We start from the raw sequence: 55,605 nt of genomic DNA, 5'->3' as shown, positions 1-55,605 counted from the left end.
GGAGGCCACGCCGTCGATGCCGCGGAGCGAGCCGCCGACGTGCTGCCAGGCGGGGAGGAAGCGGGCGTACGCGGCCGCGTCCACCGGCTCCACCTCCTTGCGGAGCGCGGCGAGAGAGCGGCTGCGCAGGCGGCGCAGCACCTCGGCATCGCACCACTCGGTCCCGGTGCCTGTGGGGCGGAACTCGCCCTCCGAGACGCGGCGCTCGCCCGCGAGGCGGCGCAGGGTGTCGGTGACGACCGCGACTCCGAGGCCCAGGCGGGTGGCGACGGCGGCGGCGGTGAAGGGGCCGTGGGTGCGCGCGTAGCGGGCGACGAGGTCGCCGAGCGGATCGCGGACCGGGTCGATGAAGGCGACGGGGACGCCGATCGGCAGGGGCACGCCGAGAGCGTCGCGGAGCCGGGAGGCGTCCTCCATCGCGGCGTACCGCTGCTCACCGCCGAGGCCCACGGGCAGGACGCGCTTGGCCTTCACGAGCGCGGCCACGTCGGCCTCGAGCACCGCGCGCTCGATCGCGGGCGCCTTCGCGACGTCCGCCGAGGCGACCGACTCGTCGACCAGGCGCTCCCCGAGCTCGTCGAGCGTCAGCGGGCCGAGCAGCCGGAGCAGGTCGGCGGCGCCCTCGAGCCCGCGGAGGCGGCGCTCGGGCTCGACGCGCTGCAGCTCGCGCTCGATCTGCGCGAGGACGGCCGGGTCGAGCAGCTCGCGCAGCTCCGCCCGGCCGAGCAGCTCGCCGAGGAGCGTCGCGTCGACCGAGAGCGCCGCGGCACGGCGCTCGGCGAGCGGGCTGTCGCCCTCGTACATGAAGGCCGCGACGTAGCCGAAGAGCATGGACCGCGCGAACGGACTGGCGGTCGGCGTCTCGACCTCGAGGATCCGCAGCTCGCGCCCGTCCAGCCGCGCGGCGAGCCGGAGCAGCGCGGGCAGGTCGTAGACGTCCTGGAGGCACTCGCGGACGGTCTCGAGGATGATCGGGAAAGTCGGGTAGGTGCGGGCGACGTCGAGCAGCTGCGCCGCCCGCTGCCGCTGCTGCCAGAGCGGGGAGCGCTTGCCCGGGTTGTACCTCGGGAGCAGGAGCGCCCGCGCCGCGCACTCGCGGAACCGGGCGGCGAAGAGGGCGGAGCCGCCGACCTCGCTCGTGACCAGCTGCTCCAGCTCCTCGCGCTCGAACAGGAACAGCTCGGAGCCCGGCGGCTCCGACTCGGTGTCGGGGATCCGCACGACGATGCCGTCGTCCCCGGCCATCGCCGCTCCGTCGACGCCGTGCCGCTCGCGGACGCGGGCGCCGATGGCGAGCGCCCACGGCGAGTGCACCTGCATCCCGTACGGGGAGTGCAGCACCAGCCGCCAGTCGCCCAGCTCGTCGCGGAAGCGCTCGAGCACGAGGGTGCGGTCGTCCGGGATCTGCCCGGTGGCCAGGCGCTGCTCGTCGAGGAAGGAGAGGAGGTTGTTGGTCGCGTACTCGTCGAGCCCGGCCGCCGTGCAGCGCTCGCGCGCCGTCTCGGGGGCGGCGGCGCCCACCTCGCGGGTGAACGCCCCGATCGCCTCGCCGAGCTCGGCGGGGCGCCCCTGCGAGTCGCCCTTCCAGAACGGGAGGCGCCCGGGCTCGCCGAACGCCGGCGTCACGATCACGCGGTCGTAGGTGATCTCCTGGATGCGCCAGCTGGTGGCTCCGAGCGCGAAGACGTCGCCGACGCGGGACTCGTAGACCATCTCCTCGTCGAGCTCTCCGACGCGGTTGCCGGTCGAGCCCGGCTCGCCGACCATGAACACGCCGAAGAGCCCGCGGTCGGGGATGGTGCCGCCGCTGGTGACGGCGAGGCGCTGGGCGCCGGGCCGGCCGGTGAGCGTGTTCGCGTCGCGGTCCCAGACGAGGCGCGGCCGCAGCTCCGCGAACTGGTCGGAGGGGTAGCGGCCCGAGAGGAGGTCGAGGGTCGCCTCGTAGGCGGAGCGGGGCAGGGACACGAAGGGGGCGCTGCGGCGGACGGTGTCGAACCAGTCGTCCACGTCGAGGCTCTCGAGGGCGGTCGCGGCGACGGTCTGCTGCGCGAGGATGTCGAGCGGGTTCGCGGGGACGGCGATCGCCTCGATCAGGCCCGAGCGCATCCGCTCCGTCGTCACGGCGGAGTGGAGAAGGTCGGCCCGGTGCTTGGGGTAGAAGGACCCGCGCGAGACCTCGCCGACCTGGTGGCCGGCTCGACCCACGCGCTGCAGGGCGCTCGCGACCGAGGGCGGCGTCTCGACCTGGACGACGAGGTCGACCGCGCCCATGTCGATCCCCAGCTCGAGGCTCGAGGTCGCGACCACGCAGCGCAGGCGGCCGGACTTCAGGTCGTCCTCGATGATCGCGCGCTGCTCCTTGCTCACCGAACCGTGGTGGGCGCGGGCGAGCAGCGGCTCCTCGTCGGGCGCGGACTGCCCGCTGCCGCTCGTGCCCCCGGCCGCTCCCATCGCCTCGGCCGGGGAGCGGCGGACGGAGGAGGAGGCCGCCTCGGCGAGCAGGGCCCCGACGGCGACGGGCTCGCCCGCCTCGCGCGCCCGCCCCGCGGCGAGCTCGCGGCGCTCGGCGTAGATCTCGTTGAGCCGGGCGGTCAGCCGCTCGGCGAGACGGCGGGAGTTCGCGAAGACGATGGAGGAGGTGTGCGCGAGGACCCGGTCGACGATCGACTCCTCGACGTGCGGCCAGATCGACCCGCTCTGCGGACCGGTGGCCCCCATCGTCGATCCGTCCTGCGGAGCCGCCGTCCCCAGCTCGGACATGTCCTCGACCGGGACGACGACGCTGAGGTCCCACTGCTTCTCGGACGCCGGAGCCACGATCGCGACCGGGGAGCGGCCGGCGAGGAACCGGGCCACCTCCTCGCGCGGACGCACCGTCGCCGAGAGGCCGATGCGCTGCACCGGCTTCGGGAGCAGGGCGTCGAGCCGCTCGAGGGAGACGGCGAGGTGCGCCCCGCGCTTGGTCGACGCGACCGCGTGGACCTCGTCGACGATGACCGTCTCGACGCCGCGGAGCGACTCGCGCGCCGCCGAGGTGAGCATGAGGTAGAGCGACTCGGGGGTCGTGATCAGGATGTCCGGCGGCGTCTTCTGCAGCACGCGCCGCTCGGCGGCGGGCGTGTCTCCCGACCGCACCCCGACGGTGACCGTGGCCGGCGCGCTGCCGATGCCCTCGGCGCTCAGCCGCAGCGCCGTCTGGGTGACGCCGACGAGCGGCGAGCGGAGGTTGCGCTCGACGTCGACGCCGAGAGCCTTCAGCGGCGAGACGTAGAGCACGCGCGTGCGGTGCTGCGGATCCTCCGGCGGCGGGCCCTGCACGAGCCGGTCGATCGCCCAGAGGAAGGCCGAGAGCGTCTTGCCGGAGCCGGTGGGAGCGACCACGAGGGCGTGCGCTCCACTCGAGATGGCCGACCAGGCGCCCTCCTGGGCGGCGGTCGGCGCCGGGAACGCGCCCTCGAACCACGCGCGCGTGGCGGGGGAGAAGCGCTCGAGGACGTCCGGCATGCATCCATCCTCCCTGCCACCTCCGACATTGCCGGGGCCGCGGCCCGGGGGCGAGCCCTTGACGCGGAGGAGCCCGCCCGTCAGGCGAAGCCGAGACGCACGAACGTGCCGATGTCAGCGAGCTCGGCCTGCCCGACTCCGTGGGCGACGCCCTCGTAGACCCGGGCGTCGAGCGCCGTGTGCTCCGGGAACCAGGCCACGGCGTCCCGCACGAGCTCCTCCGGGATCACCGTGTCGAGCGTCCCGCGGCCCCAGAACACCGGAGGACGCTCGCGGGCGAGCCGCTCGTCCGCGTCGTCGCCCTCGGCGAGCGGGACCACGAACCCGGACAGAGCGACCGCGAAGGCGAAGCGGCCCGGCGCGCGCCGAAGCAGCTGCACCGCCAGCGCGGCGCCCTGGGAGAAGCCCAGCAGCCCCACCGGACCCGGGTGCTCCAAAGCGTCGAGCCACTCGATCACACCCGCCGCCGCCGCCTCGACGGCCTCGGGATCGGCCCGCGGCTCGTCAGGCACCAGCGGCACCCGGAGGGGCCACCACGCGTTCGCCCCGCCGCCCAGGGCGAGAGGCGCCCGGAGGGACGCGAGGACCGGCTCCAGCGGCAGGTAGGCGCCGAGCGAGAACAGGTCCCCCTCGTGCGAGCCGTAGCCGTGCAGCAGCACCAGGAGGGGCCTGCCGACGCGGTCGCGCTCGGAGGAGGACCACAGCACCGCGTTCGCGTCGATTCCCATCGCACCATCATCCCCCTGAGTGCGGGATCGCCGCCGCCGGTCGGAACACCAGCCGCGAAGGGTGAGAATGGCTGCATGAGCGTGCGCACCCCTGACCCGAACTCCGGGTGGCTGTCCGACGACGAACTCGCCGAGATCCGCCGGCGGCTCCCGCTGCTGTACGTGGAGGCCGTGCCCGTCCGGGTCGACGGGCTCGGGCAGGTCACCGAGGTCGGCGTGCTCCTGCGCGCGACCCCCTCCGGCCAGATCACCCGCACGATCGTCTCGGGTCGCGTGATGTACGGCGAGACGCTGCGCGACGCGCTGTTCCGCCACCTCGAGAAGGATCTCGGTCCCATGGCCTTCCCCCTCCTCCCGGCGAGCCCGCTCCCCTTCCACGTCGCCGAGTACTTCCCGATGCCCGGCATGGGACCGTTCACCGACGACCGCCAGCACGCGGTCTCCCTCGCCTACGTCGTCCCCGTCACCGGCACCTGCGACCCCCGCCAGGACGCCCTCGAGCTCACCTGGATGACCCCCGACGAGGCCTGCTCCGACGCGATCTCCGCCGAGATGGAGGGCGGGCGGGGCGCGCTGATCCGCGCCGCGCTCGCTTCCGTCGGCCGCCTGTCCTAGCGGCGCGGATCGGCCGCGGCGCTCCCTTCTGCGCGCCGATAGCGGCGCGCCGCGGTCGGCTCGCAAGCATGGCGGGCCGGCTGGAGCGTCGGGCGTCCGCCTGGACCGATCCGCCGGCACGCGACTCGGCCGTTCGGCTCGTGGATCCGGCGTCCACGGGACCTCTGTGACCGGGCGAGGAGAGGCGGCGCCCCTGCCCGACGACGGCGCAGCAGGGGATCGCCTGATCAGGACGCGGTGAGGACTTCCGGAGCTCCCTGCGCGGGACTCCGCTCGAAGAGGTGAAGCGTGAACGACGAAGGGCCGGGGCCCGCGACCAGTAGTCGCGGGCCCCGGCCCTTCGTGATGTCGGCGCCCTGATCAGGACGAGCGCTGAGGTGCGATCACCGAACGCTCAGCCCCGGTCGCGACACGCTCTGCGCGTCGCGACCGTGCTTGAAGCCGACCGCGGTGCGCCGTTCCGCGGCTCCCTGCGAGGCGAACGGTCGATCCGCGTGCGAGCGGATCGGCCTAGCCGGTCGCGACACGCTCTGCGCGTCGCGACCATGCTTGAAGCCGACCGCGGTGCGCCGCTACGCGGCTGCCCGCGAGGCGAACGGTCGATCCGCGTGTGAGCGGATCGGCCTAGCCGGTCGCGACACGCTCTGCGCGTCGCAACCGTGCTTGAAGCCGACCGCGGTGCGCCGCTCCGCGGCGCACAATCGGACTCAGCCCTGCGCGCGGCGGCCGCCGCGGCGGGCGCCGCCGCCGGCGGACTCGCGGGCGGGAGCGGCCGAGGCCGCTCCGCCGGTCGCGGTGCTGTAGAACGAGCGCGATCCGCCCGAGGTCGAGAGGGCACCGGCGGCCGAGCGGCTGCGGCCTCCGCGGGCGCCGCCGCGGGCGGGTCCCTCGGCGGCGGTGCGGTCGCGGCGGGGGCGGTCGCCTCCGCCGGTCGCGGCACCCGTCGAGCGTCCGCCGCGGGGTGCGGCGGTGCCCTCGGTGCGGGCCGCGCGCTTGCGCTGCGCGTTGGCGCCCTGCGAGCGTCCGCCCTGCGACTGGCCGCGGACGGGCTCGACGACGGCGCTGGGGGTGACGTACGGAGCGACGTCGCCGACGAGCTTCGCGACGGCGGCCGAGTCGGCCGTCACCTGCTGGGGCGCGACCTGGATCGCGGCCTTGCGGAGGAGGGTCTTCACGTCGCTGCGCTGCGTGGGCAGGACGACGGTGACGACGTCTCCCTCGCTGCCGGCGCGGGCGGTGCGGCCCGAGCGGTGCAGGTACGCCTTGTGCTCCATCGGCGGGTCGACGTGGATGACGAGCTCGACGTCGTCGACGTGCACACCGCGGGCGGCGACGTCGGTGGCGACGAGGACCTTGACGGTGCCGGCGCCGAACGCGGCGAGGTTCCGGTCGCGGGCGACCTGCGAGAGGTTGCCGTGCAGGTCGACCGCGGGGATGCCCTGGCCGGTGAGCTGCTTGGCGAGCTTCTTCGCGTGGTGCTTGGTGCGCATGAAGAGGATGCGGCGGCCGGTGCCGGACGCGAGCGTCTTCACGAGAGCGTTCTTGGCGTCGAGGCCGTCGACCTCGAATACGTGGTGGGTCATCAGCGCGACCGGCGAGTTGGCCTCGTCGACCGAGTGGAGCACCTCGTTCTGGAGGTACTTCTTGACCAGCTTGTCCACGCCGTTGTCGAGCGTCGCGGAGAACAGCAGGCGCTGCCCGCCGCGGGGGGTCTTGTCGAGGATGCGCGTGACGACCGGCAGGAAGCCGAGGTCGGCCATGTGGTCGGCCTCGTCGAGCACGGTGATCTCGACGGCGTCGAGGTTCACGAAGCCCTGCTTCATCAGGTCCTCGAGGCGGCCCGGGCAGGCCACGACGATGTCGACGCCCTGCTTGAGCGCGGCGACCTGGCGCTGCTGCGAGACGCCTCCGAAGATCGTGGTGGTGACGATGCCGTACGCGTCGGCGAGGGGCTGCATCGCGGCGGTGATCTGCGTGGCGAGCTCGCGGGTCGGCGCGAGGACGAGTCCGAGCGGGCGGCCGGGGCGGCGGCGTCCGCCGGCGAGCGAGCCGCCGAGTCGGGCGATCATCGGGATGGAGAAGGCGAGGGTCTTGCCGGAGCCGGTCTTGCCGCGGCCGAGGACGTCGCGTCCGCCGAGGGTGTCGGGCAGCGTGTCGACCTGGATCGGGAAGGGCTCGGTGATGCCGCTCGCGGTGAGCGCGGCCACGAGGGGGGCCGGCACGCCGAGGGCGCTGAAGGAGAGGGGGGTGTTCGACATGGAGTGGTGCCTTTCGGGGGCATCATGCCGATCGAGGACGCGCGGGCGGTGGCCGGGGCGCGGGTGATCGGCGTTCGGGCGAAGGTGACGGTGGTCACATCCGTTCGCCGTACGATTCGGTGCGCGCGGCCGGGGGCCTCATGCACGTGCGCCAGATGGTCGGGACGGATCCTCGACGGTCAGAGTCCTAGGGGACAAGGGGCGTTCTACGACGCGGGGGAGCGCAGTCGCTGCGCTCGCACCATCCCACTCTAGTGGATGCCGATCCATCCGCGCATCGCGGCCTGCACGCGGGAGCCGTCGCGGTCGCTCAGCTTGGTCCCGACGAAGTCGCCCGCCCAGTCCGAGGTCTGCACGCGGAAGGCCGGCTCCGGGTCGCGCAGGGTCTTCAGGATGACGGCGGCGACGTCGGACGGGTCCTGCGCGTGGGTCGAGGAGAAGGACGACGCGGCGCGGTCGAGGTAGGCGCCGAGCGCCGGCGAGTAGGGGCCGGCCTGCGCGAGCATCGCCGCCGCGTCGATGCCGACGTTCTCGACGAAGCTGCTGCGGACCGCTCCCGGCTCGATCAGCGACACGTGGACGCCGACGGAGGCGGCGACCGGGGCGAGCGCCTCGAAGAACCCCTCGACCGCGAACTTCGCCGCGCAGTAGTCCTCGTTGAACGGCTGCCCGATCGCGCCGCCGACGCTCGAGACGGTGACGATGCGACCGCGGGACGAGCGCAGCATCGGCATCGCGGCGCGGGTGACCGCGACGGTGCCGAAGAAGTTGACCTCCATCACGCGGCGCAGCTCCTCCGGATCCTCCAGCTCGAGGGTGCCGAGGTGGCCGGCTCCGGCGTTGTTCACGAGGGCGTCGAGACCGCCGAGCTCCTCCTCCACGGCGCGGAGGCAGCCGGCGACGGAGTCCGCGTCGGTCACGTCGAGCGCCCGCAGGTCGAGCTCGACGCGGGCCTCGGCGGCGGCGGCGCGCAGGCCCTCCGCCCGCTCCGGATCCCGCACGGTGGCGACCACCCGCCAGCCCGCGCGCGCGGCCTCGATCGCGGTGGCGCGGCCGATGCCGGTGGAGGTTCCGGTGACGAGGAGGACGGGACGGGGCATGCGGCTTTCCTGCTTTCCGGCCCACGACGGCGCCGCCCGGAGGCTATCGGCCGCCCCTCCGAGAACGTCCAGGGTCGGTGTCAGCCCCGGTAGCGCTCGCCGACCGGCACCTCGACCGGCAGCCGGTTGCCCGCCTGGGCGAGCGGGCAGGCCCAGGCCGGGTCGTAGGCGCAGGAGGGGTTGTAGGCGAAGTTGAAGTCGAGGACCAGCGTCCCCGGGGCGGAGCCCGGACCGAGGTCGGCGCCCTTCACGGTGTCCAGGAGGTAGCGGCCACCGCCGTAGGTGCCGCCGGGTGTCCCCGCGAGGGCGTCCTTGACCGGCAGGAACAGGCCTCCGCCGTAGGACGCGAGGCGCCAGACGTCGAGGCTGCCGGCGTCCGGCACCTCGACCGTGCCGATCAGCTCGAAGGGGACGGTGCCGTCGGTGCCGGTCTCCACGTCCATCCGCCGCGCCTCCTCGGCGGGGGCCACCTCGAGCTCGAAGCGCCAGGCCGCGTCGTAGGGCGCGATCGGCAGCGAGCGGAAGTGCGCACGGTCGGCCGGGAGGAGGGGGGTGGAGGGGTGCTGCGCGAAGAGCGCGTTGCGCCCGCGGATCCAGGACGCGTGCGCGGCGAGCAGGTCCACGTTCGAGAGCCGGCGCACCTCCGCGTAGAGGGCCTGGACGTGGCGGCGCCAGTCCGACACCTCGACCGCGTTCGTGAGGCGGCGGCGGGGCGAGACGCCGTCGTCGTCCTGCTCCTCCTCGTCGGCGGAGGGCCACTGGAGGCGCAGGAGCTCCGAGCGCGACAGCTCGGTCTCCTCCTCGGCGACACCGTCGGGGCTCATGCGGCGGACTCCCCGCGCGGGCGGGTGTCGGCACCGACATCGTGGCGCCAGGACGGGGCGAGGGAGCGGATGCGGATGCCGCGCCACTGCCAGAACGCCCACATCGACGGCCAGAGCGCGGCCGAGGCGAGGCCCGCCGAGAACTCGAGGCGGTCGCGGAAGAGCGTGCGCCCGTCGGGGAGCGGGGCGACGGCCATGCGGTGGTCCCACGCGGTGATCAGTCGGAGGGAGCCGGTGAGGGGCCCGCCGCTGTCGCGCAGGATCCGCACGTCGGGCATCGAGGGGACGCGGCGGTAGGAGAGGTCGATCTCCTGCGCGCCCATCGGCACGATCCCGAGGGCGTCCATCGCGACCTCGTGGGAGCCGAGCCCCCAGGTCGGGCGGAAGCCGCCCTCGTCCAGCGACGCGGCGGTCAGGAGCGGGGACATCACCTCCCGGAACACGGCCGGACTCTGCAGGGCGCGCCAGGCGGAGTCGGCGTCGGTGTCGAGCACGTGCTTGAGCATCACCTTCACGAGGGACATCCTCCTCCGCCCGCCCCTGCGCGGGAACCGGGTGCGCGCGGAGCCCCGGACGTGTATGCGCCTCCGGTGCTCGCTACCGTGTCAGGGTGACCGCTCCCGCCGCCTCCGTCGACCAGTCGACCTACCAGATCCGCTTCGAGTGGGGGGCCCGCGCCCTCCGCGTGCTCGCCCCCGCCCACGTCACGGTGCTCGTCGACGCTCTGCCCGGAGGCGAGAGCCCCGACCTCGGGGGAGTGGAGGGCCGCGTCGTCCGCGCGGGCCTGGCCGACCGCTCGGCCGTCGCCCGCTGGATCCTGGAGCGCCAGCACGAGAACGGCGGGCGGACCAGCGTCAACGTGATCGCACTCGGCGACGTCGACGACAGCGGAGCGGCGCGGTTCGCGATGGAGGACCAGCTGGCGGCCGGCGCCGTCGTCGACGCGCTCATCGGGCTGGGCATCGACCACGTCTCGCCCGAGGCCGCGGTGGCCTGCGCGTCCTACGAGGGCCTGCGCCGGGCGTGCGCGCATCTGCTCACCGCGTCCGAGTCCGGCCGCCTGCTCGCCGCCGAGGGGCGGGCGGACGAGGTCCGGGCCGCTGCCCGGGTCGACACCGTCGACGAGGTGGCGGTCCTCCGCTGACCCGCCGCTCCGGCGGGCGCGGCCTCCGAGCGGTGCAGGGCGTCCGCGGAGCGCACAAGCCCCTGCGGATCCGAGCCGCCGCCTCGACCACTCGCCCGCCCCCGGCGTAGCGTTCGGCGGAGGCGGTCCCTCCGCCCCCGCCCCGACCGAAAGCTGGCCCGCATGAAAGCCGTCCTCAACGACGTCGTCCTCGCCGACGCCCCCGACTCCGACCTGATCTCGATCGAGGGCAACTGGTACTTCCCGCCGTCGAGCATCGCCGAGGGCGTGCTCGTCGAGAGCCCCACGCCCTACACCTGCCCGTGGAAGGGCGAGTGCCAGTACTTCTCGGTGCAGACCGGCGACGGCCTGCAGAAGGACAAGGCCTGGTCGTACCCGCACCCTTACCCGACGGCGTTCGACCGCGTCGGCAAGGACTTCTCGGGCTACGTCGCCTTCGACCGCTCGGTCCGCGTCTCCGACTGACCCGTCCCGCCGCGGTGCCGCTCCCGGTGCCGCGGCGGTGCGTCAGCCGCGCGGTGCGTCAGCCGCGCGGTGCGTCAGCCGCGCGGGGCGGCGGCGCGCGCCCGGTACGCCCGGACCTTCGACCGGTTCCCGCAGCGCTGCATCGAGCACCAGCGGCGCGAGCCGGCGCGGGACGTGTCGAGGTAGAGCATCCGGCACTCCGGATCCGCGCAGCGCCTCAGCCGTCCGGCCACGGCCGGGCCCAGCAGCCCCACGGCCTCCCGGGCGATGGACGCGAGCGCCTGCCTGCCCGCCGCATGGAGCCGTCCTGCCTGCCGCGACCCTCCGCCCAGCACCGGTGGGATGTCGGGCATCGCCGCGACCAGGTTGACCACGTCGACGTCGCGCGGGTCGAGCGCGGTGCCGGCCTCGGCCGCGACGGCCAGCCGGGCGATCGCGCCTCGGAGCATCAGCGCGTCGTCGAGGCGCGCGTCCCGGCTCTCGGGGCCGACCGCCTCGAAGCGCTCGGCGAGCCAGGCGGCCAGGGCGGCATCGGAGTCGAGGTGCTCGGCCGCTCCCGGAGGCAGTGCTCCGGTCGTGGCGAAGTCGAGCGCGAGGCTTCCGGAGTCGAACCACCAGCGCCGGCCGTCGGCCTCGGGGAGCCACTGCCCGGTGACCGGCGTGCGGCCGCCGTGAGAGGCCTCGTCCGGGGTCACGGCGCCGGGACCGGTCGGCGCCGCCACTGGATCGCGTTCGCGGGCTCGAACCGGCGCGCGCAGCGGCCGCAGGCCAGGGGCCGGGTGGGCCGGCGATGGCGGTAGAAGAGGTGTCCGCCCGGGCAGGTGCCGACCCACGGCGCGAGCTCGTCCGCGGTCGGGTTGCTGTGGGTGCGCGATCCCGTGTAGCCGAGCCGTGCCGCGATCCGCCGCCACGGCGGTCCGTGCCCGGCGTCGGGCCCGGCGAGCGCGTGCGCGACCTCGTGCAGGAGGGTCTGCCGGACCTCCTCGTCGCTCCAGCGGGCGGCGAGGTGGCGCGAGACCGTGATCCGGCGGCGCGTCCAGTGGCAGGCGCCGCCGCGGGTGCGCGCGTGGTCGAGCGCGAAGGACCAGGAGGGGTCGAGGTGCTCCTCGATCAGCGCGTCGGCCCAGCGGGCCACGTCCTCGAGATCGGCCACCGGTGGCGCTTCCTAGGACTCGTCGCCGTCGGCGCGGCGGCGGCCGCGGGCGGTGCCGTCGGTGCGGGCTTCGCGGTCGGTCCCGTCCTGGAACTCGGAGGCGGCGGCGTAGCCCAGGCGTGCGACCTCGAGCTCCTCCTCGGGGACCCCGACGCGCTCGCCGAGGGCGGTCGCGGCGTCGAAGTCGCGCATCGCCCGGCCGTACTCGCCCAGCTCGAAGAAGGTGAGGCCGCGGTGCTTGAGCGCGAAGGAGTGCTCGAGGTGCCACTCGTGCGTGCGCGCCTCCTCGACGCAGAGCGCGAGCTCCGAGAGGGCCTCGTCGGTGCGGCCCCGCAGCTGCATGAGGCGGGCGCGGCGGACGCGGGCGGTGAGCAGCTCGGCGCGGTCGCCGGAGAAGCGGGTGCGGCGGACGGCCTCGTTCGCGAGGTCCCACGCCTCGTCGACGCGCCCGAGCAGGCGCAGCAGCTCCGCCTTCTCGGTGAGCGCGGCGAGGCTGCGTAGCGCGCCGATCTCCTCCAGGCGCTCCTGGGCGGCGTCGACGTCGATCTCCTCGTGGAGGGTCGCGGGGTCGTGGCGGATGATGATGCTCAGGGCGATGCTTCCTCGTGGAGTGCGGATCCGGATCGTCGCGCGCGGCGGACGAGAGGACGGTCGGGGTCGCTGACCCCGGCGTCGAGTGTACCGGCGGGTCCCCGGACGGCGCCCCGACGCGCGGCCCGGGTCAGCCCCGTCGCACCTGGAAGATGCTCCGCGCCGGCAGCGGCGACGGGGTGGCGGTCTCGTCCGTGACGACGAGGGCGCCGGCGATGAAGTTCTCGAGCTCCCGCCCCTGCACCAGCTTGGAGGGCGCGGGGTCGGAGGCGAGGCGCCGCGGCAGGCCGTCGAGCGGCAGCGGATCGGCCGAGGCGAGCATCACCACGTTCCCGAAGCGCTTGGCCTTGAGCATCTGGGTGTCGGTCATGATCGCGGTGTGCGCGAAGACGGAGGCGAGCGTCGCGGCCTGGGCGCGGGCGAAGGCGAGCGCGCCGCCGTCGGCCACGTTCACCGCGACCAGGCCGCCGGGGGCGAGCAGCGGCGCGATCGCCCCGTAGAACTCGGCGCTGGTCACGTGCGCGGGAGTGCGCGCGCCCGAGAAGATGTCGACGACGACCACGTCGACGGTGCCGCGCAGCCCGGGCGGCAGCTTGCCGAGCACCTCGCGGGCGTCGCCCTGGCGGATGCGGATCTGCGCCCCGCGGGGGAGCGGGAGCGCCTCGCGCACCAGCTCGACCAGAGCGCCCTCGATCTCGACGACCTGCTGGCGCGAGCCCGGCCGGGTCGCGGCGACGTAGCGGGGGAGGGTCAGCGCTCCGGCGCCCAGGTGGAGCGCCGTGACCCTCTCGCCCTCGGGGGCGACGAGGTCGATCGCGTGGCCGATCCGGCGGACGTACTCGAACGAGAGGTGCGTCGGATCCGCGAGGTCGACGTGCGACTGCGGAGTGCCGTCGACGACCAGGGTCGCCGCCTCGGGCGAGTGGCGGTCGGGCTCGATCCGCGCGGTGTACCCGCTTGCGAGCACGGCGCGGGGGTGCTCGGAGTCGTCTCCGCGTCGGCGGCCGGTGCGTTCCTGCATCCGACCAGTCTGCCGCGGCGGCGGGACGGCGGGGCTCCGCGCCCGGCCCGGTCGGATCGATCCGGGAGGCCGTGGCCTCGTATACCGGACCCCGCGGGGCGGCGCAAGCATCCGCACTTGCGCGGCGTGGCGCGATGCGGCTATATTCGTACTTTGCGCTCCCGAGTACCCATGCCCTCATATCGCGGTCGGCAGGTCACCGGAACCCGGCATCAGATGGTGGATGCCGTTGCCACACTCTAGCCCCGCCCCCAAGACCGAGTCGCCTCGGTCCGCACGGCGTGCGGGCAGGGGTGGCGGCCCGTCCGGCGGGAGCCCACTCCACACATCCCACAGATTGAGACCCGCGAGGGTCTACGGAGGTTCCTTCCTTGGCTGCTGCGTCCACCGCGACCACCACCTCACCCAAGAACGGACGCGGAGCTTCGCGTCTCTCGTTCGCCAAGATCAGCGACACCCTGACCGTTCCGGATCTGCTCGCGCTGCAGACCGAGAGCTTCGACTGGCTCGTCGGCTCGGAGGCGTGGAAGACCCGCGTCGCCGAGGCGAAGGCCGCCGGCCGGGAGGACCTCCCCGCCAACTCCGGCCTCGACGAGATCTTCGAGGAGATCTCCCCGATCGAGGACCTCAGCGAGACGATGCAGCTGAGCTTCACGAACCCGTACCTCGAGCCCGAGAAGTACACGATCGAGGAGTGCAAGGAGCGCGGCAAGACCTACGCCGCTCCGCTGTACGTCGAGGCCGAGTTCATGAACCACCTCACGGGTGAGATCAAGACCCAGACGGTCTTCATGGGCGACTTCCCGCTGATGACCGAGAAGGGCACGTTCATCATCAACGGCACCGAGCGTGTCGTCGTGTCCCAGCTCGTGCGCAGCCCCGGCGTCTACTTCGAGCGCCAGCAGGAGAAGACGTCCGACAAGGACATCTACTCCGCCCGCGTCATCCCGAGCCGCGGCGCCTGGCTCGAGTTCGAGATCGACAAGCGCGACCAGGTCGGCGTGCGCATCGACCGCAAGCGCAAGCAGTCGGTCACCGTGTTCCTCAAGGCCCTCGGCCTGACGAGCGAGGAGATCCTCGAGCAGTTCGCCGGCTACGAGTCGATCGAGCTGACCCTCGAGAAGGACAACATCCTCACCAAGGAGGACGCCCTCCGCGACATCTACCGCAAGCTCCGTCCGGGCGAGCAGGTCGCCGCCGAGGCCGCCCGCGCGCTGCTGGACAACTTCTACTTCAACTCCAAGCGCTACGACCTCGCGAAGGTCGGCCGCTACAAGATCAACCGCAAGCTCGGCATCGACAAGGCGCTGTCCGACTCGGTGCTCACGGTCGAGGACATCATCGCGACCATCAAGTACCTGGTCGCCCTGCACGACGGCCGCACCGCCCTCCCCGGCGTGCGCGACGGCGAGCCGGTCGAGCTGCGTCTCGACGTCGACGACATCGACCACTTCGGCAACCGCCGCATCCGCGCGGTCGGCGAGCTGATCCAGAACCAGGTCCGCACCGGACTGTCCCGCATGGAGCGCGTCGTCCGCGAGCGCATGACCACGCAGGACATCGAGGCGATCACCCCGCAGACCCTGATCAACGTGCGCCCCGTCGTCGCCGCGATCAAGGAGTTCTTCGGGACCAGCCAGCTGTCGCAGTTCATGGACCAGAACAACCCGCTCGCGGGTCTGACCCACAAGCGCCGCCTGTCGGCGCTCGGCCCCGGCGGACTCTCCCGTGAGCGCGCCGGCGTCGAGGTCCGCGACGTCCACCCCTCGCACTACGGCCGCATGTGCCCGATCGAGACCCCGGAAGGCCCGAACATCGGCCTGATCGGATCGCTCGCGTCCTTCGCTCGCATCAACTCGTTCGGCTTCATCGAGACCCCGTACCGCAAGGTCGTCGACGGCACCGTCACCTCGCAGATCGACTACCTCACCGCGTCCGAGGAGGACGAGTACCTGGTCGCCCAGGCGAACGCCCCCCTCACGAAGGACTTCCGCTTCGCGGAGGGCAAGGTCCTGGTCCGCCCCAAGGGCGGAGAGGTCGAGCTCGTCGACGCCGAGCGCGTCCACTACATGGACGTCTCGCCGCGCCAGATGGTCTCGGTCGCGACCTCGCTGATCCCGTTCCTCGAGCACGACGACGCGAACCGCGCGCTCATGGGCGCGAACATGCAGCGTCAGGCCGTCCCGCTGCTGCGCAGCGAGTCGCCCGTCGTCGGAACCGGCATGGAGGGCTTCGCGGCCATCGACGCCGGCGACGTCATCACCGCCGACAAGGCCGGTGTCGTCCAGGAGGTCTCCGCCGACTCCGTCACCGTCCAGCTGGACGAGGGCGGCACGCAGACCTACTTCCTCCGCAAGTTCGACCGCTCCAACCAGGGCACCTCGTACAACAACCGCGTGGTCGTCTCGGCCGGCGAGCGCATCGAGGTCGGCGAGGTCGTCGCCGACGGCCCCGCCACCGAGAACGGCGAGCTCGCGCTGGGCAAGAACCTGCTCGTCGCGTTCATGCCGTGGGAGGGCCACAACTTCGAGGACGCGATCATCCTCAGCCAGAACCTGGTGAAGGACGACGTCCTCTCCTCGATCCACATCGAGGAGTACGAGGTCGACGCCCGCGACACCAAGCTCGGCAAGGAGGAGATCACCCGCGACCTCCCCAACGTCAGCCCGGAGCTCCTGGCCGACCTGGACGAGCGCGGCATCATCCGCATCGGCGCCGAGGTCCGCCCCGGCGACATCCTCGTCGGCAAGGTCACGCCCAAGGGCGAGACCGAGCTCTCGGCCGAGGAGCGCCTGCTCCGCGCGATCTTCAACGAGAAGAGCCGCGAGGTCCGCGACACGTCGCTGAAGGTGCCCCACGGCGAGCAGGGCACGATCATCGGCGTCAAGGTGTTCGACGCGCAGGACGGCGACGACGAGCTCGGCTCGGGCGTCAACCAGCGCGTGGTCGTCTACATCGCCCAGAAGCGCAAGATCACCGAGGGCGACAAGCTCGCCGGCCGCCACGGCAACAAGGGCGTCATCTCGAAGATCCTGCCGGTCGAGGACATGCCGTTCCTCGCCGACGGCACCCCGGTCGACATCGTCCTCAACCCGCTCGGCGTCCCCGGCCGCATGAACTTCGGCCAGGTCCTCGAGATCCACCTCGGGTGGATCGCGAAGCAGGGCTGGAAGGTCGAGGGTCAGCCGGAGTGGGCCGCGCGCCTGCCCGAGCACGCCCGCGAGGCGGCGCCCGGCACCAAGGTCGCGACCCCCGTCTTCGACGGCGCGGCTGAGGAGGAGCTCGCAGGGCTCCTCGACTCCACCACCCCGACGCGCGACGGAGAGCGCCTGATCGGCTCGTCCGGCAAGACGCAGCTGTTCGACGGCCGCTCCGGGGAGCCCTTCCCGGACCCGGTCTCGGTCGGCTACATGTACATCCTGAAGCTGCACCACCTCGTCGACGACAAGATCCACGCGCGCTCGACGGGCCCGTACTCGATGATCACCCAGCAGCCGCTCGGTGGTAAGGCGCAGTTCGGCGGACAGCGCTTCGGCGAGATGGAGGTGTGGGCCCTCGAGGCCTACGGCGCCGCCTACGCCCTCCAGGAGCTCCTCACCATCAAGTCGGACGACATCCTCGGCCGCGTGAAGGTGTACGAGGCCATCGTCAAGGGCGAGAACATCCAGGAGCCCGGCATCCCGGAGTCCTTCAAGGTCCTCATCAAGGAGATGCAGTCCCTGTGCCTGAACGTCGAGGTCCTCTCGGCCGACGGCACCGCGGTCAGCCTGCGCGACACCGATGACGAGGTCTACCGCGCCGCGGAAGAGCTCGGCATCAACATCTCCTCCCGGTTCGAGTCGTCCTCCGTCGACGACATCTGATCCGCGCCAGCATCTGACGACCTCCCGTCTCTGACGAGACACCCTGTTTTCCGACAAGGAGAAAACATTGCTCGACGTAACCACTTTCGATGAGCTGCGCATCGGCCTCGCAACGGCCGATGACATCCGTCGCTGGTCGCACGGTGAAGTGAAGAAGCCCGAGACCATCAACTACCGCACCCTGAAGCCCGAGAAGGACGGCCTGTTCGGCGAGCAGATCTTCGGACCCTCTCGCGACTGGGAGTGCTCCTGCGGCAAGTACAAGCGAGTCCGCTTCAAGGGCATCGTCTGCGAGCGCTGCGGCGTCGAGGTCACCAAGTCCTCGGTCCGCCGCGAGCGGATGGGCCACATCGAGCTCGCCGCCCCCGTCACCCACATCTGGTACTTCAAGGGCGTCCCCTCGCGCCTCGGATACCTGCTGGACATGGCGCCGAAGGACCTCGAGAAGGTCATCTACTTCGCGGCGTACATGATCATCGACGTGGACGACGACGGCCGTCACGCCGACATGCCCGGGCTCGAGAACGAGCTCCGGCTCGAGATCAAGACCCTCTCGGACCAGCGCGACTCCCGCATCGCGGACCGCCTGGCGCGCCTGGAGACCGACCTCGCCGCCCTGGAGGCGGAGGGCGCCAAGAGCGACCAGAAGCGCCGCACCAAGGACGGCGCCGAGAAGGAGATGGGCCAGATCCGCAAGTCCTTCGACGAGGACATCGCGCGGCTCGAGAGCGTGTGGGAGCAGTTCCGCACCCTCAAGGTCGGCGACCTCAAGCCCGAGGACGCGGTCTTCAACGAGCTCGTCGACCGGTACGGCGTCTACTTCGAGGCCTACATGGGCGCCGAGGCGATCAAGAAGCGCCTCGAGCAGTTCGACCTCCAGGCCGAGGCCGAGACGCTGCACCTGCAGATCGCCGAGGGCAAGGGTCAGAAGAAGATCCGCGCCATCAAGCGCCTGCGCGTCGTCAACTCGTTCCTCGCCACCGGCAACTCGCCGGCCGCGATGGTCCTCGACGTCGTCCCGGTCATCCCGCCGGAGCTGCGCCCGATGGTGCAGCTCGACGGAGGCCGGTTCGCGACCAGCGACCTGAACGACCTCTACCGTCGCGTGATCAACCGCAACAACCGACTCCGCCGCCTGCTCGACCTCGGTGCCCCCGAGATCATCGTGAACAACGAGAAGCGCATGCTCCAGGAGGCGGTCGACGCCCTCTTCGACAACGGCCGCCGCGGCCGCCCCGTCACCGGAACCGGCAACCGCGCCCTCAAGTCCCTGAGCGACATGCTCAAGGGAAAGCAGGGTCGCTTCCGCCAGAACCTGCTGGGCAAGCGCGTCGACTACTCGGGACGCTCGGTCATCATCGTCGGCCCGCAGCTCAAGCTGCACCAGTGCGGTCTGCCCAAGCAGATGGCGCTGGAGCTGTTCAAGCCGTTCGTGATCAAGCGCCTGATCGACCTGTCGCACGCGCAGAACATCAAGGCCGCCAAGCGCATGGTGGAGCGCTCGCGCCCGCAGGTGTGGGACGTGCTCGAGGAGATCATCCGCGAGCGCCCCGTCCTGCTGAACCGTGCGCCCACGCTGCACCGTCTCGGCATCCAGGCCTTCGAGCCCCAGCTGGTCGAGGGCAAGGCGATCCAGCTGCACCCGCTCGTCTGCGCCGCGTTCAACGCGGACTTCGACGGCGACCAGATGGCCGTCCACCTGCCGCTGTCCGTCGAGGCCCAGGCCGAGGCGCGCATCCTGATGCTCGCGTCGAACAACATCCTCAAGCCCTCGGACGGCCGTCCGGTCACCCTGCCCACGCAGGACATGATCATCGGCCTCCACCACCTGACGACGATCCGCGAGGGCGCCGCCGGCGAGGGCCGCGCGTTCTCCTCCGTCTCGGAGGCGATCCTCGCGAAGGACCAGGGCTCGCTGCACCTGAACTCGAAGGTCAGGATCCGCATGTCGGACGTGTACTTCGCGCAGGGTCAGGCACCCGAGGGTGTCGAGATCGACGAGAACGGCAAGGTCACCGCGCCGGTCCTCCTCGAGACCACGCTCGGCCGCGCCCTCTTCAACGAGGCGTTGCCGGTCGACTACCCCTACTTCGAGCAGGTCGCCGACAAGACGACCATCTCCGGGATCGTCAACGACCTCGCGGAGCGCTACCCGAAGGTGGAGGTCGCCGCCTCCCTCGACCGGATCAAGGACGCCGGCTTCTACTGGGCCACCCGCTCGGGTGTCACCGTGGCGCTGTCCGACATCCTCACGCCTCCGTCGAAGCCCGAGATCATCGCGGGCTACGAGAAGAAGGCCGCGAAGGTCGAGTCCGAGTACGACAAGGGTCTGACCACTCAGGCCGAGCGCCGCCAGGAGCTCGTGAAGATCTGGACCGAGGCGACCGACGAGGTCGCCAAGGCCATGCGCGCCAACTTCCCGACGGACAACACCATCAACCGCATGGTCACCTCCGGTGCCCGCGGCAACTGGCTGCAGGTGCGCAACATCGCCGGCATGCGAGGCCTGGTGAACAACCCGAAGGGCGAGATCATCGCCCGACCGATCATCTCCTCGTACCGCGAGGGCCTGTCGGTCGCCGAGTACTTCATCGCCACGCACGGTGCCCGCAAGGGCCTGGCCGACACCGCGCTCCGCACCGCGGACTCGGGCTACCTGACGCGTCGACTCGTCGACGTCTCGCAGGACGTCATCATCCGCGAGGAGGACTGCGGCACCTCGAAGGGCCTCGACCTGCCGATCATGCTCCAGGACGCCACCGGCGCCTGGATCAAGGACTCCAACGTCGAGAACTCCGTCTACGCCCGTTCGCTCGCCACCCCGGCGTCGAACGAGGCCGGCGAGCTCGTCGCCGAGGCCGGCGAGGACGTGGGCGACGTGCTCATCGAGAAGCTGGTCGGAGCGGGCGTGCGCCACATCAAGGTGCGCTCCGTCCTGACCTGCGAGTCCGCCGTCGGCGTCTGCGCGGCCTGCTACGGCCGCTCGCTCGCCACCGGCAAGCTCGTCGACATCGGAGAGGCCGTCGGCATCATCGCGGCCCAGTCGATCGGCGAGCCCGGCACGCAGCTCACGATGCGCACCTTCCACACCGGTGGATCGGCCTCGGCCGACGACATCACGCAGGGTCTTCCCCGCGTGCAGGAGCTCTTTGAGGCCCGCACCCCCAAGGGCGCGTCGCCGATCGCGGAGGCCGCCGGCCGGATCACCATCGAGGACACCGACCGTGCCCGCCGCGTCATCCTCCAGCCGGACAACGGCGACGAGGCGGTCATCTACCCGGTGCTCAAGCGCTCGCAGCTCCTCATCGAGGACGGCCAGCACGTCGAGCTCGGGCAGCAGCTGCACGTCGGAACGGTCGACCCCAAGGAGGTCCTGCGCGTGCTGGGCGTCCGCGAGGTCCAGAAGCACCTGGTGGGCGGCGTCCAGGGCGTCTACCGCTCGCAGGGTGTGCCGATCCACGACAAGCACATCGAGGTCATCGTGCGTCAGATGCTCCGCAAGGTCACCGTGGTCGACCACGGCGACACGGAGCTGCTGCCGGGCGAGCTCGTCGACCGCTCGCGCTACAGCGAGGTCAACCGTGCGGCTCTGACCGAGGGCAAGCGGACCGCGTCCGCCCGCCAGGAGGTCATGGGCATCACCAAGGCCTCGCTGGCGACCGAGTCGTGGCTGTCGGCCGCGTCCTTCCAGGAGACCACCCGCGTCCTGACGCAGGCGGCCATGGAGGGCAAGCGCGACCCGCTGATGGGCCTGAAGGAGAACGTGATCATCGGAAAGCTGATCCCGGCGGGAACCGGTCTGCCCAAGTACCGGAACGTGTCGGTCGAGGCGACCGAGGAGGCGAAGGCCGAGCGGTACCCCAACCGCATCTTCGCCGACGACGCCGCGTTCAGCGACGCCGACCTCTCGTTCGTCGACTTCGACTCGTTCTCGAGCGACGGCTACGAGCCGGGCAACTACAGCTGATCCAGGTGAGCTGAACGATCGAAGGCCCCGTCGGGACACCGGCGGGGCCTTCGTCGTCCCCGACCCGCGGTCACCCGCACGGGGGGCCGCCCGTTCGCGACGAGCGGCCTTCCCCGCAGGAGCGGGGTGATTGACTCGATGGGTGCTCGTCGGGTCGAGCCTGTACCCGTTCCCCGTCCTGGTCGCGGCACGTGAGGAAACGCGCGGATGAGACTCGTGATCGTCGTGCTGGCCGCACTGCTCGTGGTGGTCGGCGTCGTCGTGGTGCCCGCGGGGCGGGCGGAGGCGGCAGAGGCGGTCGCACCCTCGTCCTGCGGCGTCGCGGAGCTGGCTCCCGTGCTCGCGGGCGACGACGTCCGGCCGCGCTCCGCCGCCGCGCTGGTCCCCATCGTGATGCTGCACGGCTGGCTGGGCACGGCGACGCACGACGCCGACCGCACAGGGGCCTTCTCCCATCTCGTCGACATGGTGTCGTCGGAGTCGGCGACCGCTCCGCTCGACGCTCCCGAGCCGTCCCTCCTCGGCCGGCTGCAGCAGATCGACGGCGCCGCGGTCTACACCTTCGACTACCGCCGGCTCGCCGCGCGCTGGGTCACCGACCCGGGGATCAGCGACGCGCTCGCCTCCTCGATCGCCTGCCTCGTCTCCGCGACCGGGCACCGCGCCGTCGTCGTCGCGCACTCGATGGGAGGGCTCGCCGCCCGCCAGGCGCTGAGCGGCTCGGTCGACGGGACCGCCGTCGCCTCGATGGTCTCGTCCGTCCTCACCTTCGGCACCCCGAACACGGGATCCGACGTCGCGGAGCGCCTCGGACGAATGGTCGACGACTCCGGCCAGGTCAGCCCCGCGGTGATCGCAGGACTGGACCCGCAGAGCCGGCTGAGCGTCTCGGCGATGCTCGCCTCCTGCGGGGACGCCGTCTCGGAGGACGCCGAGCACGCGGGGGAGTGCACGGGAGTGCCGATGATCGACGCCCTCGCCTCGGCGGCGGGCAAGGGCCTGCGGACGGGATCGACCGAGCTCGGCTCCCTGCCGCACTGGCCCGCCGGCGTGCACGTGACGGCGCTGGTGGGTGACATCCAGGTGACCGCCGCGGTGGCGCTCGGCCTCGCCACCGCGCCGGTCGACCTCGGCGACATCATGGTCGCGACCGGATCGGCGACGGCCGGAGTCGACGACTACGTGGTCTCGACCTGCCGCTACACCTACCTCGCCGCGGCGGACGTGCCGTCTCTCGTCGCCGAGCTCTCGCCGTTCGCGCGGCTCGGCGATGCTCTGCGCTTCGCGAAGCTCGTGGTCGACGTCGACGCGAGCCCGTGCCACCACGCGCGGCTGACCCGGAACGTCGACCTCGTCGAGCACGCCACCGGCGTCGTGTCGGACGTCGTCGCGGGCGAGCTGTCCGCTCCGCACGCCTCTCGAGCGCAGACCGCGGCGAGGGCGCTCCCGGCGGCGGAGGAGTCCCGGAGGCGGTCCTCGTGACCGGTCGGCGGACACCGCCGAGGAGACACCATGTCGCGTCAGTTGACGGACGTCTGTCGGGAAGCATACGGTCGGACCGGCCCATGGGGAGGCCGCCTGGGGGACAGGCAGCGCGGCCCGCGCGGCACCCGAGCCGCATGCGCGGGCCGCGCCCGTCTCCGATCTCCTCTCACGTTCCGCGCTCCCTCCGGGTACGCTCGGCTGGACAGTAGATGTCGGAGGCTCCTCCGTGCATCCCGGCGCCGGAGGCCTGATGAGCGACGACCCCCTCGATGCGGAGGAGCCGGCGCGTCCTCCCCGCCTGACCCGCGAGCAGGTCCGCACCCGCCTGCTGGACGCCGCTCTCGCGGTCGTCCGCGCCGAGGGCCTGCGCGTCGGAGTCGCCCACCTGCCCCTCGAGGACGTCATCCGCTCGGCGGGTGTTCCGCGCAGCACCGTGTACCGGATCTGGCCCACCCGCCAGTCGTTCTACGACGAGCTGATCGCCGCGATCCCGGAGAGGGTCCTCGCCACCCGCCTCGACCAGCCGTCCCTGCGGGCCGGGAACTCCCACCTCCACCGCAGCCTCGACCCCGAGCCGACCCCGGCGCAGCGCCGCGAGGCCCTGACCGCCTCCGTCCGGGTCGCCGTCGACGCGAACGTCGACAACGTCTTCTCGTCGCAGCACTGGCGCAACTTCATCGCTCTCGCCGGCGCGGTGGGATCGCACGAGGAGCCGGCACGGACCGCCATCGGATCCGCTCTGCGGTCCCGCCAGCTGCACTTCATCGACAACATGGCGAAGTACTACGAGCACACCCTCGCCGAGGCGGGGCTCCGGCTGCGCCCGGACCGCGGCTCCGCCGCTCTCGCCTCCGCCGTCTCGGCCCTGATCGAGGGGCTGTGCATCGCGCGGATCGCGGCACCGGAGCTGGTGACCGGCCCGCTCGACCCGGCCGATCCCGAGGGGCCGTCGCTGGCGGTGGTGTCGGTGCTGCTGCTGATCGACGGGTTCACCGAACCGGACGAGTGATCCGGGTCGCGAGGTCCGCTCAGTCCTCCGCGACCGGCTCCAGCATCCCGTCGACGATCGAGCGGATCGTCCAGGCCGCCAGGGTCCACTCGACCGGCTCGCCGTCGAGGCCGGGGGCGGTCACCGGAGTGTCGAGGTCGTCGTCGAGGAGCCGGCCGCGGTGGGCGAGCCCGTCGATCACGATCGCGGTGAGGTGGGCGAGCTGGAGCGTCGTGAATCCCGGGCGCATCGTCCCGCCGAAGACCTGCAGCGTCTCCTCGTAGAAGTCGCGCATCCGGCGCGTGAGCATGCCCTCGATCCGCTTCGCCGTGGCGCGCACGGCGTCGCGTGCAGGCCCCTCCTCCATCGAGAAGGTGCAGGCGAGCAGCGCGTTGTACGACGACCAGTCGGCGGAGCGGCGGAGCGACTCGGCATTGGCCCGCGCGCCGATGCGGATGGTCTCCCAGGCGACCCGGCGGCGGCCGGCGGCCGTGGAGAGCAGATCGGTGGAGCGCTCGTAGACCTCGCGCATCTCCTGCTGGGCCTCGGGATCGGCGCCCTCCGCGTACCGGTCCCGCACGAAGACCTCGCCGACCAGGTCGGCCACGAACTCTTCGCGCGTGCTCCAGATCCGGTAGACGGAGCTGCGCGGCACGCCGGCCAGGCGGATGTACTCCTCCATGGGCAGGTGCGCGAAGCTCACCGTGAGGCCGTGGTTCGAGACGACGTCGCGCGCCGTGGCGATCATGCGGCTGCGGACCTGCTCCGCGGGGATCCTCCGGGCCCGCCGGGAGCCCTCTGCGCTGTCGTCCATGGAGAGGGACACTAGCCGGAGACGGTGCCGGGGGTGGTCCTCCACGCGCTCCGTGAGCCGATCCGGAGTGCTCTGGGGGCGTCCTCCCACTGAGACGGAATGTCCCATCACGTGCACGACGACGTCGCGGACCGCTACGGTGCAGCCGGGGCGGACCCGAACCTGCCCCTGCTAGGGGACCCCCGTGACCGGATTCGATCGGTTCACGCTGGCCGTCGTCGACGGACCAGCGATCGAGCGCGCCGCGCTGCAGGCGCTGCTCGCGCAGCTGCTGCCGCAGTTCTCGCACGACGAGGAGGGCGTCGACCGTATCGCGGTCCTCGACCTGGACGGCGTGCCCGGCGAGGAGGTGGCCGACACCCTCGAGCGTGCGGCGGCCCGGACCGTCGGCCTCGTCGTGCTCTCCTCCTCCGACTCCCTGGAGCCGGTGCGGGCCGTGCTGCGACGGGAGAGGGCGGCCTACGTCTGGAAGGGCGACGACCCCAGCGAGCTCGCGGCGGCGGTCGTCTCGGTCGCCTCCGGCCGGACCTGGATCTCGGACACCGCCCGCCACCGGCTCGTGCACGGGCGCGAGGAGCGCCGCCCGGTGCTGAGCCCGCAGGAGAGCCGTGTGATGCGCGCCTACGGAGCGGGTGCCGCGGTCCGCACCGTCGCGGTCGACCTCAGCGTCGCCGAGCACACCGTCCGCACCTACATCAAGCGGATCCGCGCCAAGTACCTCGAGACCGGCGTCACTCTCGACTCACGGGTCGACTTCTACCGCCACCTCGGCGACCACGACGTCGCCATCCGCCGCGGCGGAGACCGGGTGCGGGCCGGCCTGCAGCAGGCGGCCGGCGACGTGGTCGGCGAGCGCCGAGCCTGAGGCGAGCAGGATCGCGTTCCCGCCGGTGCGCCCCTCGACGAAGGCGGTCGATCCGACCGCTGCGGTCACCGGGAACAGCTCGCGGACGACCCCGCGCAGGCGGTCCAGCCTCCGGTGGTCGGCGTCGTCGGCGACATTGACCGCGAGGAGCCCGTCGGCGCCGACCCGGGCGGCGAGCGGAGCGAGGACGGACGCGCGGTAGAACGCCTCCGGGATCTCGTCCCCGTCGTAGACGTCGAGCACGACGAGGTCGGCGCTCCAGGGCGGCAGGGGCCCTGCGGCGTCGGCCGTGAGGAGTCGGACGCGCGCGCCGCGGGGGAGCGGCGCGTGCTCGAGCACGAACTCCACGAGTCCCGCCGCGCTCTCCACCGCGAGCTGCTCGGAGCCCGGCCGGGTCGCGGCGACGTAGCGGGCCAGGGCCAGGGCTCCGGCTCCGAGGTGCAGCACGCGCAGCGGCTCGCCGGGCGGGGCGGCGGCGTCGACCACCGCGCCGAGGCGCGCGAGGTACTCGAGGTGCAGAGCCCGGGGATCGCCCGGATCGATCAGCGACTGCTCCGCGCCGTCGACCGTGAGCAGCAGCGCCTCCGGCCGCACGGGATCCGGCCCCAGCACGGCTGTGCGGCCTCCCGGCAGCAGGAGGGACGGAGGCATCCCGTCACGCTAGCGCTCCTCGCGCGATCCGCCCCGCCGCCGCTACGGTGACAGGCATGGCCGCCCTGATCCTGCTCGACGTCGACGGCGTCCTGAACCCCTCCGTCCGCAGCGATCGCGCCTCGGGCTCGCACCGCCTGGAGCTCGAGCCGGAGCGGGCGGCGCTCGTCGCCCGCCTGGCCGCGGTCGGCACGATCGTGTGGGCCACGACCTGGCCGCCGCGCTTGACGCGGGTCCTCGCCCAGGACCTCGGGCTGCCGGCGGGTACGGAGGCGATCGTCTTCGACGGCGGCCTCCCGCGCGACCCGCGGTTCCCGGGCCGGACGGGCAAGCTCCAGCCCGTAGCGGTGTGGCTGGAGGCGGCCGCCGAGCGCGGCGCGATCGACGCCGTGGTGTGGATCGACGACAACCTCCACGAGGACGCCTACGACTGGGCCCGCGAGCAGAGCACCCCCTTCCACCTGGTGCGTCCGGAGTCGGCGGCGGGCCTCACGAGCGACGAGGTCGCCGGTGCCGAGCACTTCCTGGCCGGACTCCCGGCGTCACACGGCGACATCCGGGAATAGGGCCGCCCCCTCCACTGGTTATCGTCACTCCGGGCGGTTCCGCCGAGCAGCGGTCCGCCCCGGGACGACCCGTCCCCTCGTCGATCCCCGCGCCGCATCCGGCACAGCGGGACCGCCACGACTCCGTGATGCACCGAAGGACAACACCGTGACCCTCTCCGCCCGCACCTCCCTGCGCGTCCTGCTCGGCACGACCGCCGCCGCCGCCGCCCTGGTCCTCGCCGGCTGCGCGCCCGCCTCGACCGACGACGTGGTCTCCGGCTCGAGCGGCGAGGGCACCGCCTCCGCCAGCTCCGGCCTGACTCTGGCCGAGGTCGAGGACTCGGGGAAGCTCACCATCGGCACCGAGGGCACCTACCCGCCCTTCTCCTTCCACGCCGACGGCGGGACGGGAGCCCTCACCGGCTACGACGTCGATGTGATCACCGCCGTGGCCGAGAAGCTGGGCGTCGAGCCCGACTTCCAGGAGACGCAGTGGGACGCGATGTTCGCGGGCCTGGACGGAGCGCGCTTCGACGTGATCGCGAACCAGGTCTCGATCAACGACGAGCGCGAGGCGAAGTACGACTTCTCGGAGCCGTACTCGGTCAGCCCCGGCGTCGTGATCGTCCCCTCGAGCGACACCTCGATCACCGACCTCGCCGGCCTCTCCGGCAAGACCACCGCGCAGTCGCTCTCGAGCAACTGGTACACCGTCGCGCAGGAGAACGGCGCCGAGGTCGAGGGCGTCGAGGGCTGGGCGCAGGCCATCGCCCTCGTCGAGCAGGGCCGCGTCGACGCGACCGTGAACGACCGCCTCACCTGGCTCGACTGGTCCACGACCTACCCCGACCAGGCCGCGGGCCTCAAGGTCGCCGTCACCACCGACGACACCTCCGAGAGCGCCTTCACCTTCCCGAAGGGCTCGGACGACCTCGTCGAGGCCGTCGACTCCGCCCTCGACGAGCTGCGCGAGGACGGCACCCTCGCCTCCATCTCCGAGCGCTACTTCGGAGCCGACGTCTCCCAGTAGCCCCACCCCGAGGCGGCTCCTCCCCTTCCGGGAGGGGCCGTCTCGTGCGTGAGCGGCCCCGACGCGGGGGAGCGGCGGAGCGGCTCAGGCAGCGGGTCCGCCCGCAAGGGCGCCCGCCCCGGCGAGAAGCGTGCCAGCATTCCCCAGGAGGCGGAGACGATCCGCCCCCGACGCCACCACCCGATCGAGCCGACCGCGGATCCTCCCGCGAAGGCGGGAGAACACAATGGACCTCGTCCTCCGGTCGTTCTGGCCGATCCTCTCCGGGGGCATCGTCGGGACGATCCCGCTCGCGCTGGCGAGCTTCGCCATCGGGCTCGTGCTCGCGCTGGCGGTCGCCCTGATGCGGCTCTCGCGGGTGCGGATCCTCTCCTGGATCGCGCGCGCCTACATCTCCGTCATCCGGGGCACGCCGCTCCTGGTGCAGCTGTTCGTGATCTTCTACGGGCTGCCGAGCCTCGGACTGAAGATCGACCCCTGGCCCAGCGCCACCATCGCGTTCGCCCTCAACGTGGGCGGCTACGCGGCGGAGGTGATCCGCGCGGCGATCCTCAGCGTCCCGAAGGGGCAGTGGGAGGCGGCGCACACGATCGGCATGAGCCGCTCGCTCTCGCTGCGGCGCATCATCCTCCCGCAGGCCGCGCGCGTCTCCGTCCCGCCGCTGTCGAACACCTTCATCTCGCTGGTGAAGGACACCTCGCTGGCCTCCCTCATCCTGGTGACCGAGCTCTTCCGGCAGGCGCAGAAGATCGCCACCGCGTCGAGCGAGTTCATGCTCCTCTACCTCGAGGCCGCTCTGATCTACTGGCTCATCTGCCTGGTGCTCTCCAGCGGCCAGGGCCTGCTCGAGAAGCGATTGGACCGCTATGTCGCCCGCTGACACTCCGACCGACGCGCGGCCCGTGCTCACGGCCCGCGGCCTCCGCAAGTCGTTCGGCGGGGTGGAGGTGCTGCGCGGCATCGACCTGGAGATCCGCCGCGGCGAGGTCGTCGCCCTGATCGGGCCCTCGGGCTCGGGCAAGACCACCGTCCTGCGCTCGCTGAACAGCCTCGAGGTGCCGGACGGCGGGGTGGTCGAGCTCGCCGACGGCAGCGTCCTCGACTTCGACCGCGGCGTCGGACGGAAGGCGCTGACCGGGCTGCGCGACCACTCCGCGATGGTCTTCCAGCACTTCAACCTCTTCCCGCACCTGACCGTCCTCCAGAACGTGACGGAGGGGCCGCTGCGAGTGCAGCGCCGTCCCGCGTCCGAGGTGGTCCCGGAGGCGGAGCGCCTGCTCGAGCGCGTCGGCCTCGGCGGCCGGGGGAGCGCCTACCCCTTCGAGCTCTCCGGCGGTCAGCAGCAGCGCGTCGGCATCGTCCGGGCGCTCGCGCTGCGGCCCGATCTGCTCCTCTTCGACGAGCCCACCTCGGCGCTGGACCCGGAGCTGGTCGGCGACGTGCTCTCGCTGATGCGGGAGCTGGCGGGGGAGGGCTGGACCATGCTCGTCGTGACGCACGAGCTCGAGTTCGCCCGGCAGGTGGCCTCGGAGGTCGTCTTCATGGCCGACGGCGTGGTCGTCGAGCGGGGCGCCCCTGCGCAGATCCTCCGGGAGCCGCGCGAGCCGCGCACGCGGCAGTTCCTGCACCGCCTCCTCCACCCGCTCGAGTAGACGGTCGGCGCTGTCCCCCGTCGACGGGGAGCCGCGCGGCGCACCGGGCGCGGCGGAAGGCGTGCCTATGCTGTCCGGGTGACCTGGAGCAGCGACGCCGAGACCACGCGGATCCCCTCCGCGACCGAGACGTCCGGCGGAACCGGACCCCAGCCGACCCGGGAGTACGTCTGGCCCGAACCCGTGACGGGCCGGCAGCCGACCGTCGAGCCCGTCGCCCCGGTCGTCGCGGCGTCCGCCCCCAGCGCCCTCGGGCCGGTCGAGGCCGAGCCCGAGCCGGTCCGGCGCTCCGGCAACCGTCTCGCGGGCCTCGCGCTCGCCCTCCTGACGACCGCGGTCTTCGCCGTCCTGTACCTCGTCGCCCTGACGGCGATCCGCCTCCTCGTCGACCGCGTCGGCGGCGACCCGGTCGCCCTCGCGCTGGACGCGGCACCGACCGCGCTCTTCCTCGCCCCGGTGGCCGCGTTCCTGGTCGGCCTGGCGCTGATCGTGCTGGTCGTGAACCGCGCGGGCTGGTGGGCCTACGTCCTCGGCGGCTTCCTCGTCGCCCTCCTCACGGCCGCGGCCGCGCTGGTCGGCGGCTGGAGCGCCGTCGGACCGCTCGCCCTGCCGATCGACCGCTCCCTCGCGCTCGACTACGTCCGCGATCCCGCCGTCCTCGCGGCGGTCCTCGCCGCCGGCGTCCTCGGCCGGGAGGCGAGCGTCTGGGGCGGCGCCGCGATCGCGGGCCGCGCCCGAGGCGTCAAGCGCCGCAACGCCGAGCGCGAAGCGGCCGCGCAGTCGTGACTCCGGAGGGGCAGGGGCAGGGCCGCGGAGCCGGCCTGGGCTACGGCCTCGCGCTGGCCGGCTTCGCCGCGTTCCTCTACCTCGCCCTGGTCGTCTGCGCGTTCGGGGTCCTCAGCCTCCTACTGGACCAGGACGTCGTGCCCGAGCGCGACGCCGGCCCGCTGCTGGGGCCGGTCTCGGTGGCGGTCTGCGTCGTCGCCGTGCTGGTCGCGATGGTGACCCTCGCCGCCCGTCCCGCCGTCCACCGCGTCCTCGGCCCGTCGCTGCTGACCGGGGTCGTCGTCTACCTGCTCTTCCTCCTCACCGGCGGAGCGCTCTACGGGCTCGGCCGCCAGGAGCCGGGGGAGATCCTCGGCTGGATCCTCGACCACGCCCCCACTGTCTTCGCGATCGCGACCGGCGTGCTCGCGGCGGCCGTCCAGCTCGTGTTCCTCCTGCTCCTGGCCCGTCGCGACGCCGGCGGCCGCAGCCCCCACTGGGGCTGGGAGGGCGACGAGCGGGAGTGACGACGGAGTCCCGGCGCGGCTCAGCGCGGCGCTGCGGCATCTCCCAGGGCGAACGCCGCTCGGTTGACCGGCCCCGTCACTCCCCGTAATATTCTTCGGGTGTGCGCTTTGCCGTGCGCTCGTGTCGTGCCTCCGGGTCGATGCGGTCGCCGCACTTCGCTCTACCGGGTCCGCGAGGATCCGCGGGTTCGTCCGATCGGGCGGCCCCCACGGCATACCCCTCACCCTCCCGGTCCCGCTCGCGGGGCCGCGGGGTGCGTCGGGTCCAGATGAACTCGGCCGTTCCCGGAGACGGGAGGGCCGAATGTCGACCATCGATCCGCTGTCACCGTGCAGCATTCAAGGAGCAAAACCAGTGCCAACGATTCAGCAGTTGGTCCGCAAGGGACGCACGCCGAAGGTCACCAAGACCAAGGCGCCCGCCCTGAAGGCCAACCCCCAGCAGCGCGGCGTCTGCACGCGCGTCTACACGACCACGCCCAAGAAGCCGAACTCGGCCCTCCGCAAGGTGGCCCGCGTGAAGCTCTCCAACGGCACCGAGGTCACCGCCTACATCCCCGGCGAGGGCCACAACCTGCAGGAGCACTCGATGGTGCTCGTGCGCGGCGGTCGCGTCAAGGACCTCCCCGGTGTCCGCTACAAGATCGTTCGCGGCGCCCTGGACACCCAGGCCGTCAAGAACCGCAAGCAGGCTCGCAGCCGGTACGGCGCGAAGATGGAGAAGAAGTAATGCCTCGTAAGGGCCCCGCTCCCAAGCGCCCCGTCGTCGCAGACCCCGTCTACGGCGCCCCCATCGTCAGCCAGCTCGTCAACAAGATCCTCCTGGACGGCAAGAAGGGCCTCGCCGAGCGCATCGTCTACGGTGCCCTCGAGGGCGTCGCCGGCAAGAACGGCCAGGACGCGGTCGTCACCCTCAAGAAGGCGCTCGACAACGTCCGCCCGACCCTCGAGGTCCGCAGCCGCCGCGTCGGTGGCTCGACCTACCAGGTCCCGGTCGAGGTCAAGCCCCACCGCGCCAACACCCTCGCGCTCCGCTGGCTCACCAGCTACGCGAAGGCCCGTCGCGAGAAGACGATGACCGAGCGTCTCATGAACGAGATCCTCGACGCGTCGAACGGTCTGGGCGCCGCTGTCAAGCGTCGCGAGGACACCCACAAGATGGCCGAGTCGAACAAGGCCTTCGCGCACTACCGCTGGTAGCGCACCCCGCGGCCGCCTCCGGGCGACCGCGACCACCGGGCCCGCGGCGTCACCGCTGCGGGCCCGGTCCCGGCGGCGGATCGCCCGATCCCCGCGACCGGGCGACCGCCACCACCAGAATCCCAGCCATTCGGCCATGAACCCGGTGCGCTGGCTCCATCACCTATCGGAGGAACTCCGTGGCACAAGATGTGCTCACCGACCTGAACAAGGTCCGCAACATCGGCATCATGGCCCACATCGATGCCGGCAAGACCACCACCACCGAGCGCATCCTGTTCTACACGGGTATCACGCACAAGATCGGCGAGGTCCACGACGGCGCCGCGACGATGGACTGGATGGCGCAGGAGCAGGAGCGCGGCATCACGATCACATCCGCCGCGACGACCTGCTTCTGGAACAAGAACCAGATCAACATCATCGACACCCCCGGTCACGTCGACTTCACGGTCGAGGTCGAGCGCTCGCTCCGCGTCCTCGACGGCGCCGTCGCCGTCTTCGACGGCAAGGAGGGCGTCGAGCCCCAGTCCGAGACCGTCTGGCGTCAGGCCGACAAGTACGACGTCCCGCGCATCTGCTTCGTCAACAAGATGGACAAGCTCGGCGCCGACTTCTACTACACGGTCGACACGATCATCAAGCGCCTCGGCGCGAAGCCGCTGGTCATCCAGCTGCCCATCGGCGCGGAGTCCTCCTTCGAGGGCGTCGTCGACCTGGTCGAGATGCGCGCGCTCACGTGGCGCGGCGACTCGAAGGGCGACGTCGCGCTCGGCGCGAAGTACGAGATCGAGGAGATCCCGGCCGACCTCGCCGACAAGGCGGCGGAGTACCGCGAGAAGCTCCTCGAGACCGTCGCGGAGACCTCCGACGAGTTGCTCGAGAAGTACTTCGGCGGCGAGGAGCTCACCGTCGCGGAGATCAAGGGCGCCATCCGCAAGATGACCGTCAACTCCGAGATCTACCCGGTGCTCTGCGGCTCGGCGTTCAAGAACCGCGGCGTCCAGCCGATGCTCGACGCTGTCGTGGACTACCTCCCCTCCCCGCTCGACGTCCCCGCCATCGAGGCGCACGACGTCCGCGACGAGGAGAAGGTCATCATGCGCCACGCGGACTCGACCGAGCCCTTCTCGGCGCTCGCGTTCAAGGTCGCCGTGCACCCGTTCTTCGGTCGCCTGACCTACGTCCGCGTCTACTCGGGCAAGCTCGACTCCGGTGCCCAGGTCATCAACTCGACCAAGGGCAAGAAGGAGCGCATCGGCAAGATCTTCCAGATGCACTCCAACAAGGAGAACCCGGTCGACTCGGTCACCGCCGGCCACATCTACGCCGTCATCGGCCTCAAGGACACCACCACCGGTGACACCCTGAGCGACCCGGCCGCGCAGGTCGTGCTCGAGTCGATGACCTTCCCGGAGCCCGTCATCGAGGTCGCCATCGAGCCCAAGACGAAGGCGGACCAGGAGAAGCTCGGTACCGCGATCCAGAAGCTCGCGGAGGAGGACCCCACCTTCCGCACGGAGCAGAACCAGGAGACCGGTCAGACGGTCATCAAGGGAATGGGCGAGCTGCACCTCGACATCCTGGTCGACCGCATGAAGCGCGAGTTCAACGTCGAGGCCAACGTGGGCAAGCCCCAGGTCGCGTACCGCGAGACGATCCGCCGCACGGTTGAGAAGTACGACTACACCCACAAGAAGCAGACGGGTGGCTCCGGCCAGTTCGCGAAGGTCCAGATCACCATCGAGCCGATGGAGGTCGAGGCCGACAAGACCTACGAGTTCGTCAACGGCGTCACCGGTGGCCGCGTCCCGCGCGAGTACATCCCCTCCGTCGACGCGGGCATCCGCGACGCCATGCAGGTCGGCGTGCTCGCCGGCTACCCCATGGTCGGCGTGAAGGCGACCCTGGTCGACGGAGCGGCGCACGACGTCGACTCCTCCGAGATGGCGTTCAAGATCGCCGGCTCGATCGCGTTCAAGGAGGCCTCGCGCAAGGCGCAGCCGGTCCTCCTCGAGCCGCTCATGGCCGTCGAGGTCCGTACTCCCGAGGAGTACATGGGCGACGTCATCGGCGACATCAACTCGCGTCGCGGGATGATCCAGTCGATGGAGGACGCCACCGGCATCAAGGTCATCCGGGCCAACGTCCCGCTGTCCGAGATGTTCGGCTACATCGGAGACCTGCGCTCGAAGACCTCGGGCCGCGCCGTCTACTCGATGACGTTCGAGACCTACGCCGAGGTCCCCAAGGCCGTGGCCGAGGAGATCGTCCAGAAGAACAAGGGCGAGTAGCTCCGCCCCTGGGCCGTCGCCGTTCCCCGGAACGGCGGCGGCCTGGTAGTGTCGTGCGGGTTTGCTGCCGAGTGCAGCGCGCCCCCTGTCGCAGCGGGACGGCCGCACGACCACTGCCGGTAACATACGTACACAAAACCCCCGCAAGTCCTCCTGTCCTCGTGCCGCCCCGTGCGGCCGCCCGGATGCGGATGCTTGCACCTAAGTCCTGAGGAGGACCCACAGTGGCTAAGGCCAAGTTCGAGCGGACCAAGCCGCACGTCAACATCGGAACCATCGGTCACGTCGACCACGGAAAGACCACGCTCACCGCGGCGATCTCGAAGGTTCTGGCGGACAAGTTCCCGTCCGCGACCAACGTCCAGCGTGACTTCGCGTCGATCGACTCCGCTCCCGAGGAGCGCCAGCGCGGCATCACGATCAACATCTCGCACGTCGAGTACGAGACGCCGAAGCGCCACTACGCGCACGTCGACGCCCCGGGTCACGCCGACTACATCAAGAACATGATCACCGGCGCGGCCCAGATGGACGGCGCGATCCTCGTGGTCGCCGCCACCGACGGCCCGATGGCTCAGACCCGTGAGCACGTCCTCCTCGCCAAGCAGGTCGGCGTCCCCTACCTCCTCGTCGCGCTGAACAAGGCCGACATGGTGGACGACGAGGAGATCCTGGAGCTCGTCGAGCTCGAGGTCCGCGAGCTCCTCTCGTCGCAGGGCTTCCCCGGCGACGACGCCCCCGTCGTGCGCGTCTCCGGCCTCAAGGCCCTCGAGGGCGACGACACCTGGACCCAGTCGATCCTCGACCTGATGGACGCGGTCGACGAGTCCATCCCGGACCCGGTGCGCGACAAGGACAAGCCGTTCCTCATGCCGATCGAGGACGTCTTCACGATCACCGGTCGTGGAACCGTCGTCACCGGCCGTGCGGAGCGTGGAACCCTCGCTCTGAACTCCGAGGTCGAGATCGTCGGCATCCGCCCGACGCAGAAGACCACGGTCACCGGAATCGAGATGTTCCACAAGCAGCTCGACGAGGCCTGGGCCGGCGAGAACTGCGGTCTGCTCCTCCGCGGCACCAAGCGCGAGGACGTCGAGCGCGGCCAGGTCGTCGTCAAGCCGGGTTCGGTCACGCCGCACACGGACTTCGAGGGCACCGCGTACATCCTGTCCAAGGATGAGGGTGGGCGTCACAACCCGTTCTACGCGAACTACCGTCCGCAGTTCTACTTCCGCACCACCGACGTCACCGGCGTCATCACGCTGCCCGAGGGCACCGAGATGGTCATGCCCGGCGACACCACCGACATGACGGTCGCGCTGATCCAGCCGATCGCCATGGAGGAGGGCCTCGGCTTCGCCATCCGTGAGGGTGGACGCACCGTGGGTGCCGGTACGGTCACCAAGATCATCAAGTAGGTCCGTCCTACCGATCTCTCGAGAGGGGTCGTCCGCTTCGGCGGGCGGCCCCTCTCGTCGTTCCCGGGGACGCCCGGCTAGCGTGGCGGCATGCCCTTCGTGAAGAGCGACCCCCGTGCCCTCCCGCAGTTCTTCGAGTGGGAGGCGGCCGGCCTGGACTGGCTGCGCGAGGCGGACGGCGGTGCGCGCTGTGTCGGGGTGGAGAGGGTGTCGCCCGGGCGCATCGAGCTGGAGGAGATCCGCTCCGCGCGACCCTCCGCCGAGTCGGCTCGGGCCTTCGGCGCCGCGCTCGCCCGGACGCACGACGCCGGAGCCGCGGCGTTCGGAGCGCCGCCCCCGGGATGGACCGGCCCCGCCTACATCGGCCGCCGCGAGATGCCGTGCCGCCCGGACGACTCGTGGGGGCGCTTCTACGCGGAGCAGCGGGTGCGGCCGTTCCTCGGCCCCGCCGTGGAGGCGGGCAACCTCACGGCAGCCGAGTCGCGGCTCGTCGAGCAGGCTCTGGGCCGGGTGGCGGCCGGAGCCTTCGACGACGGTGCGGGGCCCGCCCGGATCCACGGGGACCTCTGGACCGGCAACGTGCTCTGGACGGCGGACGGCGCCGTCCTGATCGACCCCGCCGCTCACGGGGGACACCGCGAGACCGATCTGGCGATGCTGGCCCTCTTCGGCGCTCCGCACCTCGACGCCGTCCTCCAGGGCTACCGCGACCAGCATCCGCTGGGGGCCGGCTACGAGGAGCGGGTGCCACTCCACCAGCTGCACCCGCTCGCCGTCCACGCCGCCGGTCACGGTCCCTCCTACGGCCGCGCCCTGGCAGACGCAGCGGAGCAGGTGATCGCACTGGCCGGTTGACCGGCGCGCCCGCACCGTTCCCCCAGCCGGGAGCGCCACACTGAGGCACGCGCCGCCCTGTGCGCGTTTACAAGGAGGCATCATCGTGGATCTCGGGAAGCTCGGACGCCAGGCCGGCGAACTGCTCAACAGCCGGAAGGCCCAGGACGCGCTGCGGAGCGAGAAGGCCGAGCAGGTCTCCGACCAGACCCTCGAGAAGGCGGGCGAGATCGCCAGCCGCCTCACCAACGGCAAGTACGACGACCGCATCGAGGACCTGAAGCGCCAGGCCGACAAGCGGATCGGCAACGAGTAGCGGCTGCCGACCGACTGCTCGTCCCCGCCGTCAAGCGGGTGCGGGCCTCGGATCCGCCGTCCTATCGTCGGATCGATGGCTGACACTCGCGCGCGACGACTCCGTAGGACCGATTCGAGCGGGCGCGGCTACACCCGGGTGCGCGCGGGCTCCGGCTTCAGCTACCGCGACCCGAAGGGCGCGACCGTCGCCGACAAGGAGCTGCGCGCGCGCTTCGACCGTCTCGGCATCCCGCCGGCCTGGACGGACGTCTGGATCGCCCCGTACCCCAACGGGCACATCCAGGCCACCGGTGTCGACTCCGCCGGCCGCCGCCAGTACATCTACCATCCGACCTGGCGCGAGCAGAAGGACCGGATCAAGTTCGACCGGGCGCTGCGGCTCGCGGAGGCCCTGCCGGGGGCGCGCCGGGCCGTGACCATCGCCCTCCGCTCGGACGGACCCAGCCGCGAGCGCGCGCTGGCCACCGCCTTCCGGATGCTCGACACCGGATCGCTCCGCGTCGGCAGCGAGAGGTACGCGAAGGAGCACGGCAGCATCGGCCTCTCGACGCTCCTGTGCGCGCACGCCACGACCCACGGGGACCGGGTCGCCCTCGCCTTCCCCGGGAAGAGCCATCAGGCGTGGACGAGCGAGATCCTCGACCACGACCTCTCGCGCGTCGTCCGTGCTCTCAAGCGTCGTGGGCCGAACGCCCGCCTGCTCGCCTGGAAGGACGGGCGGGAGTGGCGGCCGGTCTCGGCGCCCGAGATCAACGACTACGTGCGCGAGCGCGCCGGCGACGACTTCACGGCGAAGGACTTCCGCACTCTGCACGGCACGGTCGCGGCCGCGCTGAGCCTGGCGAAGTCGGGCCCGCGGGCCACGCAGCGCGCTCGAAACTCCGCGATCGCCCAGGCGATGCGCGACGCCTCGGACGTGCTCGGGAACACGCCGACGGTCGCCCGCGCCAGCTACGTCGACCCGCGGCTGCTGGACCACTTCCGCGCCGGCGAGACCATCGACGCGTCGCGCCCCGCGTCGGCCGAGACCGCCGTCCGGGCGCTGCTCTTCGAGTAGCGGGGGAGGCCCTCCGGCCCGCGCTGCTGATCGGAGCGACCGGCTCCCACGGTCCGTCACGACGTGCTCGCGAAGGAGCCCTCCGGCGCGACACGCCCGGGTTGCAGGGGTGGGGCATCTGTGGGAGACTCTTCTAGTTCAAAATTTCCTCTCGGGCGGCGTGCTGCTCGCAGGGGGACACTGCCAGGCAGTGCCGAGACGGCATCGCGGAGGCTCGACCCGAGAGGGCGGCCACGCGGGTGCGACGTCGAGGCGGCGGGTAGCAGAACGACAACAACCGACATCTCAACGGTCTCTCCGTGCGTCGTGCGTTCTGCACGCCGATCGGAGCGCCCCGAGGGTGCGGTGCTTTTGACAGAAGAACACTGGTTGCACTTTTCCGGGTCACCGGAGTTCCTTCGCGAGCGCGTCCAATGCGAGACGAGTCCGGCTCCGGCCGGGGGAGTCGCGTACGACGCAATAACAAGAGAGTGAGAGATCACACATGGCGGGACAGAAGATCCGCATCCGACTGAAGTCGTACGACCACGAGGTCATCGACACGTCGGCGCGCAAGATCGTCGACACGGTCACCCGTGCCGGTGCAACGGTGGTCGGCCCCGTGCCGCTGCCGACCGAGAAGAACGTGGTCTGCGTGATCCGTTCTCCCCACAAGTACAAGGACAGCCGCGAGCACTTCGAGATGCGCACCCACAAGCGCCTCATCGACATCATCGACCCGACGCCCAAGGCCGTCGACTCGCTCATGCGCCTCGACCTGCCGGCCGACGTCAACATCGAGATCAAGCTCTAAGGAGGAGTGCCACCATGTCTGTCACTGTTTCCCCCACGCTGAAGACCAGCAAGGGCCTCCTCGGCACCAAGCTCGGAATGACCCAGGTCTGGGACGAGAACAACAAGCTCGTGCCGGTCACCGTCATCGAGATCAGCCCCAACGTCGTGACCCAGGTCCGCACGGAGGAGAAGGACGGCTACACCGCCGTCCAGCTCGCCGCCGGTGCGATCGACCCGCGCAAGGTGAACAAGCCCGCCGCCGGTCACTTCGACGCCGCGGGCGTCACCCCCCGCCGCCACCTCACCGAGGTCCGCACCTCCGACGCCGCCGACTACTCGGCCGGCCAGGAGCTGACCGTGGACGCCGTCTTCGAGGCCGGCACCAAGGTCGACGTCGTCGGCACCAGCAAGGGCAAGGGCTTCGCCGGCGTCATGAAGCGTCACAACTTCAAGGGCGTCTCGGCTTCGCACGGTTCGCACCGCAACCACCGCAAGCCCGGCTCCATCGGCGCCTCCTCGACCCCCAGCCGTGTCTTCAAGGGCATGCGCATGGCCGGTCGCATGGGTGGCGAGCGCGTCACCGTGCTCAACCTCAAGGTGCACTCCGTCGACGCCGAGAAGGGCCTGCTGCTCGTCAAGGGCGCCGTCCCCGGTGCCCGCGGTCGCCTCGTGTTCGTTCGCAACGCCGTGAAGGGAGCGTAGTTCCATGGCTACCTCTGTCGACATCATCGACGTCAAGGGCCAGAAGGCGGGCTCGGTCGAGCTCCCCGCCGCACTCTTCGACGTCCAGACCAACATCCCCCTCATCCACCAGGTCGTCGTGGCCCAGCTCGCCGCGGCGCGCCAGGGAACCCACAAGACGAAGAACCGCGGTGAGGTCTCCGGAGCCGGTCGCAAGCCGTTCAAGCAGAAGGGAACCGGTCGCGCTCGTCAGGGCTCGATCCGCGCCCCGCACATGACCGGTGGTGGCGTGGTCCACGGACCGACCCCCCGCAGCTACGCGCAGCGCACCCCCAAGAAGATGATCGCCGCGGCTCTGCTCGGCGCTCTCTCGGACCGCGCCCGCGGTGCCCGCATCCACGTGGTCGAGTCCCTCGCCCTCGGCGACACCCCCCGGACCAAGGACGTCCTCGTCCTGCTCGACGCCCTCTCGGTGTCGCGCAACGTCCTCGTGGTGCTCGAGCGCGACGACTACATCGCCGAGCTCTCGCTCCGCAACGTGCCGTTCGTGCACATCCTGCCGGCCGACCAGCTCAACGCGTACGACGTGCTCGTCTCCGACGACATCGTGTTCTCGAAGGGCGCGCTCGACGCGTTCATCGCGGCCAAGTCGGGCGTCGAGTCCAACAAGGAAGAGGTGAACGCATGAGCCAGTCCGCCGCGTTCAACAAGGACCCCCGCGACGTCATCATCTCCCCGGTGGTCTCGGAGAAGTCCTACGGCCTGATCGACGAGGGCAAGTACACCTTCGTGGTCGACCCGCGTTCGAACAAGACCGAGATCAAGCTCGCCATCGAGAAGATCTTCGGCGTCGAGGTCGCGTCGATCAACACGCTGAACCGCCAGGGCAAGACCCGCCGCACGAAGTTCGGCACCGGCAAGCGCAAGGACACCAAGCGCGCGATCGTCACGCTGAAGTCCGGCTCCATCGACATCTTCACGAGCGTCGGCTGAGCCGAAGAAGCGTAGAGGAAACAGACAATGGCTATTCGTAAGTACAAGCCCACGACCCCCGGTCGCCGCGGCTCCAGCGTTGCCGACTTCGCCGAGATCACCCGCTCGACGCCCGAGAAGTCGCTCCTGCGCCCGCTGTCCAAGACCGGTGGCCGCAACAACTCCGGCCGCATCACGACGCGTCACATCGGTGGTGGCCACAAGCGCCAGTACCGTCTGATCGACTTCCGTCGCAACGACAAGGACGGCGTCAACGCCAAGGTCGCTCACATCGAGTACGACCCCAACCGCACGGCGCGCATCGCGCTGCTCCACTTCGTGGACGGCACCAAGCGCTACATCCTGGCCCCGAACAAGCTCTCGCAGGGCGACGTCGTGGAGTCGGGCGCCGGCGCCGACATCAAGCCCGGCAACAACCTGCCGCTGCGCAACATCCCGACCGGTACGGTCATCCACGCCATCGAGATCAAGCCGGGAGGCGGCGCCAAGCTCGCCCGCTCGGCCGGCACCTCGGTCCGCCTCGTCGCCAAGGACGGCCCCTACGCGCAGCTCCGCCTGCCGTCGGGCGAGATCCGCAACGTCGATGCGCGCTGCCGCGCCACGATCGGCGAGGTCGGCAACGCCGAGCAGTCGAACATCAACTGGGGCAAGGCCGGCCGCATGCGCTGGAAGGGCGTCCGCCCGACCGTCCGCGGTGTCGCGATGAACCCGGTCGACCACCCGCACGGTGGTGGAGAGGGCAAGACCTCCGGTGGACGCCACCCGGTCAGCCCGTGGGGTCAGTCCGAGGGACGCACCCGTCGCCCCAACAAGGAGAGCGACAAGCTCATCGTTCGCCGCCGCACCGCCGGTAAGAAGCGCAAGTAGGAGTTGTAGAAGATGCCTCGCAGTCTCAAGAAGGGCCCCTTCGTTGACGACCACCTGCTCCGCAAGGTGTTCACGGCCAACGAAGCCGGCAACAAGAACGTCATCAAGACCTGGTCGCGCCGTTCGATGATCATCCCGGCGATGCTGGGCCACACCATCGCGGTCCACGACGGTCGCAAGCACATCCCTGTGTTCGTGACCGAGACCATGGTCGGCCACAAGCTCGGCGAGTTCGCCCCCACTCGGACCTTCCGCGGTCACGAGAAGGACGACAAGAAGGGCCGTCGCCGCTGACGCGGCGACGAGAAGGAGGAGAGAAATGGTGGAGTCGATCGCACGCGTGCGACACATCCGCGTCACCCCCCAGAAGGCTCGCCGTGTCGTGAACCTGATCCGCGGGAAGCAGGCTCAGGAGGCACTGGCCATCCTGAAGTTCGCGCCGCAGGGTGCGTCCGAGCCCGTCTACAAGCTCGTCGCCTCGGCGATGGCCAACGCTCGCGTCAAGGCCGATGCCTCGAACGAGTACCTCGACGACCAGGACCTGATCGTGTCCCGCGCCTTCGTCGATGAGGGAACCACCCTCAAGCGATTCCAGCCCCGTGCTCAGGGTCGTGCCTTCCGCATCAACAAGCGCACCAGCCACATCACCGTCGTGCTGGCCACTCCTGAGGAGGGGACCAAGTAATGGGTCAGAAAGTAAACCCCTACGGTTTCCGTCTGGGAATCACCACCGACCACGTGTCGCGCTGGTTCTCCGACAGCACCAAGAAGGGCCAGCGGTACAGCGACTACCTCGCCGAGGACGTCAAGATCCGCCGACTCCTCGCCACGCAGCTCGACCGTGCGGGCGTCGCCCGCATCGAGATCGAGCGCACCCGTGACCGGGTCCGCGTCGACATCCACACCGCCCGCCCGGGCATCGTGATCGGCCGCCGCGGCGCCGAGGCCGAGCGCATCCGTGCCGACCTCGAGAAGCTCACGGGCAAGCAGATCCAGCTGAACATCCTCGAGGTCAAGAACCCCGAGGCCGAGGCTCAGCTGGTCGCCCAGGGCATCGCCGAGCAGCTCTCCGCCCGCGTGGCCTTCCGCCGCGCGATGCGCAAGGGCCTGCAGGGTGCTCAGCGCGCCGGCGCCAAGGGCGTCCGCATCCAGGTCTCCGGCCGCCTCGGCGGCGCCGAGATGAGCCGCTCGGAGTTCTACCGCGAGGGACGCGTGCCGCTGCACACCCTCCGCGCGAACATCGACTACGGCTTCTACGAGGCGAAGACCACCTTCGGCCGCATCGGCGTGAAGGTCTGGATCTACAAGGGCGACATCACCAACAAGGAGCTCGCCCGCGAGCAGGCGAACAGCAAGTCGTCGCGCCCCGAGCGCAGCGACCGTCCGCGCCGTGCACCCCGCCAGCAGAGCGAGGCGCCCGTCGCAGCAGGAGTTGAGGCATAACCATGTTGATTCCGCGTCGAGTCAAGCACCGCAAGCAGCACCACCCGGGCCGGTCCGGCCAGGCCACCGGTGGCACCAAGGTGTCGTTCGGTGAGTTCGGCATCCAGGCCCTCACCCCCGCCTACGTGACCAACCGTCAGATCGAGTCCGCTCGTATCGCGATGACGCGTCACATCAAGCGCGGCGGAAAGGTGTGGATCAACATCTACCCCGACCGTCCGCTCACCAAGAAGCCCGCCGAGACCCGCATGGGTTCCGGTAAGGGCTCGCCGGAGTGGTGGGTCGCGAACGTCAAGCCGGGTCGCGTCCTCTTCGAGGTCGCCGGCGTCGACGAGCAGCTCGCTCGTGAGGCCATGACCCGTGCCATCCACAAGCTGCCCCTCAAGGCACGCATCATCAAGCGCGAGGAGGGAGACGCGTAATGGCGATCGGATCCAAGGAGCTCGCCCCCGCCGAGCTCGACACCTACGAGGACGAGCGTCTCGTCACCGAGCTGAAGAAGGCCAAGGAGGAGCTGTTCAACCTCCGCTTCCAGTCGGCCACCGGTCAGCTGGACACCAACGGCCGCCTGCGTGCCGTCAAGCGCGACATCGCCCGCATCTACACGGTCATCCGTGAGCGCGAGCTGGGCATCCGCGCCACCCCCGCACCCGTCGAGGCCCCGGCCAAGGCGGAGAAGAAGCCCAAGACCAAGAAGGCCGCCAAGGCCGAGGTCGAGGCGACCGAGTCGAACGAGGAGGCCAAGTAATGGCAACCGTCAATGACAGCGCCGGCCACGAGTCGGCCGCCCACGACGTGAAGGAGGCGGGCGCTCGCGGATACCGCAAGACCCGTCGCGGCTACGTCACCAGCGACAAGATGGACAAGACCATCGTCGTCGAGGTCGAGGACCGGGTGAAGCACCCGCTGTACGGCAAGGTCATCCGCCGTACGTCCAAGGTCAAGGTCCACGACGAGCTGAACTCCGCCGGCATCGGCGACTCCGTCGTCATCAGCGAGACCCGTCCCCTCAGCGCCACCAAGCGCTGGCGCCTGGTCGAGATCCTCGAGAAGGCCAAGTAGGCCGCGGCCTACTTGAGTTAGCAGGAGAGACACATGCTTCAGCAAGAATCCCGAGTCAAGGTCGCCGACAACACCGGCGCCAAGATGCTCCTCACCATCCGCGTCCTCGGAGGCTCCGGCCGCCGCTACGCGGGCCTCGGTGACATCATCGTCGCCACCGTCAAGGACGCGATCCCCGGTGGCAACGTGAAGAAGGGCGACGTGGTCAAGGCCGTCATCGTCCGCACCATCAAGCAGACCCGTCGCGCCGACGGCTCGTACATCAAGTTCGACGAGAACGCCGCCGTCATCCTCAAGAACGACGGGGACCCCCGTGGCACCCGCATCTTCGGACCGGTCGGTCGCGAGCTCCGCGACAAGAAGTTCATGAAGATCGTCTCGCTGGCACCGGAGGTTATCTAGTCATGGCCAAGATCAAGAAGGGTGACCTCGTCCAGGTCATCTCGGGCGCTACCCAGGCCCGCGGTGGAGACCGCGGCAAGCAGGGCAAGGTCCTCGAGGTGCTGGTCGAGCGCAACCGCGTCGTCGTCGAGGGCGTGAACTTCGTCAAGAAGCACGTCCGCGTCGGCCAGACGCAGCGCGGCTCGAAGGAGGGCGGCATCGAGACCGTCGAGGCCTCGATCCACATCTCCAACGTCGCGCTCGTCGACCCGAAGACCAAGAAGCCGACCCGGGTCGGCCACCGCAACGTGGCCGTCACCAAGGACGGCGTGACCAAGACCGTTCGCGTGCGCTACGCGAAGGCGTCGGGTGAGGAACTGTAATGACTGACACCACCGCAGTGGCTGCGAAGGTTCAGCCGCGGCTCAAGGCCAAGTACCAGGCCGACATCATCCCCGCTCTCAAGGAGCAGTTCGGCTTCGGCAACGTCCACCAGGTCCCCGGCCTGATCAAGGTCGTCGTCAACACCGGTGTCGGTGAGGCCGCCCGCGACGGCAAGATCATCGACGGCGCGGTCAAGGACCTCACCGCCATCACCGGTCAGAAGCCGCAGGTCACCAAGGCCCGCAAGTCCATCGCGCAGTTCAAGCTGCGCGAGGGTCAGGCCATCGGCGCTCACGTCACCCTCCGGGGCGACCGCGCCTGGGAGTTCCTGGACCGCCTGCTCTCGGTGGCGCTGCCCCGCATCCGCGACTTCCGGGGGCTGTCGGACCGCCAGTTCGACGGCAACGGCAACTACACCTTCGGCATCACGGAGCAGTCGATCTTCCACGAGATCGACCAGGACCGCATCGACCGCGTCCGCGGCTTCGACGTGACCGTCGTGACCACCGCCAAGACCGACGACGAGGGTCGCGCGCTGCTCAAGCAGCTCGGCTTCCCGTTCAAGTCGTCGGACAACGCGTAAGCAGCAAGCCTCGAGGCCGGGGGACGGTGAGAACCGCCCTCCGGCCTCGTCGTGCGTCCGCCGCCGGACCGGTCCGTCCGGAGCCGGCGGCGGGCGCCTCGCGGGATCCCGGATCCCGTGCACGATCGGCCCTCGACCGCAGGACCTCGGCCATGTAGCATGGCTCCTTGGCGTGCGTTCGCGCGGCCGCATGGGCGTCGACGTCGTCGGCGCCGTCCCACACCACAGGTCGTCACTCTTGTAAAGGGTGCCGAAACCAGGCGAGAAAGGCACCATCAGCCATGACCATGACTGATCCGGTCGCAGATCTGCTGACCAGAATCCGTAACGCGAACTCCGCGCATCACGACTCCATCACCCTCCCGGGCTCGAAGCTCAAGGCGAACATCGCCGAGATCCTCAAGACCGAGGGCTACATCGCCGACTGGAAGGTCGAGGAGGCGCGCGTCGGCACGACGCTCTCCATCTCCCTCAAGTACGGCCCGAACCGCGAGCGCTCGATCGCCGGCATCAAGCGGGTCTCGAAGCCCGGACTCCGCGTGTACGCGAAGTCGGCCGAGATCCCCACCGTGCTCGGCGGCCTCGGCGTCGCCATCCTGTCCACCTCGAGCGGTCTCCTGACCGACCGCCAGGCCGAGAAGAAGGGCGTGGGTGGGGAAGTCCTCGCCTACGTGTGGTAACCCCTCATGTCGCGTATTGGAAGACTCCCCATCGAGATCCCGGCGGGCGTCGACGTCTCCGTCGCCGGATCCGCTGTGACCGTCAAGGGCCCCAAGGGCGAGCTGACCGTCTCGGTCGCCAGCCCCATCCAGGTGTCCGTCGAGAACGGCCAGGTGCTGGTCTCGCGTCCCGATGACGAGCGCGAGTCGCGCTCGCTCCACGGCCTCACCCGCACGCTCATCGCGAACGACATCATCGGTGTCACGCAGGGCTACTCCAAGGGCCTCGAGGTCGTCGGAACCGGTTACCGCGTGCTGGCGAAGGGTTCGGACATCGAGTTCGCGCTCGGCTTCTCGCACCCGGTCGTCGTCACCCCGCCCGCGGGCATCTCGTTCACGGTCGAGGGCAACAACAAGCTCACCGTGCACGGCATCTCGAAGCAGGCCGTCGGTGAGGTGGCCGCCAACATTCGTAAGATCCGCAAGCCCGAGCCCTACAAGGGCAAGGGCGTGCGCTACGCCGGCGAGGTCGTTCGCCGCAAGGCCGGAAAGAGCGGTAAGTGATCATGGGACTCGGAACCAGAGGAAAGAGCAAGTCCGCTGCGCGCGGTCGTCGTCACGACCGTCTGCGCAAGAAGGTCGTCGGATCCGCCGAGCGCCCCCGCCTCGTCGTCAACCGCTCGGCCCGCCACGTCTTCGTGCAGGTCGTCGACGACGCTCAGGGCCGCACCCTCGCGTCGGCGTCGACCCTCGAGGCCGACCTGCGCGTGTTCGACGGCGACAAGACCGCCAAGGCCCGCAAGGTCGGCGAGCTCGTCGCCGAGCGCGCCAAGAACGCCGGTGTCGAGGCGGTCGTCTTCGACCGCGGAGGCAACAAGTACGCCGGTCGCGTCGCCGCGATCGCCGATGGAGCACGAGAGGCAGGGCTCAACCTGTGAGCGCCGCAGAGAACAAGGAACCCGAGGTCGCCGCTGTGTCGGAGGCCCCCGTCGAGACCGCTGCGTCCACGCAGCCGCAGCAGGAGGCTCGTGAGCCCCGCCGCGGCGGCCGCGACCGCAACCAGGGTGGCCGCGACCGCGGTGGCCGTGACGCCGAGAAGAGCCAGTTCCTCGAGCGCGTCGTGACCATCAACCGCGTGTCGAAGGTCGTCAAGGGCGGCCGTCGCTTCAGCTTCACCGCGCTCGTGGTCGTCGGAGACGGCAACGGACTGGTGGGCGTCGGCTACGGCAAGGCCCGCGAGGTCCCGACCGCCATCTCCAAGGGCGTCGAGGAGGCGAAGAAGAACTTCTTCCGCGTCCCCCGCGTCGCCTCGACCATCCCGCACCCCGTCCAGGGTGAGGCCGCCGCCGGTGTGGTGCTCCTGCGCCCCGCCGCCGCGGGTACCGGTGTCATCGCCGGCGGTCCCGTCCGCGCCGTCCTCGAGTGCGCCGGCATCCACGACGTCCTGAGCAAGTCGCTCGGCTCGTCGAACACCATCAACATCGTCCACGCGACCGTCGAGGCTCTGAAGCAGCTCGAGGAGCCGCGCGCCGTCGCCGCTCGTCGTGGTCTCGACTTCGACCAGGTCGCGCCGGCACGTCTCGTCCGTGCCGAGGCCGACGCCCTCGCCGCCGCGTCCAACGCGAAGGCAGGTGCCTGATGGCCCAGCTCAAGGTGACCCAGATCAAGTCGAAGGTCAGCGAGAAGCAGTACCAGCGCGAGACGCTGCGCTCGCTCGGCCTCAGGAAGATCGGTCAGAGCGTCGTCCGCGAGGACAACGCCCAGAACCGCGGATACGTGAAGACCGTCGCCCACCTGGTGAAGGTCGAGGAGATTGACTAATGGCTGAGACGAAGAAGGCCGCCGCCGCGGAGTCCACGACTCCCGCGCAGGCGACCACCACGAAGGGCGCGGCGGCGCCGGCGACCAAGGAGCACGTGCTCAAGGTCCACCACCTCCGCCCCGCTGCCGGAGCCAAGAAGGCCAAGACCCGCGTGGGTCGCGGTGAGGGCTCCAAGGGAAAGACCGCCGGTCGCGGCACCAAGGGCACCAAGGCCCGCTACCAGGTGCGCGTCGGCTTCGAGGGTGGGCAGATGCCGCTGCACATGCGCACCCCGAAGCTCCGCGGCTTCAAGAACCCGTTCCGGGTCGAGTACCAGGTCGTGAACCTGTCCGCTCTCGCGGAGCTCTACCCCCAGGGCGGCGACGTCACCATCGGCGACCTGGTCGCCAAGGGTGCTGTCCGCAAGAACGAGAAGGTCAAAGTCCTCGGGGACGGCGACATTGCGGTTAAGCTGAACGTCGCGGTCGACAAGGTCTCCAGCTCTGCCGAGCAGAAGATCGTCGCTGCGGGCGGATCCATCAAGTAGCACCAGCAGCTTGTCGGTCGAGCTTGCCACGCCGACTCCCTCCGGGAGTGCGTGGCAAGCTCGACCTGTATCCCGCACCACAGAATTGAGCAGGAGACCTTAGGTAGTGTTTGGCGCCGTTGCGCGGATCTTCCGCACCCCCGACCTCCGCCGCAAGATCGGCTTCACCCTCGCGATCGTGGCGATCTTCCGGCTGGGATCCTTCATCCCTGCTCCGTTCGTCGACTTCAGCGCCGTGCAGGCCTGTCTCGCCGGCAACCAGGGCACCTCGGGTCTCTACGAGCTCGTGAACCTCTTCAGCGGTGGAGCACTGCTCCAGCTGTCGATCTTCGCGCTCGGGATCATGCCGTACATCACGGCGTCGATCATCGTGCAGCTGCTGCGCGTGGTCATCCCTCACTTCGAGACGCTGTACAAGGAGGGGCAGTCCGGTCAGGGCAAGCTCACCCAGTACACGCGGTACCTCACCATCGCGCTCGGCGTCCTCCAGTCGACGACGCTGATCACCGTCGCCCGCTCGGGCGCCCTCTTCGGCAACTCCGGCGTCCCGGAGTGCTCGGCGCTCATCATCACCGACGAGTGGTACTCCATCCTCCTCATGGTCATCACCATGACCGCGGGCACCGGGATCATCATGTGGATGGGCGAGCTCATCACCGAGCGCGGCATCGGCAACGGCATGTCGCTGCTGATCTTCACCTCGATCGCCGCCCAGTTCCCCACCTCCCTGTGGTCGATCGCGCAGTCGCGCGGCTTCGAGACCTTCCTCCTCGTCCTCGGCGTGGGCCTCGTGCTCGTGGTCGCCGTGGTCTTCGTGGAGCAGTCGCAGCGGCGGATCCCCGTGCAGTACGCCAAGCGGATGGTCGGCCGCCGCACCTACGGCGGCAACAACACCTACATCCCGATCAAGGTCAACATGGCCGGCGTCGTGCCCGTCATCTTCGCCTCGTCGCTGCTGTACCTGCCCGCGCTCATCGCGCAGTTCAACCAGCCCGCCGCGGGCCAGGAGGCCCCGGTCTGGGTCACCTGGATCACGAACTACCTCACCAAGGGCGATCACCCGCTCTACATGGCGCTGTACTTCCTCCTGATCGTGGGCTTCACCTACTTCTACGTCGCGATCACCTTCAACCCGGACGAGGTCGCCGACAACATGAAGCGCTACGGCGGCTTCATCCCCGGCATCCGCGCCGGCCGCCCGACCGCCGAGTACCTCAACTACGTGCTCACCCGGGTGACGCTGCCCGGATCGGTCTACCTCGGCCTCATCGCGCTCGTGCCCCTCGTGGCCCTCGCGCTGGTCGGTGCGAACCAGAACTTCCCCTTCGGCGGCACGTCAATCCTGATCATCGTCGGAGTCGGCCTGGAGACGGTGAAGCAGATCGACTCCCAGCTGCAGCAGCGCCACTACGAAGGACTCCTCCGATGACGTCGCACCCGATCGGCTTCCGTCTCCTGCTGATCGGCCCTCCCGGCGCAGGCAAGGGGACCCAGGCCGCTCGGCTGAGCGACATCCTCCGGGTGCCCGCCATCTCGACCGGGGACATCTTCCGCGCGAACGTCGCCAACGAGACCGAGCTCGGTCTCCAGGCGAAGGCCTACCTCGACAACGGGCGCTACGTGCCGGACGAGCTGACCAACGCGATCGTGCACGACCGCCTCCAGGAGGCGGACGCGTCGACCGGGTTCCTGCTCGACGGCTACCCGCGCACCACGGAGCAGGTCGACGAGCTCGACCGCATCCTCGCCGCGGACGACAACCGGCTCGACGCGGTCGTCCAGCTGACGGCCGATCCCGACGAGGTCGTCGGCCGCCTGCTCAAGCGCTCGCTCGAGCAGGGGCGCAGCGACGACACCGAGGACGTCATCCGGCGCCGACTCGCGCTCTACGAGGAGCAGACCGCTCCGCTCATCGACGTCTACGCGGCCCGCGGGCTCGTGGTCGTGGTCGACGGCCTCGGGCCGGTCGACGAGGTGACCGAGCGGATCGTCGTCGCCCTCGAGGGCCACCGCGTGGGCCGCCTCGACACCCCGGCCGCCTGAGCCGTGGCGTTCCGCTCCTCGCTCTACAAGACGCCCGCGCAGCTGCGGTCGATGCTCGCTCCGGGCCTCGCCACGGCCGCCTCGCTCGACGCGGTCCGCGCGGCGGTCCGCCCGGGCGTCACCACGCTCGAGCTCGACGCGATCGCCGAGGCGGCGATCGTCGCGCTCGGCGGCCACTCGAACTTCCAGCTCGTCCCGGGCTACCGGCACACGATCTGCGCCTCGGTCAACGACGAGGTGGTCCACGGCATCCCCGGCGGGCGCGTGCTCGAGCCGGGCGACCTGGTCTCCATCGACAGCGGCGCCGAGATCGACGGCTGGAACGGCGACTCCGCGATGACGGTGGTCCTGCCCGATCCCTCCCGCCCGGAGGAGGTCGCGGCACGCGCCGAGCTCTCGCGGGTGACCGAGGGATCCCTGTGGCGGGGGATCGCCGCCCTCGCCTCCGCCCGCCATCTCAACGAGGTCGGCGCGGCGATCGAGGAGTACATCGAGGACGAGGCCGAGCGCTCGGGCCGCGTCTACGGCATCCTCACCGACTACATCGGCCACGGCATCGGGCGCACCATGCACGAGGCTCCGCCGGTCTTCAACTACCGGGTGCGCCAGCGCGGCCCCGAGGTGAAGCCGGGACTCGTCGTCGCGATCGAGCCGATGGTCACCGCGGGCAGCGCCGAGACCTTCGTCCGCGAGGACGAGTGGACGGTCGCGACCGAGGACAGCAGCATGGCCGCCCACTGGGAGCACTCCGTCGCCGTGCACCACGACGGCATCTGGGTCACCACGCTCGCCGACGGCGGCGCGGCCGGCCTCGCCCCCTACGGGATCGTGCCGACGCCCTTCGCCTAGAGGCCCCAACGCGGAGCTCCTCCGATCCGATGCGGAGGAGGCTCCTCGTGGCCTCTCGCGCCCGGCGGGGGTCCGTCGGGCGCCCACGAAGCGCGGGAGCGGGAGGACGACAGCGCCGTCCGGCTCCACCCGGAGTGCGGGTGTCGGCTAGCTGTCGATCACCCGCACCAGCTCCTCGATGAAGCCGCCGAAGTCCGTGGAGCGCCGGATGAGGCGCTGCACCTCCGCCCGGTCGGCGAACACCTCGACGAACTGGTCGAACACCGACTGGAAGGTGCTGCGGCCGGCCGAGGCGAACGCGATCATCGCGATCACGTTCACCCGCTGCTCGCCCCACTCCATCGCGGTGTCGTTCACGACGATCGCGATGGAGGTGCGGCGGGCGCTCATCGCCATCGCGTGCGGGACCGCGAGGTTGTCGGTGAACGCCGTGGAGCTCATCCGCTCGCGCTCGATGGCGCCGTCGACGTAGTCCTCGTCGATGATGCCGCCGGCGATCATCCGCTCGCCCAGCATCCGGATCATCGCCGCCTCGTCGCGCGCGTGCACGTTGCGGAAGAACAGCTCCTCGTCGAAAAACTGCAGCAGCTCGTCCTTGATCTGCGCGCGGCGGCGGTGCCGGCGGACGCGGGCGATGGCCCGGCGCACCGTCTCGACGTCGTGGTCGGTGAGGAACGGCTGCACCACCACGACGTCGTCGGACGCGGGGTGCTCGTCGATCGTGGTGATCACGAGGTCGGCGGTGAGCCGGTCCCAGTCGACGTCGCTCCGCGTGATCAGCGAGCGCACCTCCACCTCGGTGCCGAGGGAGCGCTCGACGCGCAGGCGCAGCATGTGAGCGAGGTCGTAGTAGTTGGGGCAGACGATCACGCAGGACAGACGCTCCTCCCGCCGGGACACCCGCTCGAGAAAGGAGCCGACGTGGAGGGCGATGTAGGCGATCTCGTCCTCGTTGACCACGATGCCTCGCCGGCGCTGCAGCCCGCTCGCCAGGAACACCGCGATCTCGTAGGTCATCGGGTAGCTGGTCTTGATCGAGCGGGTGAGCGGGTTGCGGGAGTAGCCGCCCTCGGCGGCCCGGGCGATCAGGTTGCGCACGTGCAGGGCGAGGCGGACGATGAAGCCCTCGTCGTCGAGGTCGACCAGGTACTCGCGGTTGACGTCGGCGACGAGCTCGCGGACGACGGCGAGGTCCTCCGGGTCGAGGTAGTTCTCGACCACGGCGGCGACCGGCTCGTTCTGCCCGGGCGTCGCCACCCGCGTCGTCATCAGGATCGCGAGCTGGGCGAGCTCGGCGTCGGTCAGGCGCGTCGCGAAGTGCCGCTCCACCAGCTCCGCCAGCAGGGCCGCGAGCTCGCCGTGGATCGCGGGGGAGGGGCGGGAGCCGGAGGGGTCCCCGATGCCCCGGGCGACGCGGTCGACGGCGATCGCGATGTGGAGGAGGACGCTGTTCACGCCGTAGTCGTTGATGTAGTAGCCGCGGGTCTCGAGCTCGGCCAGCAGCTCGGTCTTGAAGGCGCCGAGGCCGGGGGAGGCGAACTCGCGCTGGACGTCGTCGAGCGTGAAGACGCCCTGCGCGCTCTCGTCGCGGAACATCCGCGAGATCAGGCGGCGGCGGGCCTCCTCGCTGCCCTCGAGGCGCACCGACGGGCCGCGCCGGACCAGCCCGAGGCCGGCCTCGTCGGCGAGGGCCTTCACCCGGCGCAGATCGGCGTCGACGGTCGACTCGCTCACCGACAGCGCGTCGGCGAGGGCGAAGACGTCCAGGCCCTCGTCGGAGTCGACCAGGCGGCGGACGATGCTGTACAGCCGGTCGCGCGGTGTGTCGGGCTCGACGTCGCGGCTGCGCTGCGCCTCCAGGTACGCCGCGTACGCCTCGCGCGCGAGCCGATAGCCGTTCGCGGAGGACTCGACCGGCTCCAGCGGGGCGGCCTGCGCCTTCACCGCGGTGACGTAGCTCCGGACGCTGCGTGTGGTGACTCCGAGCCTGTCGGCGAGCTCGTGCGCCGTCACCCAGCCGTCGGCGCGGGAGAGGTACTCCAGCAGTCGTTCGCGGTTGTCAGGCATCAGGCTCCAGGCGTGCGGTCGGGGCGGGCGCCGGGAGCGCCACGACCCTGCCGCGGGCCCGCAGGACGCGGGCGGCGAGTCGTACGTCCCGTCAGTCAATCACCCCGGCGACGCGCCCGGGAGCCCCCGCGCCGGGGGTGGAAGGGGCCGTCTTCCGCCCCCGCGGAAGATTGTCTGCTGGAGGGTGCCGCCCCTCCGAGGGGATGCTTGGATGAATCACGACCCGGACGCGAGGAGGCGAACGAGGTGCGGAAGATCCTGATCGTCTGCGGTGCAGGCGCGTCGAGCACGTTCCTGGCCCATCGGCTGCGAGCGGGCGCGAAGGAGCGCGGCATGGATGCCGTGTTCCGCTCCGAGACCCTCACCGGTCTCGACCACTCCCTCCCCGAGGCCGACGTCCTCCTCGTGGGGCCGCACCTCGAGTCGCAGTTCGACGGACTCCGCCACCGTGCGGAGCTCGTGGGAGCCGCGGCCGCCCTCCTCCCGCCCGATGTCTTCGGAGCGCACGGTGCCGATGCCGTGCTCGAGACCCTGCCCGTCCTCTTCGCCGCTCGCGCGGTCGTCGCAGGCGCGGACGGGGACTCCTCCACCCGCCCGGTCCGTCCGGGCGAGCCCGACTCCGGGCACCACTGATGCAGTCGCGACTGCAGGATCAAGGAGAAACGTTCATGGTCGAGCGCACCGTGCAGGTTGCATCGTCGAAGGGCCTCCACGCCCGCCCCGCCTCGCTCTTCAGCCAGGCCGCGGCGAAGTCGGGTCAGAAGGTCCTCGTCGCCAAGGGCGACGCGACCCCGGTCAACGCCGCGTCGATCCTCGGGATCATCTCGCTCGGCATCGAGCACGGCGACGAGCTCACCGTCAGCGTCGAGGGCGACAACGAGCAGGCCGTGCTCGAGGAGCTCGCGACCTTCCTCACCACCGACCACGACGCGTGACGCGGAGCGTCACGCAAGGCGGCCAGCCCCGGCGCCCACGGCGCCGATAGACGCGGCAGCCCCTGGAGCTTGGCGGAGGCGTAGGCGGTCTGAGGAGTGGACAGCGTCATGGGTGCTCGTTCCTGTCGTGCGGAGTGCGGGCGGGAGAAGAGGATGCGGGCTGGCCCTCGGGCCGGTCCTGCGCATGCCGGAGCCGCTGCCCGAGCCCGAGGACACCGCCAGCACCCGCAGCGTCGCCCAGGAGGAGGAGCGCGCCGTCTCGTCGCTGTCCGCCACCGCCGCGACGATCCGCCACCGAGGCGAGCGGGCCGGCGGCTCGGCGAAGGACGTCCTCGACGCCCAGGCCCTGATGGCCGAGGACCCGTCCCTCGCGGACGACGTCAAGGCGCGGATCGCTGGGGGCAAGACCGCGGAGCGCGCCGTGCACGAGGCCTTCGCCGGCTTCCGCGACCTGCTCGTGGCGATGGGCGGCTACATGGCCGAGCGCGCGACCGACCTCGACGACGTCTCGCAGCGCGTCGTGGCGCACCTCCGCGGCGTCGCCGCTCCCGGCGTCCCCGAGTCGGACGAGCCGTTCGTGCTCGTCGCCCGCGACCTCGCTCCGGCCGACACGGCGCTGCTCGACCTCGAGAAGGTCCTCGGCCTGATCACCAGCGACGGAGGACCGACCTCGCACACGGCGATCCTCGCCCGGGAGAAGTCGATCACCGCCATCGTCGGCACCACCGGCGCCCTCGACCTGCGGGACGGCCAGCTCGTCATCCTCGACGCCACCTCCGGCGTCGTGACGGTGAACCCCTCGGACGCCGAGATCGGCGCCGCGAAGTCCTCGATCGCCGAGCGCGCCGAGATGCTCGCCGCACCGGTCGTCCCCGGCGCGCTGGCCGACGGCCACGCCGTGCCGCTGCTCGCGAACCTCGGCTCGGCCGACGGCGCTGCGAACGCGGTCGAGCTCGGCGCCGAGGGAGTGGGGCTGTTCCGCACCGAGTTCCTCTTCCTCGACGCGAAGGAGGCGCCCTCGGTCGCCGAGCAGGCGGAGCAGTACACGCGCCTGCTCGCCGCGTTCCCCGGCCGCAAGGTCGTCGTCCGCGCGCTCGACGCCGGCGCCGACAAGCCGCTGAGCTTCCTCAACGACGACCACGAGGAGAACCCCGCCCTCGGTCTCCGCGGACTGCGTGCGCTCCGCGCCAGCGAGCAGATCCTCCGCGACCAGCTCACCGCCCTCGCCCAGGCCGATGCCGCGACCGACGCCGACCTCTGGGTCATGGCGCCGATGGTCGCGACCGTGGACGAGACCCGCTACTTCACCTCGATGGCGCGGGAGCTCGGCATCCGCACCGCCGGAGTGATGGTGGAGGTCCCCTCCTCCGCCCTGCTCGCCGACCGCATCCTCGGAGTCGCGGACTTCGCCTCGATCGGCACCAACGACCTGACCCAGTACACGCTCGCCGCCGACCGCATGCTCGGCACGGTCTCGGCGTTCCAGGACCCGTGGCACCCGGCCGTGCTCCGCCTCGTCGGCGAGGTCGGCCGCGCGGGAGCGGCGCTGGGCAAGCCCGTCGGGATCTGCGGAGAAGCCGCCGCCGACCCGCTGCTCGCCGTGGTCCTCGTCGGCCTCGGCGCCACCACCCTCTCGATGTCGCCGTCGGCTCTCGCCGACGTCCGCGCCGAGCTTGCCGAGCACACCCTCGACGACGCCAAGCGGTACGCGGAGCTCGCTCTCGCCGCCGACAGCGCCGTCGACGCCCGCTCCGCGGTCACCGAGGCGATCGCCGCCTCCTGATCCCGGATCACCAGCCCCACCCCCTGCACCACCCCGCCACTCGGGAGCCGGGACGCCTCAGGAGCGTCCCGGCT

At 71.0% G+C, this 55,605-nt stretch carries 59 protein-coding genes (1 of these 59 only partly in view); 47 read left to right on the top strand and 12 right to left on the bottom strand.

The annotated features are described in order from the left end of the window. Window positions 1-3,504 carry the 5' portion of an ATP-dependent helicase gene (locus C5C55_RS11125; RefSeq protein ID WP_104233935.1) on the bottom strand. It extends 1,179 nt beyond the left edge of the window, so 3,504 of the gene's 4,683 nt are visible here — the first part of the coding sequence; the start codon lies at window positions 3,502-3,504; its stop codon lies beyond the left edge, outside the window. Between the two features lie 80 nt (window positions 3,505-3,584). After that, window positions 3,585-4,232: an alpha/beta hydrolase gene (locus tag C5C55_RS11120; RefSeq protein WP_104233934.1), complete on the bottom strand. Its 648-nt coding sequence runs from the start codon at window positions 4,230-4,232 to the stop codon at window positions 3,585-3,587. Window positions 4,233-4,307: 75 nt separating this feature from the next. Between C5C55_RS11120 and C5C55_RS11115 the strand changes: the two genes are divergently transcribed. After that, entirely contained in the window at window positions 4,308-4,847 is a 540-nt protein-coding gene (locus C5C55_RS11115) for an NUDIX hydrolase family protein (protein ID WP_104225113.1), read from the top strand. 707 nt (window positions 4,848-5,554) lie between these two features. Here C5C55_RS11115 and C5C55_RS11110 read toward each other — a convergent pair. The 4 genes from C5C55_RS11110 to C5C55_RS11095 all read right to left on the bottom strand — a co-directional run bounded on the left by C5C55_RS11110 (window position 5,555) and on the right by C5C55_RS11095 (window position 9,553). After that, complete coding sequence (locus C5C55_RS11110; RefSeq protein WP_104233933.1) at window positions 5,555-7,105, bottom strand: DEAD/DEAH box helicase; 1,551 nt, start codon at window positions 7,103-7,105, stop codon at window positions 5,555-5,557. Window positions 7,106-7,356: 251 nt separating this feature from the next. After that, window positions 7,357-8,205 carry an SDR family oxidoreductase gene (locus C5C55_RS11105; protein ID WP_104233932.1) on the bottom strand — a complete coding sequence of 283 codons (849 nt, stop codon included), beginning with the start codon at window positions 8,203-8,205 and terminating at the stop codon, window positions 7,357-7,359. An 80-nt stretch (window positions 8,206-8,285) separates the two neighbouring features. Further along, the gene (locus C5C55_RS11100) at window positions 8,286-9,029 is read right to left on the bottom strand and encodes a DUF1684 domain-containing protein (RefSeq protein ID WP_104233931.1); all 744 of its coding nucleotides are present in this window, start codon (window positions 9,027-9,029) and stop codon (window positions 8,286-8,288) included. Then, on the bottom strand, window positions 9,026-9,553 hold the full coding sequence (locus tag C5C55_RS11095) for a hypothetical protein (RefSeq protein WP_104238079.1): 528 nt from the start codon (window positions 9,551-9,553) through the stop codon (window positions 9,026-9,028). Before C5C55_RS11095 ends, C5C55_RS11100 begins: the two co-directional genes overlap by 4 nt. A gap of 86 nt (window positions 9,554-9,639) precedes the next feature. Here C5C55_RS11095 and C5C55_RS11090 point away from each other — a divergent pair, with 86 nt between their 5' ends. Then, window positions 9,640-10,173 carry a 2-phosphosulfolactate phosphatase gene (locus C5C55_RS11090; protein ID WP_104233930.1) on the top strand — a complete coding sequence of 178 codons (534 nt, stop codon included), beginning with the start codon at window positions 9,640-9,642 and terminating at the stop codon, window positions 10,171-10,173. Between the two features lie 162 nt (window positions 10,174-10,335). After that, window positions 10,336-10,638 carry a DUF427 domain-containing protein gene (locus tag C5C55_RS11085; RefSeq protein ID WP_104224584.1) on the top strand — a complete coding sequence of 101 codons (303 nt, stop codon included), beginning with the start codon at window positions 10,336-10,338 and terminating at the stop codon, window positions 10,636-10,638. Window positions 10,639-10,712: 74 nt separating this feature from the next. Here C5C55_RS11085 and C5C55_RS11080 read toward each other — a convergent pair whose 3' ends face one another. The 4 genes from C5C55_RS11080 to C5C55_RS11065 all read right to left on the bottom strand — a co-directional run bounded on the left by C5C55_RS11080 (window position 10,713) and on the right by C5C55_RS11065 (window position 13,403). Continuing rightward, window positions 10,713-11,333 carry a CGNR zinc finger domain-containing protein gene (locus C5C55_RS11080; protein ID WP_104233951.1) on the bottom strand — a complete coding sequence of 207 codons (621 nt, stop codon included), beginning with the start codon at window positions 11,331-11,333 and terminating at the stop codon, window positions 10,713-10,715. After that, complete coding sequence (locus C5C55_RS11075; protein WP_104233929.1) at window positions 11,330-11,791, bottom strand: SprT-like domain-containing protein; 462 nt, start codon at window positions 11,789-11,791, stop codon at window positions 11,330-11,332. The genes C5C55_RS11080 and C5C55_RS11075 overlap by 4 nt, the downstream gene beginning before the upstream one ends. Before the next feature lie 12 nt (window positions 11,792-11,803). After that, a complete protein-coding gene (locus C5C55_RS16625) occupies window positions 11,804-12,133 on the bottom strand; it encodes a hypothetical protein (RefSeq protein WP_181027192.1) in 330 nt (109 codons plus the stop codon). Window positions 12,134-12,512: 379 nt separating this feature from the next. Continuing rightward, entirely contained in the window at window positions 12,513-13,403 is an 891-nt protein-coding gene (locus C5C55_RS11065; RefSeq protein WP_104233928.1) for a spermidine synthase, read from the bottom strand. 371 nt (window positions 13,404-13,774) lie between these two features. Here C5C55_RS11065 and rpoB point away from each other — a divergent pair, with 371 nt between their 5' ends. The 4 genes from rpoB (at window position 13,775) to C5C55_RS11045 (ending at window position 23,727) form a co-directional block, all read left to right on the top strand. Then, window positions 13,775-17,266 (top strand): DNA-directed RNA polymerase subunit beta, encoded by a 3,492-nt coding sequence (gene rpoB, locus C5C55_RS11060; RefSeq protein WP_104224581.1) that lies wholly within the window; start codon window positions 13,775-13,777, stop codon window positions 17,264-17,266. A gap of 67 nt (window positions 17,267-17,333) precedes the next feature. Beyond that, window positions 17,334-21,233: a DNA-directed RNA polymerase subunit beta' gene (locus tag C5C55_RS11055; protein ID WP_104224580.1), complete on the top strand. Its 3,900-nt coding sequence runs from the start codon at window positions 17,334-17,336 to the stop codon at window positions 21,231-21,233. Between the two features lie 207 nt (window positions 21,234-21,440). Next, window positions 21,441-22,715 (top strand): triacylglycerol lipase, encoded by a 1,275-nt coding sequence (locus C5C55_RS11050; protein ID WP_104233927.1) that lies wholly within the window; start codon window positions 21,441-21,443, stop codon window positions 22,713-22,715. Window positions 22,716-22,968: 253 nt separating this feature from the next. Beyond that, window positions 22,969-23,727 (top strand): TetR/AcrR family transcriptional regulator, encoded by a 759-nt coding sequence (locus tag C5C55_RS11045; protein WP_104233926.1) that lies wholly within the window; start codon window positions 22,969-22,971, stop codon window positions 23,725-23,727. A 19-nt stretch (window positions 23,728-23,746) separates the two neighbouring features. On the opposite strand, the gene C5C55_RS11040 is transcribed toward C5C55_RS11045, so the two are convergent. Next, window positions 23,747-24,520 carry a TetR/AcrR family transcriptional regulator gene (locus C5C55_RS11040; protein ID WP_146080934.1) on the bottom strand — a complete coding sequence of 258 codons (774 nt, stop codon included), beginning with the start codon at window positions 24,518-24,520 and terminating at the stop codon, window positions 23,747-23,749. A 184-nt stretch (window positions 24,521-24,704) separates the two neighbouring features. On the opposite strand from C5C55_RS11040, the gene C5C55_RS11035 reads away from it, so the two are divergent. From C5C55_RS11035 to map, 37 genes are all read left to right on the top strand, one after another. Continuing rightward, window positions 24,705-25,385 (top strand): LuxR C-terminal-related transcriptional regulator, encoded by a 681-nt coding sequence (locus tag C5C55_RS11035; protein WP_104233924.1) that lies wholly within the window; start codon window positions 24,705-24,707, stop codon window positions 25,383-25,385. 707 nt (window positions 25,386-26,092) lie between these two features. Continuing rightward, window positions 26,093-26,602 carry an HAD domain-containing protein gene (locus tag C5C55_RS11030; RefSeq protein ID WP_104233923.1) on the top strand — a complete coding sequence of 170 codons (510 nt, stop codon included), beginning with the start codon at window positions 26,093-26,095 and terminating at the stop codon, window positions 26,600-26,602. 148 nt (window positions 26,603-26,750) lie between these two features. Beyond that, complete coding sequence (locus C5C55_RS11025) at window positions 26,751-27,614, top strand: amino acid ABC transporter substrate-binding protein (protein ID WP_374953121.1); 864 nt, start codon at window positions 26,751-26,753, stop codon at window positions 27,612-27,614. Window positions 27,615-27,840: 226 nt separating this feature from the next. Continuing rightward, a complete protein-coding gene (locus C5C55_RS11020) occupies window positions 27,841-28,494 on the top strand; it encodes an amino acid ABC transporter permease (protein WP_104224574.1) in 654 nt (217 codons plus the stop codon). After that, complete coding sequence (locus tag C5C55_RS11015; protein ID WP_104226760.1) at window positions 28,481-29,266, top strand: amino acid ABC transporter ATP-binding protein; 786 nt, start codon at window positions 28,481-28,483, stop codon at window positions 29,264-29,266. The genes C5C55_RS11020 and C5C55_RS11015 overlap by 14 nt, the downstream gene beginning before the upstream one ends. Before the next feature lie 78 nt (window positions 29,267-29,344). Beyond that, on the top strand, window positions 29,345-30,052 hold the full coding sequence (locus C5C55_RS16620; protein ID WP_181067840.1) for a hypothetical protein: 708 nt from the start codon (window positions 29,345-29,347) through the stop codon (window positions 30,050-30,052). After that, the gene (locus tag C5C55_RS11005) at window positions 30,049-30,558 is read left to right on the top strand and encodes a DUF6121 family protein (RefSeq protein WP_104233922.1); all 510 of its coding nucleotides are present in this window, start codon (window positions 30,049-30,051) and stop codon (window positions 30,556-30,558) included. The genes C5C55_RS16620 and C5C55_RS11005 overlap by 4 nt, the downstream gene beginning before the upstream one ends. Window positions 30,559-30,913: 355 nt before the next feature. Next, window positions 30,914-31,288 (top strand): 30S ribosomal protein S12, encoded by a 375-nt coding sequence (rpsL, locus tag C5C55_RS11000; protein ID WP_011186743.1) that lies wholly within the window; start codon window positions 30,914-30,916, stop codon window positions 31,286-31,288. After that, a complete protein-coding gene (gene rpsG, locus C5C55_RS10995) occupies window positions 31,288-31,758 on the top strand; it encodes a 30S ribosomal protein S7 (protein ID WP_068251443.1) in 471 nt (156 codons plus the stop codon). Before rpsL ends, rpsG begins: the two co-directional genes overlap by 1 nt. A 179-nt stretch (window positions 31,759-31,937) precedes the next feature. After that, window positions 31,938-34,052, top strand: coding sequence for an elongation factor G (gene fusA / locus C5C55_RS10990; RefSeq protein WP_104224571.1), 2,115 nt, complete (start codon window positions 31,938-31,940; stop codon window positions 34,050-34,052). A gap of 224 nt (window positions 34,053-34,276) precedes the next feature. Further along, a complete protein-coding gene (tuf, locus tag C5C55_RS10985) occupies window positions 34,277-35,470 on the top strand; it encodes an elongation factor Tu (RefSeq protein WP_104224570.1) in 1,194 nt (397 codons plus the stop codon). 90 nt (window positions 35,471-35,560) lie between these two features. Then, window positions 35,561-36,325, top strand: a complete 765-nt coding sequence (locus C5C55_RS10980; protein ID WP_104233921.1) for a fructosamine kinase family protein — start codon at window positions 35,561-35,563, stop codon at window positions 36,323-36,325. An 85-nt stretch (window positions 36,326-36,410) separates the two neighbouring features. After that, window positions 36,411-36,620, top strand: coding sequence for an antitoxin (locus C5C55_RS10975; protein WP_159939075.1), 210 nt, complete (start codon window positions 36,411-36,413; stop codon window positions 36,618-36,620). Between the two features lie 75 nt (window positions 36,621-36,695). Further along, window positions 36,696-37,679 (top strand): DNA topoisomerase IB, encoded by a 984-nt coding sequence (locus C5C55_RS10970; protein WP_104233920.1) that lies wholly within the window; start codon window positions 36,696-36,698, stop codon window positions 37,677-37,679. 484 nt (window positions 37,680-38,163) lie between these two features. Continuing rightward, a complete protein-coding gene (rpsJ, locus tag C5C55_RS10965; protein ID WP_005050520.1) occupies window positions 38,164-38,472 on the top strand; it encodes a 30S ribosomal protein S10 in 309 nt (102 codons plus the stop codon). Between the two features lie 14 nt (window positions 38,473-38,486). After that, window positions 38,487-39,155, top strand: a complete 669-nt coding sequence (rplC, locus tag C5C55_RS10960; RefSeq protein WP_104224566.1) for a 50S ribosomal protein L3 — start codon at window positions 38,487-38,489, stop codon at window positions 39,153-39,155. A 4-nt stretch (window positions 39,156-39,159) separates the two neighbouring features. After that, complete coding sequence (gene rplD / locus C5C55_RS10955) at window positions 39,160-39,822, top strand: 50S ribosomal protein L4 (protein WP_104224565.1); 663 nt, start codon at window positions 39,160-39,162, stop codon at window positions 39,820-39,822. Next, on the top strand, window positions 39,819-40,127 hold the full coding sequence (gene rplW / locus C5C55_RS10950) for a 50S ribosomal protein L23 (RefSeq protein WP_068209445.1): 309 nt from the start codon (window positions 39,819-39,821) through the stop codon (window positions 40,125-40,127). The genes rplD and rplW overlap by 4 nt, the downstream gene beginning before the upstream one ends. A 27-nt stretch (window positions 40,128-40,154) precedes the next feature. Then, window positions 40,155-40,994, top strand: a complete 840-nt coding sequence (gene rplB / locus C5C55_RS10945; protein WP_068251462.1) for a 50S ribosomal protein L2 — start codon at window positions 40,155-40,157, stop codon at window positions 40,992-40,994. A gap of 12 nt (window positions 40,995-41,006) precedes the next feature. Then, window positions 41,007-41,288 (top strand): 30S ribosomal protein S19, encoded by a 282-nt coding sequence (rpsS, locus tag C5C55_RS10940; protein ID WP_055787078.1) that lies wholly within the window; start codon window positions 41,007-41,009, stop codon window positions 41,286-41,288. A 25-nt stretch (window positions 41,289-41,313) separates the two neighbouring features. Next, window positions 41,314-41,679 carry a 50S ribosomal protein L22 gene (gene rplV / locus C5C55_RS10935; RefSeq protein ID WP_077221988.1) on the top strand — a complete coding sequence of 122 codons (366 nt, stop codon included), beginning with the start codon at window positions 41,314-41,316 and terminating at the stop codon, window positions 41,677-41,679. Then, on the top strand, window positions 41,679-42,437 hold the full coding sequence (gene rpsC / locus C5C55_RS10930) for a 30S ribosomal protein S3 (RefSeq protein WP_068209439.1): 759 nt from the start codon (window positions 41,679-41,681) through the stop codon (window positions 42,435-42,437). The genes rplV and rpsC overlap by 1 nt, the downstream gene beginning before the upstream one ends. A 2-nt stretch (window positions 42,438-42,439) precedes the next feature. After that, window positions 42,440-42,859 carry a 50S ribosomal protein L16 gene (gene rplP, locus C5C55_RS10925; protein ID WP_068209436.1) on the top strand — a complete coding sequence of 140 codons (420 nt, stop codon included), beginning with the start codon at window positions 42,440-42,442 and terminating at the stop codon, window positions 42,857-42,859. Beyond that, the gene (rpmC, locus tag C5C55_RS10920; RefSeq protein WP_104224564.1) at window positions 42,859-43,185 is read left to right on the top strand and encodes a 50S ribosomal protein L29; all 327 of its coding nucleotides are present in this window, start codon (window positions 42,859-42,861) and stop codon (window positions 43,183-43,185) included. Before rplP ends, rpmC begins: the two co-directional genes overlap by 1 nt. After that, window positions 43,185-43,499 (top strand): 30S ribosomal protein S17, encoded by a 315-nt coding sequence (rpsQ, locus tag C5C55_RS10915; protein WP_104224563.1) that lies wholly within the window; start codon window positions 43,185-43,187, stop codon window positions 43,497-43,499. The genes rpmC and rpsQ overlap by 1 nt, the downstream gene beginning before the upstream one ends. 33 nt (window positions 43,500-43,532) lie before the next feature. Next, a complete protein-coding gene (rplN, locus tag C5C55_RS10910) occupies window positions 43,533-43,901 on the top strand; it encodes a 50S ribosomal protein L14 (RefSeq protein ID WP_104224562.1) in 369 nt (122 codons plus the stop codon). Window positions 43,902-43,903: 2 nt separating this feature from the next. After that, window positions 43,904-44,263 carry a 50S ribosomal protein L24 gene (rplX, locus tag C5C55_RS10905; RefSeq protein WP_104224561.1) on the top strand — a complete coding sequence of 120 codons (360 nt, stop codon included), beginning with the start codon at window positions 43,904-43,906 and terminating at the stop codon, window positions 44,261-44,263. Next, complete coding sequence (rplE, locus tag C5C55_RS10900) at window positions 44,263-44,847, top strand: 50S ribosomal protein L5 (RefSeq protein ID WP_104233919.1); 585 nt, start codon at window positions 44,263-44,265, stop codon at window positions 44,845-44,847. Before rplX ends, rplE begins: the two co-directional genes overlap by 1 nt. A gap of 281 nt (window positions 44,848-45,128) precedes the next feature. Next, window positions 45,129-45,527, top strand: coding sequence for a 30S ribosomal protein S8 (gene rpsH / locus C5C55_RS10895; protein WP_068209423.1), 399 nt, complete (start codon window positions 45,129-45,131; stop codon window positions 45,525-45,527). A 6-nt stretch (window positions 45,528-45,533) separates the two neighbouring features. Further along, window positions 45,534-46,070 carry a 50S ribosomal protein L6 gene (gene rplF / locus C5C55_RS10890; RefSeq protein WP_104224560.1) on the top strand — a complete coding sequence of 179 codons (537 nt, stop codon included), beginning with the start codon at window positions 45,534-45,536 and terminating at the stop codon, window positions 46,068-46,070. 2 nt (window positions 46,071-46,072) lie between these two features. Beyond that, on the top strand, window positions 46,073-46,444 hold the full coding sequence (rplR, locus tag C5C55_RS10885; protein WP_056037296.1) for a 50S ribosomal protein L18: 372 nt from the start codon (window positions 46,073-46,075) through the stop codon (window positions 46,442-46,444). Further along, entirely contained in the window at window positions 46,441-47,145 is a 705-nt protein-coding gene (gene rpsE, locus C5C55_RS10880) for a 30S ribosomal protein S5 (protein WP_104224559.1), read from the top strand. Before rplR ends, rpsE begins: the two co-directional genes overlap by 4 nt. Then, window positions 47,145-47,327, top strand: coding sequence for a 50S ribosomal protein L30 (gene rpmD, locus C5C55_RS10875; protein WP_181067839.1), 183 nt, complete (start codon window positions 47,145-47,147; stop codon window positions 47,325-47,327). The genes rpsE and rpmD overlap by 1 nt, the downstream gene beginning before the upstream one ends. After that, window positions 47,327-47,854: a 50S ribosomal protein L15 gene (rplO, locus tag C5C55_RS10870; RefSeq protein WP_104226755.1), complete on the top strand. Its 528-nt coding sequence runs from the start codon at window positions 47,327-47,329 to the stop codon at window positions 47,852-47,854. Before rpmD ends, rplO begins: the two co-directional genes overlap by 1 nt. Window positions 47,855-47,960: 106 nt before the next feature. Beyond that, window positions 47,961-49,283, top strand: a complete 1,323-nt coding sequence (gene secY / locus C5C55_RS10865; protein ID WP_104224557.1) for a preprotein translocase subunit SecY — start codon at window positions 47,961-47,963, stop codon at window positions 49,281-49,283. Beyond that, window positions 49,280-49,897 carry an adenylate kinase gene (locus C5C55_RS10860; protein ID WP_181028829.1) on the top strand — a complete coding sequence of 206 codons (618 nt, stop codon included), beginning with the start codon at window positions 49,280-49,282 and terminating at the stop codon, window positions 49,895-49,897. The genes secY and C5C55_RS10860 overlap by 4 nt, the downstream gene beginning before the upstream one ends. 3 nt (window positions 49,898-49,900) lie before the next feature. Next, window positions 49,901-50,746 (top strand): type I methionyl aminopeptidase, encoded by an 846-nt coding sequence (map, locus tag C5C55_RS10855; protein ID WP_104226753.1) that lies wholly within the window; start codon window positions 49,901-49,903, stop codon window positions 50,744-50,746. 147 nt (window positions 50,747-50,893) lie between these two features. Here the strand turns inward: map and C5C55_RS10850 are convergent, their stop codons facing one another. Continuing rightward, complete coding sequence (locus C5C55_RS10850; RefSeq protein ID WP_104233918.1) at window positions 50,894-52,813, bottom strand: BglG family transcription antiterminator; 1,920 nt, start codon at window positions 52,811-52,813, stop codon at window positions 50,894-50,896. Window positions 52,814-53,020: 207 nt separating this feature from the next. Between C5C55_RS10850 and C5C55_RS10845 the strand changes: the two genes are divergently transcribed. From C5C55_RS10845 to ptsP, 3 genes are all read left to right on the top strand, one after another. Continuing rightward, window positions 53,021-53,446, top strand: coding sequence for a PTS sugar transporter subunit IIB (locus C5C55_RS10845; protein WP_181065531.1), 426 nt, complete (start codon window positions 53,021-53,023; stop codon window positions 53,444-53,446). Between the two features lie 35 nt (window positions 53,447-53,481). Further along, a complete protein-coding gene (locus C5C55_RS10840; protein ID WP_104224553.1) occupies window positions 53,482-53,748 on the top strand; it encodes an HPr family phosphocarrier protein in 267 nt (88 codons plus the stop codon). A gap of 184 nt (window positions 53,749-53,932) precedes the next feature. Continuing rightward, complete coding sequence (ptsP, locus tag C5C55_RS10835; RefSeq protein ID WP_104233916.1) at window positions 53,933-55,531, top strand: phosphoenolpyruvate--protein phosphotransferase; 1,599 nt, start codon at window positions 53,933-53,935, stop codon at window positions 55,529-55,531. Window positions 55,532-55,605: the final 74 nt, after the last annotated feature.

It is taken from the genome of Rathayibacter sp. AY1C2, assembly GCF_002931195.1.
Lineage (GTDB): Bacteria > Actinomycetota > Actinomycetes > Actinomycetales > Microbacteriaceae > Rathayibacter.
The sequence above is the reverse complement of the archived record's forward strand: the minus strand, read 5'-3'. Positions and strand labels throughout refer to the sequence as shown.

What these genes read in the sequence shown, in the direction of transcription:
- C5C55_RS11120 (WP_104233934.1), bottom strand. Translation starts at nt 4,232, where the DNA reads ATGGGAATCGACGCGAACGCGGTGCTGTGGTCCTCCTCCGAGCGCGAC.
- C5C55_RS11115 (WP_104225113.1), top strand. Translation starts at nt 4,308, where the DNA reads ATGAGCGTGCGCACCCCTGACCCGAACTCCGGGTGGCTGTCCGACGAC.
- C5C55_RS11110 (WP_104233933.1), bottom strand. Translation starts at nt 7,105, where the DNA reads ATGTCGAACACCCCCCTCTCCTTCAGCGCCCTCGGCGTGCCGGCCCCC.
- C5C55_RS11105 (WP_104233932.1), bottom strand. Translation starts at nt 8,205, where the DNA reads ATGCCCCGTCCCGTCCTCCTCGTCACCGGAACCTCCACCGGCATCGGC.
- C5C55_RS11100 (WP_104233931.1), bottom strand. Translation starts at nt 9,029, where the DNA reads ATGAGCCCCGACGGTGTCGCCGAGGAGGAGACCGAGCTGTCGCGCTCG.
- C5C55_RS11095 (WP_104238079.1), bottom strand. Translation starts at nt 9,553, where the DNA reads ATGTCCCTCGTGAAGGTGATGCTCAAGCACGTGCTCGACACCGACGCC.
- C5C55_RS11085 (WP_104224584.1), top strand. Translation starts at nt 10,336, where the DNA reads ATGAAAGCCGTCCTCAACGACGTCGTCCTCGCCGACGCCCCCGACTCC.
- C5C55_RS16625 (WP_181027192.1), bottom strand. Translation starts at nt 12,133, where the DNA reads ATGCAGCTGCGGGGCCGCACCGACGAGGCCCTCTCGGAGCTCGCGCTC.
- C5C55_RS11065 (WP_104233928.1), bottom strand. Translation starts at nt 13,403, where the DNA reads ATGCAGGAACGCACCGGCCGCCGACGCGGAGACGACTCCGAGCACCCC.
- C5C55_RS11050 (WP_104233927.1), top strand. Translation starts at nt 21,441, where the DNA reads ATGAGACTCGTGATCGTCGTGCTGGCCGCACTGCTCGTGGTGGTCGGC.
- C5C55_RS11045 (WP_104233926.1), top strand. Translation starts at nt 22,969, where the DNA reads ATGAGCGACGACCCCCTCGATGCGGAGGAGCCGGCGCGTCCTCCCCGC.
- C5C55_RS11040 (WP_146080934.1), bottom strand. Translation starts at nt 24,520, where the DNA reads ATGGACGACAGCGCAGAGGGCTCCCGGCGGGCCCGGAGGATCCCCGCG.
- C5C55_RS11030 (WP_104233923.1), top strand. Translation starts at nt 26,093, where the DNA reads ATGGCCGCCCTGATCCTGCTCGACGTCGACGGCGTCCTGAACCCCTCC.
- C5C55_RS11020 (WP_104224574.1), top strand. Translation starts at nt 27,841, where the DNA reads ATGGACCTCGTCCTCCGGTCGTTCTGGCCGATCCTCTCCGGGGGCATC.
- C5C55_RS11015 (WP_104226760.1), top strand. Translation starts at nt 28,481, where the DNA reads ATGTCGCCCGCTGACACTCCGACCGACGCGCGGCCCGTGCTCACGGCC.
- rpsG (WP_068251443.1), top strand. Translation starts at nt 31,288, where the DNA reads ATGCCTCGTAAGGGCCCCGCTCCCAAGCGCCCCGTCGTCGCAGACCCC.
- C5C55_RS10980 (WP_104233921.1), top strand. Translation starts at nt 35,561, where the DNA reads ATGCCCTTCGTGAAGAGCGACCCCCGTGCCCTCCCGCAGTTCTTCGAG.
- C5C55_RS10970 (WP_104233920.1), top strand. Translation starts at nt 36,696, where the DNA reads ATGGCTGACACTCGCGCGCGACGACTCCGTAGGACCGATTCGAGCGGG.
- rpsJ (WP_005050520.1), top strand. Translation starts at nt 38,164, where the DNA reads ATGGCGGGACAGAAGATCCGCATCCGACTGAAGTCGTACGACCACGAG.
- rplC (WP_104224566.1), top strand. Translation starts at nt 38,487, where the DNA reads ATGTCTGTCACTGTTTCCCCCACGCTGAAGACCAGCAAGGGCCTCCTC.
- rplD (WP_104224565.1), top strand. Translation starts at nt 39,160, where the DNA reads ATGGCTACCTCTGTCGACATCATCGACGTCAAGGGCCAGAAGGCGGGC.
- rplW (WP_068209445.1), top strand. Translation starts at nt 39,819, where the DNA reads ATGAGCCAGTCCGCCGCGTTCAACAAGGACCCCCGCGACGTCATCATC.
- rplB (WP_068251462.1), top strand. Translation starts at nt 40,155, where the DNA reads ATGGCTATTCGTAAGTACAAGCCCACGACCCCCGGTCGCCGCGGCTCC.
- rpsS (WP_055787078.1), top strand. Translation starts at nt 41,007, where the DNA reads ATGCCTCGCAGTCTCAAGAAGGGCCCCTTCGTTGACGACCACCTGCTC.
- rplV (WP_077221988.1), top strand. Translation starts at nt 41,314, where the DNA reads ATGGTGGAGTCGATCGCACGCGTGCGACACATCCGCGTCACCCCCCAG.
- rpsC (WP_068209439.1), top strand. Translation starts at nt 41,679, where the DNA reads ATGGGTCAGAAAGTAAACCCCTACGGTTTCCGTCTGGGAATCACCACC.
- rplP (WP_068209436.1), top strand. Translation starts at nt 42,440, where the DNA reads ATGTTGATTCCGCGTCGAGTCAAGCACCGCAAGCAGCACCACCCGGGC.
- rpmC (WP_104224564.1), top strand. Translation starts at nt 42,859, where the DNA reads ATGGCGATCGGATCCAAGGAGCTCGCCCCCGCCGAGCTCGACACCTAC.
- rpsQ (WP_104224563.1), top strand. Translation starts at nt 43,185, where the DNA reads ATGGCAACCGTCAATGACAGCGCCGGCCACGAGTCGGCCGCCCACGAC.
- rplN (WP_104224562.1), top strand. Translation starts at nt 43,533, where the DNA reads ATGCTTCAGCAAGAATCCCGAGTCAAGGTCGCCGACAACACCGGCGCC.
- rplX (WP_104224561.1), top strand. Translation starts at nt 43,904, where the DNA reads ATGGCCAAGATCAAGAAGGGTGACCTCGTCCAGGTCATCTCGGGCGCT.
- rplE (WP_104233919.1), top strand. Translation starts at nt 44,263, where the DNA reads ATGACTGACACCACCGCAGTGGCTGCGAAGGTTCAGCCGCGGCTCAAG.
- rpsH (WP_068209423.1), top strand. Translation starts at nt 45,129, where the DNA reads ATGACCATGACTGATCCGGTCGCAGATCTGCTGACCAGAATCCGTAAC.
- rplF (WP_104224560.1), top strand. Translation starts at nt 45,534, where the DNA reads ATGTCGCGTATTGGAAGACTCCCCATCGAGATCCCGGCGGGCGTCGAC.
- rplR (WP_056037296.1), top strand. Translation starts at nt 46,073, where the DNA reads ATGGGACTCGGAACCAGAGGAAAGAGCAAGTCCGCTGCGCGCGGTCGT.
- rpmD (WP_181067839.1), top strand. Translation starts at nt 47,145, where the DNA reads ATGGCCCAGCTCAAGGTGACCCAGATCAAGTCGAAGGTCAGCGAGAAG.
- rplO (WP_104226755.1), top strand. Translation starts at nt 47,327, where the DNA reads ATGGCTGAGACGAAGAAGGCCGCCGCCGCGGAGTCCACGACTCCCGCG.
- C5C55_RS10860 (WP_181028829.1), top strand. Translation starts at nt 49,280, where the DNA reads ATGACGTCGCACCCGATCGGCTTCCGTCTCCTGCTGATCGGCCCTCCC.
- C5C55_RS10850 (WP_104233918.1), bottom strand. Translation starts at nt 52,813, where the DNA reads ATGCCTGACAACCGCGAACGACTGCTGGAGTACCTCTCCCGCGCCGAC.
- C5C55_RS10840 (WP_104224553.1), top strand. Translation starts at nt 53,482, where the DNA reads ATGGTCGAGCGCACCGTGCAGGTTGCATCGTCGAAGGGCCTCCACGCC.
- ptsP (WP_104233916.1), top strand. Translation starts at nt 53,933, where the DNA reads ATGCCGGAGCCGCTGCCCGAGCCCGAGGACACCGCCAGCACCCGCAGC.